The following is a 57,671-nucleotide window of genomic DNA, read 5'->3' on the forward strand; positions in this document are numbered from 1 at the left end:
TAATATATTGATAATATTCATATTGTTTATATATAATACTTACAAAGTATAAAAAGACAGGAGAAGACATATGGATATTCGACAACTGCGATATTTTATAGCCATTGCAGAACAAGGTACAATCTCTAAAGCTGCAGAATCTCTGCATATGGCTCAGCCGCCACTTAGCAGGCAATTAAAAATGATGGAAGATGAATTAGGTGTTGTTTTATTTGAAAGGAATAAAAAGAAGAAAGTCACTCTAACCGCTCAGGGAGAACTATTTTTAAAAAAGGCTAGAGAAATAGTTTATAGCATGGAGGATGCTATTCATGAAATTAAAGAATTTAGTGAGGAAATAAGCGGAACTCTTTCAATTGGTTCTACTATTTATTGTGCACCGATTTTACTTTCAGCTCTTACCGAATTTAGGAAAAAGCATTCGCATGTTAAATTTAATATTTGGGAAGGAAACTCTGCGCACTTAATGACATTATTGAATAATCGGCAAATTGATGTTGCAATCACAGGAGGACCTTTTCCTAAAAAAGATATGAAAGTGAAAAGTTTGTATACAGATCCTTGTGTATTAGTTGTCCCTAAAGAATATAAGATAGATGAAAAAGAAATAAGCATACAAACACTTTCTGAAATTCCCCTTTTATTACTTCGGCCAACAGAGGGAGTGGGATTATTTGATCAAATAGTTGATACATTTCAACAGTTAGAATTAACGCCTAATATATTATGTGAATGTCACGACTCTGCTATGTTATTCAGTTTAGTCAGAAAAGGATTCGGGGCGACAATCTTACCTTTATCCATGGTCAACCATCCACTTACGAAAGAATTTAAAAAGATCTCCATTCAAGATCATCCATGGATTTCAGATCCTTCATTAGTTTGGAGATCAAATAGCTACTTATCAGCTTCGACAAAAGAGTTTTTGAAGTTTTTTGAGGAACAGAGCAACTACACCGACTATTAAGTATAGAGGAGTCTGGGTGACTCCATACAAAAAAAACCGAACAAGCGATACCATGCTCATTCGGCTCTCTATTACCTATCTTTACACTTCTTCACCGTTCGTTCCGATGACGTTTTGATACCAAGTAAACGAATCTTTTTTGAGGCGCTTCATTGAGTCATTTCCTTCGTTGTCGCGGTCAACGTAGATCATGCCGTAGCGTTTTTTCATTTCGCCTGTTGTGAATGACACGATATCAATGATGCCCCAAGGTGTGTAGCCGATGAGGTCAACACCGTCGCATTCTATTGCCTTTTTCAGCGCCTCGATATGAGAAGCGAGATATTGAATTCGTTCTGGATCGTGAATAGAACCGTCTTCTTCCACTTGATCAATGGCACCAAATCCATTCTCGACGATGAATAGCGGGATTTGATAGCGATCGTAAAAACGATTAAATGTATACCTTAAGCCTGTCGGGTCAATGGACCAGCCCCAGTCACTTGATTTGATATAAGGGTTATCTACACCATGAGGCAGTGCTCCGTTGTGATCAGACACCGTATCACTTTCTGACAAAGCATATTCATCTTTTAAATTTTGATCAAGCTCTCTTAGATCTTTGACCGTCTTTTTTCGTTCATCTTCCGCATCTTCTATTTTTTCGTCAAAGTTTTGGCTATCAAATACTTTTAGAGAAATGAGGTCATCAATGTCTTGAAAAATCGTTTTCAGTGCCTTTTTTTGATCTTTTACAATGCTTTTGGCATTTTTGATGCCCATATGTACTGCGTTGTCTAAAAAGTGTTCTTCTACAAAGGTATCGCCGCCAAAGTTTGTATCATCCAGTGTCCCAAAAACACCTCCATTATTGATCATAAAGTCTATTTTATGGTGGCTTTCAAAACGGAAAAATAGGCTAAATGACGTTTTCAATTTAAAGGTCAAATAAAATAAGCTAGACAATGCACTTTGCTCTGTCTAGCCATACATTCGTATTATTTATAATCATTGATTGGTCCTTTATCCATTAAAACATCAATTTCATTAGAAGACTTCATTTTTAATTTAGGTCTGCGCTCGGAATTTGGTTTGCTGTAAAGCTCTAGCGGACGGATGATCACACCATCTTTTGTATTTTGAAGCATACCCGGCACACAAGAATAAATCCGATCATTATCATTCGCATGTTTGGCATGAATTGTCACAGATGTTCCTTGGTGATTATCGATACTCATAGATACCCTATATCTATAAAAGGAACCTGTTCCGTTTGATTGAGCAGAATAAACAACCGGAACGATAGCAAGAATATCGTCATTTAACCGTAATTTAATGACTTCTGTTTTCATCAATACACGGTCTCTACCGACATCTCCCATATGCTCTACAGCCCCGTTACCGTAACTTTTGAGAGCAGGAACACCTTTTGCGCCAAACATGGCCACATCTATTTGTTTTCCTGACTTCGTATAGACCAATGCATAAATATCATAATCAGTTCCAGACTCCCAGGATACTGTAGCTGTAATCTCAGGCGTTTTTTCAATGATGATCGGTTTATGACCTTTGTCTAGACTAATTTTACCTTGAACTTTCTCTAAGCTAATTGGTGCAGCGACTTTCTCTTTAGCAGCTGGCTTCATTGGAGCAGGCTCATCAATTAGTTTTTCAGAAGTCATTTGAGGAGGTGTAGAAACATCCTGTTCATCAGGTTCAACATCTACCCCAAAAAGCTGACATAACCCTTCTAATCCAGAATCGAAGCCACGCCAGATGGATCGTGCTTTCGTTTCACCATTTCTGATATATAGCTCTACTACGACAATACCCTTTTCATTTGTAAAGCTTACTGGTGTAAGGTATAGTACCTCATCGCCTGTTTGAATTTCTGCTTGCAGATTCTTCACTTGAGAAAAACCAATTCCTTGATCCTCTGTTAGTGTAATCGCCACCTTTGTGATTCCAGCAGGCACTTTGCTCATATCAAAATTCAATTGATGCCTTTTCAACTGACCTGATATCTCTGCTGGTAAAAGTGTCGCGACACCCGTGGCACTCTCCGGCTGATTGTAAAAAATAATGCCATGATCTCCTTGAACTAGATCTGAATCTGTTAAGAGAAACGCTGTTAAAGAAATATCAATTGCAGATGATACTTCATAACTGATGGATACTTGTCCCTTTGGAGAGTTTAGTACAGTATTGGCACCCATTTGCAGAGTTTGATTCATTTCAACAACTCCTATTCTATATCTACCATTTATCGCTTTTATAGATCAATTATACCAAATGGTTTAGTAGAGCCTATTAATATCTTTTTCAATCTCTGCCATGATATGAGACAATGCCAATTAAAAACAAACTACTCTCGAAAGGAGAATCAATGTGTATAAAAAAATCATTCCTGCTGTTATGGTGATATTCGGTTTTTGGATTCTTCTTCAAATATCCTTGAACATTAAGATCTTTCACAATCCAATGAACTATTTTGTCTCCATTACCCTCTTCTTCCTTTGTATTCAGGCTCTATTAAAACATAAACAATGAAAAACCCGAACAAGCATATACCACACTCGTCCGGGCTTCTATTTTCCTTTATTACACTTCTTCACCGTTCGTTGCGATGACGTTTTGATACCAAGTAAACGAATCTTTTTTGAGGCGCTTCATTGAGCCGTTTCCTTCGTTATCGCGGTCAACGTAGATCATGCCGTAGCGTTTTTTCATTTCGCCTGTTGTGAATGACACGATATCAATGATGCCCCAAGGTGTGTAGCCAATAAGGTCGACACCGTCGTATTCAATGGCTTTTTTCAGTGCTTCGATATGAGAAGCGAGATATTGAATTCTTTCTGGATCGTGAATAGAACCGTCTTCTTCCACTTGATCTATTGCACCAAATCCATTCTCTACGATGAATAACGGGATTTGATAGCGGTCGTAAAAACGATTCAATGTATATCTTAAGCCTGTCGGGTCAATGGACCAGCCCCAGTCACTTGATTTGATATAAGGGTTATCTACACCATGCGGCAGGGCTCCGTTGACAATGTCTCCGTTGTGATCAGACACCGTATCACTTTTAACCGTTGTCGACATGTAGTAGCTAAAGCCTAGATAATCCACTTTCCCTTTTCTTAAGCTTTCTTCATCGCCTTTTTCAAATGGAATGTGATAGCCTTCGCGTTCGAATTCTTTTAATGCATAGCTCGGATAGTAGCCGCGCACCTGTACATCTGGGAAGAAATAGCGCTGTCTCATATATTCCTCTGCGAGCATGACATCCTCTGGATTTGAGGAATACGGATAGATTGGCACGTGAGAAACCATCGCTCCAATTTGGAAAGCAGGATTGATCTCTTTTCCTTTGGCTACTGCCCATGCACTTGCAAGTAATTCATGGTGTCCTGCTTGATACATGACTTCTTTGGCATTTTCGCCTTCTTTGACTGATACCCCTGAATTTGTCCAAAGGAATAGTGGGTTGTTGACATCCATTTTGTTATTGATTTCATTAAATGTCATCCAGTATGTGACCTTGTCTTTGTATCGATTGAAGCATACTTCTGCGAATTTCGCGAAATACTCAGCGACTTTTCGGCTGCGGAACCCGCCGTACTCTCTTGCTAAGTGGAGCGGCATCTCAAAGTGAGACAACGTAATCACAGGCTCGATGCCATGCTTGAGCAGTTCATCAAATACATCATCATAGAATTGTAAACCTGCTTCATTCGGTTCTGCTTCATCTCCCTTAGGGAAAATCCGGCTCCAGCCAATCGATGTACGTAAACATTTTAAACCCATTTCGGCAAACATTGCGATATCTTCCTTATAACGATGGTAGAAATCGATCGCTTCATGGTTCGGGTAAAATTTATCTTCTTCTATCGTTTCAGTTATTTGTCTCGGTACTCCATGAGCACCTGCTGTCATCACATCTACAACACTTGGGCCTTTTCCAGCTTCGTTCCATCCACCTTCAAATTGATGTGCAGCTAATGCTCCGCCCCATAGAAAATCTTTTGGTAATGTCATTATTCATTCCTCCTATTTCACAATTGTGATCATGACGTCTGTTGGCTGACATGTCGATTGTTCTTCTACAATCACATCTTCGTACGCTTGTGTATTGGTGATGATGACTGGTGTGATTGTTTTTAATCCTTTGCTTTCAATGGCTTCTTGATCAAATGTCATCAACAAGTCACCCTTCTTCACCTTGCTGCCTTCTTTGATATGCAGAGTAAATGCTGAGCCATCTAGGGAAACCGTATCAATTCCTACATGAACGAGTAACTCCACCCCGAATTCTGAACGCAGTCCAATTGCATGCTTTGTCGGCGCAAGCATAACGACACTGCCGTCAAAAGGTGCATACAGCTTGTTGTCTGTCGGTTCAATCGCAAACCCTTTGCCCATCGCCCCCGAGCTAAATACGGCATCTGGCACTTCAGATAACGGGGTCACTTTCCCTGCAAGCGGTGCAGGAATGGTTTCTTCATTATTCATCGAAGCATTCATTTTTTCTCCAACTTGCTCTTTATCAGACGTTGCACCGGCTGTCTGTTCCACTGTATCTTCCCCATAACCAAACATTTGAATAAGCACAACTGGTAAGATCAGCGCAATTGCGACACCAATCAATATGCCGATGATCGATGTTGGATAATCTGAACTAATTCCGTTTACAATCGTCAGTGGACCAGGCAAACCTGCATACGCAAAGTAATAAGGCGTAAAGAAGCTGGCAGCAATGGCACCGACCGCTCCAGATATACATCCGAAAATAAATGGTTTTTTGAAACGCAGGGTAACCCCATAAATCGCAGGCTCAGTAATTCCAAAGAGACCCGTGATTCCCGCTGAAACCCCGACTTTTCGTGTTTCGCGGTTTCTTGCTTTTAAAATAACCCCTAACACTGCGCCGACCTGAGCGATAACAGCGATGGTTTGATATGCCTGGAAGGAGTCACGTCCATATTGTTCAAAGTTGGCGAGCACCATTGGTGTGATGCCCCAATGAACACCGAAAATGACAAGCACTTGCCAGAATCCCCCGATAATAGCACCTGCTAAAGCTGGGACATTTTCCGCTAAGACATTGTATCCGTTTGCAATCCCATTTGCACCAGCTGTCGAAAGAGGACCAATTAATAGAATCGTTAACGGAACCATGACAACCATGCAGATAAATGGGACAAATAACGGTTTGACCACCTCGTGAATGCGTTTGTTTAAAAATCTCTCTACATATGAAAGAATCCATACCAAGAATAGCGGCGGCAAAACAGATGACGTATAAACTGTTTCAGATAACGCTATGCCTAAAAAAGTAACGCCTTCCCCTGATGCCACGCGTCCAGCAATCTCCGTCCAAGCTGGACTGACAAGCGCTGCTGTACACGCTACGGCGATATACATATTCGTTTTAAAATGCTTGGCTGCTGTGATGGCGATAAAGATAGGCAAAAACGTAAACGGCGCCCATGAAATAAAGCTAAAGACTTCATACGTTCCCGTTTTCGAGAAGCTTGGAAATAATAAATTAATGAGGATAAGTGCACCTTGTAAAATACCTGCTGCTGCCAAAATATACACAAATGGCGCAAACACAGCAGACATGGTCGCGATGACACGGTTCAGCACCGTTCCCTTGTTTTCATTTGGCTGATCATCATCAGACGGCTGCAGCTGAACAAGGCTTGAAAAATGCTCATATACCTCACCAACATGCTGACCGATAACGACCTGAAATTGACCGCCATTTTCCACCACGGTAATGACGCCAGGCATCGCATTGACTGCTTCCTTTGCCTTTGGATTCGAACGTTTCAAGACCAAACGCAGCCGCGTGGCGCATCTTGCAGCACTCACCACATTTTCTTCTCCGCCAACTGCCTCTAAGATGTCTTCTGCAAGCTTTTGATAGTCCCTCACTTTTGACATATAAAACCCCCCTTTATCACTACTAGTATATGTACATTATAATTATACCGGTACAATTTATCAATACATATATAATTTTAGATAGCATATCAAAGGAAATTAGGTATGTGCTATAATACAAAGACAATAAATCGTGAAAACAAAGAGGAATAGCCATGTTAAAGTATCAACAAATTGCGAGCGATATTGAAAAATATATTGTCACCCATGAGATGCAACAAGGAGATAAGCTCCCTGTACTCGAAACACTCATGAGTCAATTTGCTGTGAGCAAAAGTACCATTATCAAATCGTTAGAATTACTCGAAAAAAAAGGAATTATCTATCAAGTGAGGGGCAGCGGCATCTTTGTTCGAAGACACCGGCGCAAGGGATACATCAGCCTTTTATCCAACCAAGGGTTTAAAAAAGATTTAGAGGAATTTCAACTGACCTCAGAGGTTTTAATGCTAGACACCATCAAGCCGTCCGAAGAAACTGCACTTAATTTGAACATTGAACAAGATGAAGATGTTTTTTACCTTAAACGCATTCGTTACATCAACGGACAAACCTTATGTTTAGAAGAATCCTATTACCGAAAAACGATTATTCCTTATCTCAACACAGAAATTGCCGCCGATTCTGTTTTTAAATTCGTCAGTGAAGGTTTGGGGCTCAAAGTCGGTTTCTCCGATATGTACTTACAAGTAGGCAAATTGAATGAAACCGAAGCGACGCACCTCGGCCTCAAACAAGACGATCCCGCCCTCCGCGTCGAGACGGTCTTTCACCTCACAAACGGCCAGCCCTTCGACTTTTCGAAAATCACATATAACTACACACAATCCCAATTTTTTATTCAAGCCAATAATTATTATGGGTGATGGACGGAAAAAGCCCCTCATAAACTGAGGGGCTTTTTGCAAATAACCTATCACTTGTAATAGTTATAATCATTGAACGTCGCGATCATATCTTCTTGTGTGCCTTTCTTCCCGCGATTTGTATTAAAATATAACGTTCCGTCATCAAAATCAACAGCTTCTATTTCAAAAAGAGTAAATGCACTGCTCGTAATTCGAAATGAAAGGTCTTTTCTAGTAAACAACTCTTTTGAAAAATCTTTTGCAGGTGTTTCCTTTTGCTCTTTCAGGATTTGATTGATATTTAATGGATATGTGAGAATGACACTCACATTAGAAGCCCCTCCATTGGAGTCTGGCTTAGATAATGGTACATATAATGTTCCTTGATAGAAAGAAATGCCTTGAAGAATGTACTTAGAAACATCCACCACTGATTGATTTACAATCGCTTTCGTATAATTTAATGTAAACGTTGCCTCATATTCAAATTGTCCTTTTTGGTCATTAAAATTCCCAATAAAAAAGCGATTGCCAGACCTGACAATAAACTTGTCCGCTCCAACAGAATATGTGATGCCGCTAATTGATAAATTCGCCCCTTGGTACTGAAGGACATAGGATTTAGCCACTTTGTACGTATTTTTCTTCGTGTTCACACTTAACTTCACTATCTTTTTTACATACTTTACACCATCGGCCATAGGCGCTACATATAAGCTAACTTGCTCATCACCTTTTTGAGCTTTCACAGCTAAGTCATTAGCATGTCCTAAGTCATTACTAGTACTGTTGGTGTCAGAGTTTTTAAGGAGCTTAACAGTTCTATTGCTTGAAGAGCCGTTCATTTTAATAGCGTACAATTGCGTCAAGTGATTTGACGTATTTATTTTTGCAGCATAAATCATATTATTATTACGATCTACAGCCATCCCTTGCATAGAAGTGTAGAACCCAGAACCTGACATTGCAGAATACGTTGTATATGTGTTGAAATATCCGGATTGTGCCTGAACAGTCGCGGACCACATACTGCAGCAAAAGATGACAGCCATTAGGATAAAATACTGCAATTTTTTCAATATAAACACTCTCCTATCATTGGAATTTATATCGTTTGGCTATTAAAAATAAAATCGTCACCATAGAAATGAATGACGATTTTTTTAAAATGATCATTAAGCTTAAGCTCTACTTTTCAGCTTTAAACGCCTTTACCGTTTTACTACTTTCCGACATGCCTTTCCCAGTGACGGTGAAGTAGAGTTTTCCTCCCTTAGCGCCTAGTTGTTTAAAAGTGACTTTTACAACTTTGCCTTTAGTAGCTGTTGACTTCCCAATAAGCTTTCCCGAAGAATGATAGATTTTGACAACATCTTGATTGGTGAGTTTACTGACCGTAACCACGTCTTTTTTCTTTTTGTTGTTCACAATGTTGATTTGGTTGCTTTTTAACGAAGCAGACGGCTCACCTTTAAAAGAAATGGTTTGCTTTCCGCTTTCCAGCATCTTATCGCTGCTACGCGTGATATACACTTTACCGCTCTTAGTCCCAACTTGTTTAACGTACAATTTGATGGACGAGCTGGTAGCAGGTTTTGATGCAGCTAGTAATTTCCCGCTTGTTGAGTAGACTTTAATTACATCTTTTTTCTTCAATTTACTCACTGTAATGATGTCATTTTTATTTTTAAGATTATTGATTTTGACTTGGCTGGCTTTTAAAGCATCTGACTTTTCACCTTGATAACGAATTGGTACTCGATTTCCCTCTTTTAAACCAGGCTCTTTTATACTGATATAAAGCGTTCCACTTGTTTGGCCCAATTGCTTCAAGGAAATCGTCAGATTCGAGCTAGATGCAGCCTGTTGGGCAATCGCTTTTCCACCAGAAGATTGTTTAAAAACTTTGATGACTGATTGCTTTTTGATTCCTTTTATCGTCACCGTATCATTTTTCCCTTTATTGTTCGTCACCTTCACTTGGGATGATGCAAGTGGAGATGTGACGACTTTTTTGACGGTGAAGGCTGGCAAGGCGACCTTTCTCTTTCCACTCTGCAACGTGATTGTTACTTTAGATCCTTGTTGTAATTTTCCCGTTTTCAATTTAAAATCTTTGCCCGGCGTAATGTTGAATGGTCCAAATTTCTTTTTCGTTGTGCTAGCGCTGAGTTTCGACATTGCTTTTATTGTGTTATTCGCTGAATCAGATTGCACCTCTACAATAGCTTGATCGCCAAACGTACTCATGCCATTAATGGTCTCACTTGAATCATCGATTTCTTCCACAAAAACTTTCTGTACATCTTCCTGAGATTGATCCGTTTCACTCGGATTATCAGCCATGAACGACTTGACTGTAATGAAGTCACCACCGATTAACTTTGAAACAGGAACATCATAGACGCCATTAGAGTCTGTCTGACCTTCCCCAATGACTCTTCCCTCTCCATCTAAAATATTGATCATACTTTCAGGAGTTGCAGTTCCGCCCACTGAAGTTGAAAGCTGAGTAAAAGGATCAATAGTCGGAGCGGTTGATCTCAGTTGGAAAGTGGTCTCATACAAAGCATTATCATAAGAAGGTTCCAACACTTGAAATTTACTTTGATTTAATGACTTTATTGTGTTTTTGTCTAAATTCAACTCAAAGTTGCCATCACCATCTGCAGTCATCGATTGAATGATGTCACTTGATTTTTGATTTTTAAAGACGATCTTTGCATAAGGAATTCCCGTTTGGCCTTTCACTGATTTAGACCATTTTGTCGTAGGAATAAGTGAGATTTTCTTAGGATTCACAATTTTTTTGTAAACGTCGATATTGCTGCCAGTCGTCATTTTCACTGTTAGGAATGTCCCTGCACTTAGGGCAGGCAGCTTCAAATGAATGGCATCATTGAATGTGCCTGAGGCAATTACTTTGCCATCTTTCATGACCTCTACTTTTGTGTTCTTCACAGTTTTCCCAGTTAACTCCTGAGAAGTATCATATATCGGATCTAATGAGCTAAAAGATTCCTTGAAAACATACACTTTGTTTGAAGAAAGCATTGTCCCATTTTGGTCATACGTATCTAACTCCGCCGTTTGACCTGAACTAATGTTCCAAGAAAACAACTTAAAGTTTCCATTACTATCTGCTTTTGCGTAGTGCATATATTTAGATTTCCAGTTACTCGGAACACCCCAATCTACGAATGCAACGATTGCGTTTGGCGCTGTTTTACCTGTCAGATAATTATCACCATATTGATAACGATCAACCGTTGTTTTCGTTCCACCCTCTGTGGCACTCACACTTTCTTGTATATGAAAACTCAACATCATCACACATAGAATAGAAGCTACTAATTTCAGGACCATTTTCATAAATATATCCTCACTTTTCCTATTAATGTTTTTATATACAAATATTATACATTTCATCTAGTATAGATACAAGAGTTAATAACATGACTAAAGACTTATCAAACTACCAATTTAATAGGTACAGTGAACCTCCTCTCTTACATGAACATCTCCGATTTAAAACATCAAAAAGATTCATTTTACGAATGCATCAAACAAACTTATGATAAACGTAACAAAAATGTATAGGAGGGTTCGTCAGATGAGAGACATTAGAGTGTATCATGTTGATGCGTTTACAACTGAGAAATTTGGAGGAAATGCCGCTGGGGTGGTGTTGGATGGTGAGTTTTTAACAGAAGATGACATGCAGAGCATCGCCAAGGAGTTGAATTTACCGGAATCCGTCTTCTTGCTGCCTGCCCATGATAAGGAAGCCGATTATCGGGTCAAATACTTCACGCCGACAGAAGAGGTCAATTTCTGCGGGCATGCAACTGTTGGTTTGACTTGGCTTCTGGCGACGGAGCTAGGGCTGGCTAAAGAGAGATCAGGGGTCGTGTTAGAAACAAAGATCGGCAAGGTTCCTGTCGTATGGCACGAAGAAAATGGCAAGGTCGTTGATGTGGAAATGACTCAGGTGACACCGAAGACGCGAGATTTTGTCATTGATTTAGAAGAGCTTAGTGACATGCTTGGTGTGAGCATTGACCGCATTGATCCATCCTTTCCTATCAAATTAGCAAACACCGGTAACTGGCATCTGCTTGTTCCGATGAAGGACCAACAGGACATTGATCAAGCGGCACCAAACTTAGCGGCTTTAGCTAGAATGAATAAAGAGCATGGCATCTCGACAACCCACCTTTATACGTTCCACACCTCAAAAGAATGCGATCTTTATACGAGAGATTTTGCACCTGGGATTGGTATACCCGAAGATCCTGTGACGGGGGCAGCAAACGGGGCATTGGCTGGATATCTTTATTTGGAGGGCATCATTTCTCAGCAAGAAATCACTCACCTGAATATTGCCCAAGGGGATGCCATCGGTAGACCTGGCTTGCTTCGTATCACAGTCATTCCAAATGCATCAAAGCCGGTGATCAAAGTGGCAGGCGCAGCTGTCATCACGATCCGAGGCGTGTTAACTTTATAAAACACCAGCTTGAATGGGAGACCTCCTGTTCAAGCTGATTCTATTTAAAATGACTTTTGACCGTTTCAATCCACCTCTTGGCCGATGGGGAAGCTGCTTTGAATGATTTGAGCGCCAAGTTGACCTCACGAAAGACGCTCGTCTCCAGTGGAATGACTTTCGTATAAGGTATGTGCGGCGGTAACACTAATTTTGGAATAATCGTGACCCCAAGCCCTTCTTGCACCATAGAAATAAGCGTATTGTTGTCTTCAATTTCAAACAAAACATGAGGCTTCACGCTGCCTCTTTCTTTTAACAGCTTCTTGACGAGTATATCGCAACCCGCTTTCGGCATGATAAAGGCTTCATCATGCAATGAATCAACTTCGATCACTTTCTTCGTATGAAAGCGATGATTCTCTTGTATGAGCACCACCAATTCATCCTGAAAAAGTGGAATGGTCTCGAATTCCCTCGATGACTGCGTTAAAAAACCAACATCAACCGTGCCTGAAGCGATCCATTCCTCAATCTCCTCATAACCGCCTTCATATAACTCCAGCTTGATATGCGGATAGCATTGCGTAAAACGGTGAATAAGGCGTGGTAGAACATTTGAAGAAAAACTAGGGAATGTCCCAATCTTGATGCTCCCCACTTCCATCCCTTGAATTAGCGCCGCCTCCTGCTCAAGTAATGCCGCATGATGCAGGATTTGCCGGATATGCGGCATCACCCGCTCACCTGCGTCTGTCAACGACAGCCCGTTTCGATTCCGTCGAAGCAGCACAATCCCGAGTTCCGCCTCAAGCTTCGCAATATTATGACTCACCCCAGACTGCGTCAGCCCAAGCTTCTCCCCGGCTTTTGTAAAACTCCCGCATTCGACGACTGTTAGAAATACTTTGTATTGGAATGTGATCAGTGTGCTCACCTCACTTATTAATTCGTCGTTGCCGACGACGAAGACCTAGACGCTGCTTCATCAGCTTTCACACAATCAATCGCAACAACGAGCGCAATCATCACAGGCTCCATCTCTTCTTTCAAAATATCAACCTTATAGCTGTCACCCCAAGTAAACCATTCCTTCTTCACCTGACCGATCACTTCGCCATTCTGCAGCACTTGGAAATTCATATCCCACCAGTTACCTTGCACTTCGATCCCAGCAGCATCAATTGAATATTTTGCTTTAAAAAACGTAAACTCTTTTTTAATCGTCAATACCTCTTGACCATCAACTTCTACAAAAAACTTCGGTAAAAAGGTAAACATTTTCTTCGTAATCACAGCGATTTCATCTCGTTCTGTATTCAAAATGGTAAACGTCTTCGGCATCTTCATAAAGCTGCCTTCTACCACATACACATCCTTCTCCTGTTGATCCTTTACCGTAAATCTGCCGCTCAGGCTAAATACTTTCTGCTTCATGTAAAGCTGTTTCATATGTACCTCCGATTCAGTTCAAAAATTTATCCGTTCTTACATTACCTCTGATTATACCAAAAAATAGAATGTACAAAAAACCACCTGATAGCAGGTGGTTTTCGATTACTGATCCATTTTCAGAGACTCTTTTTCATATGTTTGAAAAGCATTTTCCATTCCCATGATGACTTCTTTAATTTTGACATAACCACTTGTGTAAGGAATAGAATCCCTAATCTCTTCCCACATAAAATGATAGAACTTCAGGTCTTCCGTTTCACATATTACAAAATCTGTGTAATCTTTACCTGGAAGAGCTTCAGCATCAAAAAAGCGCACCGTCACATGTTCCTCATATTTCTGCATCAACTCTTGCAGCGAAGCCGCATGGGTTCTGCGCTCCTCTCGTGGTAAAGCAAGCCAAGATGGGTAGAACTCTAATAAAACAACCATCATATATTTCATCATCATACCCCCGATTCTTCTATGATGTGATGATTGTACGTCAGATCTAGAGATTGTGCATTAACATAGGTTAATGTTCAGCAGGATGGAGCAGCCTGCTCAACGAAACCGGAGAAATACCAATATATGAGGCAATATGATATTGAGCGATACGTTGATGTAACCCGGGATATTTCAATAAAAACGCCTGATATCGCTCAATTGCTGGCAAATAAAGCAGTTCCCTCTCACGCTCTTCCTTTCTCGTATACAGCCTCTCTACACTAACCCGAACAAACCGCTCCCACATATGACTTCTATCCATCAACATTTGAAGCAGATCATACGGAATTTCAATCACAATAGAATCCTCCATCGCTTCAATCGAATAAGGAGAAGGCTGCCTGTTGATCATACTTGCATAAGAAGTAGCAAAATCATCTTCCAACGTAAAAGCCACGTTGTACTCCCTTCCATCCGGTAACAAATAGAAGAGACGGAAGAGCCCCGTTATGCAGAAATAAGCGTGTTTCACAAGATCGCCAGCCTTGACCATGCATGTACCCGCTTTTAATTGTTTAATTGTTGTTCCATCTTTGAAGGCTTGCCAATGATTTTGTTCGATTGGATATTTGGATATTTTGGTTTTGAAAGTGTCGTATGGGTCAGTTATTTTGTCCATCTGTTTTTTTACCTCCTAATAAGGAAAACTCAAGCCTACTTGGGGATTGTTTTTATTATCAATGCTAAAAATAAGTCTGTCACAATACGTGATGCAAAAAAAGTCTCGTTTGAGGGAAATCACTCAAATGAGACTTTTTTTAGTTATGATTTAATACCCATTTACAAAGTAAGCAATGGTTTCTAATTCATCTTCTTTCAGTTCTCTGTTCACGTAATGTTGATATTCTTTCGTGATTTTCTTCTTATCTCCACCACATAGATCAGTGAATTTCGCTATCATCCGAAGTTTGTCTGTTTCCTGACGAAACTCCTCTTTTGTCCACGGCCTTTGGTGTGAAGGAATATACATATCAGCATCAAAAGCATCTAACTCATCTAAAAGACGCAACGTTTCCTTCACCGTATAATGTACTTTTTCGGCATACATTTTAGGATAAATACAATCACCAAGAAACAGGATTTTCTCTTCTTTCACATACACGATCACGGAATCAGCAGCATGATCGCCTCCAACATGTTGCACGACGCAAGTGACCCCACCAAGATCAATCTCTATCCGACGGTCAAACGTGACATCCGGTAAAACCACCTGAATATCTCGATGATCTTGATATTCTTCTTTAATAGCCTTCGCGCAAAACTCAATCTCCGTTCCTTCCCTCACCCGCTCATCGATTGCCTCATCAGACCACGAAAACGGAAGAAGCTTCTCCATTTCCTTTCTGGTCTTTGCAGAAGCAATCGAAACCGAACCAGGCAGCGCTGGCAGACCAAAAATATGATCCCAATGCCAATGCGTGAGGACAACCATATCTGGCTTGGCGTTCTCGTGTTTAAAAGTTTTCTGGATAAAATAGTTCGCATGATCTTCTGAATTGCCTGCATCGATCATTAATGTTTTGTTATTGCCTACGACCATGCCTAGGATGGGGCGGTCGGTAAGTGATACTGGTGTGATGTACCAAAAACTCTGACCTATTTTTTTAATTGAGTGCAAAGGTGCTTCCTACTTTCTGTCATTATTTTTTAAATTGAATCACGTTTTTTCCCATCGTTCTACTGTTTAAGTATATCGAATTTCTTTACTCGAAGTAGCACGCGAAGCCAATATTGTTACAATGATCGCGATTGCAACGCCTAAAGCACCTGCCCAAGTAACGGAAGATAGAGAAACTTTCTCTACAAAGATACCTCCAATAGCTGCACCTGCAGCCATCGCCAATTGCATCATTGACTGATTGAGACCCAATAGTATACCTGATGACTCTGGCTCCATTGTAGCTAAGTGATATTGTTGAGTCGGGCCAGAAGACCATGCAGCAAATGACCATAATATTAAAATGAGTAATACTCCAACATAAGAATGCGTAACTAGTGAGAGCAAAATGAGCATGATGACATGTAATGTCATTCCACTAATCAGAGTAAAATTCACACCCCATCGATCGGTACTAAATCCACCAAACTTTGACCCAACTAGACTAGCAATCCCGAATACGAGGAGAACTCCACTCAGCAATTTGCTGCTTACACCCGATATATTTAAAAGGTAAGGGGATAGATAGGTATAGGCAATTGAATAACCACCGAGCCAGAAAAAGGTGATGGCTAATCCTAACACTACTTTTGGTTTTTTAAAAAGAGCAAGTTGTTGAATTAAAGGTACAGGTTTATCCCCTTGGATTTTTGGAATCGTAAGAGAAATGATCACCATGGCTAATAATCCGAGTAAAGCTATTCCTCCAAATACAGCTTTCCAACCAAAGAAATCACTAGTCATTCTGCCAAGTGGGACTCCAATGATCAATGATGCTGTAAATCCCATTACTACTGTAGCAATAGCGGTACCTTGCTTACCTTTTGGTGCAATTTTTTCAGCAATTGTTAATGCAGTAACTACGACCATCCCCGCTCCAAGAGCCATAATAATTCTTGACACAATAAATAATTGATACCCAGGGAGGACGAATGCAAGAATATTACCTAGAATAAAAACGCTAAGTGAAAATAACATTAACTTGCGTTTATTCATTCCCGATGTTAAAGCCATTAATACTGGGGTGAAGATGGCATACACAAGAGAAAAAATCGTAATTAACTGGCCAGCTGCAGCTATCGTAATCCCTAACGATTCAGAAATATTATCCAAAATACCAGAGATGATATACTCTGATGTACCAACTAAAAAACTTACAATAGCTAAAATGTAAATCTTTACAGTGTTTGACAATGTAGATCACTCCTTATATATAATACATTTACATATCTAGAATTGTTAATATGTATGGACAAAAAAACATATTACGATAAGTCGATTTGTATTTAATAAATGAAACTGAATTCTAATGTATGAATTCAGTTCATTTATTAAATATTTTTTTCTAGAATCTCAGCAATTTTTTTAATGGCATTTTCATCTCTTTTATAATACGTGTATTTACCTATACGCTCTGTCGTAATTAATCCAGCTCGAAGTAAAATTGAAAGGTATTGAGATGCTGTTGATTGCGTCATTTTCAATTTATCTGTTATTTGACTAACACATACCCCTGTAGTATTCATATCAATCCCTTCATGGGGTGTAAAATGACGATCAGGTTCCTTTAACCATTGTAAAATTTGCAGTCTTGATTCATTGGATAAGGCTTTAAAAACTTCTATTGGCTCCATACAAACCATTATATCGATAAATAACGATATGTCAACATGTGTTATTGGAGAGCCCTTACTACTTTCTGTTTCCCTAGCTAATTTCTCGCCGCTTTAGGGCTAAGCGTGGTTTTTTACGGGCGATTATATCTTCTATTCTGGTGCAATGGAGATGTTTAATGGAAAAGGATTAGAGTACTTTTTTGCTGCTTGTACAGCTAAATTTGGCCTTCTCACCCCTCATTAACTTATGATAAGGCTCACCGTGATGCCTTTAAATGAGGTTATTATCTACAAAGGTTATTAAAATATTATTTTATGTTGGAAGATCTCTAGAACTACATTTAAATTAGATCATCAAACACTCAAGTTATAATGGAAATATAAGTGAAAATGAAAGGAGAAACAATGAAAAATTGTCTTTTTAGAACTATCAATTGCATGAAGCGATTTGATTTTTTTGGACGAAAACACGACCTGAATACTAAGCCTACGTGGGGTTGTTTTTATTATCAATGCCAAAAATAAGTCTTCCACAATCCGTGATGCAAAAAAAGTCCCGTTTGAGGGAAATCACTCAAATGAGACTTTTTTAGTGATTATTTAATAACCAGTTACAAAGTAATCAATGGTTTCTAATTCATCTTCTTTCAGTTCTCTGTTCACGTGATTTTGATATTCTTTCTCGGCATCAAAAGCATCTAACTCATCTAAAAGACGCAATATTTCTTTCACCGTATAATGAACTTTTTCGGCATACATTTTCGGATAAATTCAATCACCAAGAAAAAGGATTTTCTCTCCTTTCACATACACGATCACTGAATCAGCAGCATGATCACCTCCAACATGTTGCACGACACAAGTAACCCCGCCAAGATCAATCTCCATCCGACGGTCAAACGTCACATTCGGTAAAACTACCTGAATATCTCGATGATCCTGATATTCTTCTTTTATCGCCTTCGCGCAAAACCAATCTCTGTTCATCAATCGCCTCATCTGACCACGAAAACGGAAGAAGCTTCTCCATTTCCTTTCTGGTCTTCGCAGAAGCAATCGAAACCGAATCAGCCAACGCCGGCAGACCAAAAATATGCTCCCAATGCCAGTGAGTGAGGACAACCATATCGGGCTTGGCGTTCTCGTGTTTTAAGGTTTCTTTGATAAAGTATTTGGCATGATCTTCTGAGTTACCAGCATCGATCATTAATGTTTTGTTATTGCCTACGACCATGCCTAGGATGGGGCGGTCGGTAAGTGATACTGGTGTGATGTAGGAGAAGGTTTGTCCTATTTTTTTGATTGTGTGCATGGTGTGCCTGCTTTCTATACTTATATCTTAATTTGAGTTGCTCTCAAAAAAAGAAATATTATATACTATGATTCATTTGATATCCTCTTACTCCAAGTAATAAGTTTCATTTCAAAGTTATATAACAATAACCCCGTAGCATTTTTAATGACTTTTGTATTTTTACCTTTAATCATAAATATTTTAATTACTGCTTGCTGAACTAAAAAATCTACAAAAAATATTTTTTATTTTTTTGTAAATATATAATTTTAATCACCTAAATATCATTAATCAGGTATATTTTCTTCTAATTTTTGTTTAATATCTATTATATGCTCACGAAATTCATTAGCTAATAATCTTTTAATATCATTATACCTATATTTCATTTCGATCCTTTGTCGTATTATAAGGTCTTTTTCGAGAATATTAATCTCCTTTTTAAAGGTTGCATTAAAATTAGTACCTGATAAATCAAATTCTGCTATTGCAGGCATATTATCTATGCCTTTAATAAACATGCGTAATGTATATCTTTTCATTATCTCATTGATTGCTTCGTCATTAGTTACAAATATCGGAATTTTATTGTCCCTTTTCACTTCTTGACAAACCTCTATAACCCAAGCCAGATCAATAGCAGCATTCCAGATACCTCTTATATAAGAATCCCTTTTTGAAATATTTTTCTTTTTAGTAATGTGGATCAGTCTTGTTATACTCTTCCCACTTTTTAATTTAAGTCCTCCAAAGCAAAGTATAGCTGTGCCCCAATGAACTAGGCTAATAAAATCAACCTCATTAGTCATAAAATTATAAAAAGACCTTAATTTTTGGAAATTATTCCTATTTTTATCACTCATAAGTTGTTTTATCTTGAGTGTAAAAACGTAAGATAAAATTAAATACGTTGATGTTTTTGAATTATCATGTTTGGTAATTAATGGTTTGAAAAATAATTCATAATTGTAAAAATTAGTACTAGATTTAAAAGGACCATCAGGATAGAGAACATCTTTTATAGGTAAATCTTCAATTAATTTGAAAGCTTTATCGACTCTAAGAAAAAATTTATCTGTATTTAAAGAATAATCCCCCAGAATATCTCTACAATTTTCATTTAGTGCGTTAAATATATCGAATTCTAATTTCCTTTCTCTTATGCACTTAATCATCTCAAAAAAATCTGTTAATAATTCATGATTATTATGATTATTCCAGTTGTTGATTGTACCAACTGGATCATCAAAATAATTTTCTAAATAAATACTTACATTAGAATCCATAATTAAAATAAAATCTTTAGGTTCTTTTTCTCTCAAAAAGTCGGCTAAATTTATAAAATTAACCATCTTAGAAGCAGGCGATGAATACATTAAATGCATTATTTCCCCTCATTTCATAATTCATAACCATAGCCTATTATTAGAATTAATAATGCAATACATGCTTCAAGCATCTGATTGCTTTCACGTTTTAAATTTATTTTGATATAATTTCAGTTATCAATTATAACTGTAGTTTTAATAAAGCGGGGAAGAATTACTCTTCATACGTGAAGCTGATAGTTTGTTATTTGTTGCATCAACACTAGTAATAATTATATTAAGATTATACTTTTGATTGATTGCCGAAACATCTTTTTCCAATTCTTCTATTTTTTTAAATTCGTTTTTTTCAAATACAATTATCATAAATACCGCTTCTTTTATTTCCTCAGCAACTAAATATTTAACCAGTTGCAATTTTAATCCATGTCTTAATTTAGGGTTAGATGCCAACTTTACTTCGATTAAGATTCTTTCATTTACTCCTCTTGAAAGTTTAAAATCTATTGGACCTCTCCCAATATTCGCTTCTGGGGAAACGTCTATATTATTTGTTTGAAAATATAAGTAACAAGTTGCCATAAAAAGTAGCTGTACTGCTTTTTCATCTCTCGACTTATAATTTTCAGACCAAAGAAGTTTATAAGAACCTTGATTAACAATTGAATGGATAAAATTATCGATTCCTTTTTTAACCACAATAAAAAAGTCATCCTTTATAGTTACCTCGTATTTTTCTTCTTTTAATTCTTTTAAGCTTAAAAGATATTTATATTCTTCCTCAATATCAGGTGGCATTAAATCCACGTAATCTGCTAATACAACATCAAACTGAGATTCAAATTTTTTTGTTGGCATATCCTTAAATATTGATAAATACAGAGGGACATCTAAAAAGTCAAAATCTTGAAAGCAATTTTCAAAATAAAAATGAAAATCATTCAAATCCTCAATAACCCAATACATTTCCTCGTCTATTTCAGGTTGTTCCTTTCTTATCTCAGGTTCCATGGCATAGAAAAATAGACTTTCCCCACTATGAGTACTATAATCATCTTCAATCTCACTAGCTATATTAATAATTGAATATAAAGCATATTCATGCAAAGGAGTAAGTGTATGAACGAAATAATCTTTACTCCACAAATATAAATCTTTTGCAGCTTTTTTACACTGCTGTTCTTTAGTCTCATAGATTACCATAGGAAAAATATCAGAATAATCCTCATCATTAAATTCAAAATAATGCTCAATAAAATCACTTAGCTTTTCATTAGCATATTTTAATAAATCTTCAGTTAAATCAGCATAAATTTTTATCACTCTTAGCTCCCCCCTCTAAAGGCTTCAAAGCACTAATATTCAGTTTTTATATTTCTTTTAATTATAGAGATAATTGTAATTAGCTTAATAGTTTATTGCGATATATTCTTATTTTCGGTAGAATTCTTCAGTGTCAAAAAGGGTGAGTCTATTAAACAGAGTATATACGAGTAAATATTTAAGGGGGTTTTTTTAATAGTTTTTATACCTTATATTTTTCCCTCCTAAAACGCAAAGTTATTCGCTAATAGTGAATAGGCTAAATATATTTTTTAAAAACCCCACTCACTTAAGATTTTGCTCTCCGTGGAGCATCTAAATAAGGTTTAAAATTATTTTTCATTAAGATACGCTTCAACAAGACCATGTCCACTGAAATACACATGCTTATTTAAGTCATCAGATAATGTTCTTAAAGATTTAGTAAAGAGTTCTCTATCACCCTCAAATAATAAAAGCACTCCCCAATCAGGTATTAGAGAACCTTCAGTTAAAAACTGCTCTATATGATTTCGATCATTTCTATAACCGAAACATCCACTAAAGTAATTGCTGTCACCTAAGTATCGATGTTTTAATGAACGTAAAAATTCAAACAAATCGTAATGAATCATATATTCAACCCTATCAAATGCCAATTGACTTTCTTTAAAAACCTCTTCCATGAAAGGAAAAGTAAACATTACTTCAATGGGCAAATGATATGGATTTTCTGGTTGTAAGCGTTGAAAAGCATCATATAAATATCTCCGTGGGGAAACATACCAAGAAAAATCTTTTCTACTATGGAATCTATCTCTTACCTTAGGTTTCATCATAATTTCATCTAGAAGTTTATACTTTCTCCTCATCGTCAATGAAACTCCCATACTATAAAAAATAGCTTGTAGTGGTAGTTGTTTCAATCCTAGTAAAGAAACTCTTCCATCACTGTTTTTTATTGATGTAAATCTTTCTAAAGTCTCAATTAGTAATCGTTCTTGATAATCACCTTTTCCATAAAAAGCGAGTATTGATGATAAAACAGAAATAGGTTTTACAATGACCTCTATTTCTTCAATCCATTGTTTCATGAGTTCTATAGTTGCTTCTTGATTTGAATCAAATTTATTAATTTTATTGATTACATCTCGTGATTCATTAGTAAACAAATCACGAATAGCCGATTCATTGCCATTTTGAATATAGCCTTTTAACCTCTTAATTTTGACTTGAGTATTTTCTGGATTAACCTTTTTCAACTTCGAAATGTTAAAAACAGTTTCTTTTATTTCTCGGAAAAAATGGTCAGCACCTTCAGAGTCAATTATTAAATTGGCATCCCTAAAATTAATTAATTCTTCTGCTTTTCCATTTATTGTTTTAGAAAAAGAATGCCAGTACCACGAATACCTGCGTCCTTTAACACTTTTTATTGTGTCCCTTAGTGCCGTATCCCACTCCGCTGACCAACCGGAAACTATTAATCCATAGTCATCAAAAATCTGTTGTAATAACACAGAGAGATTAGTTGAATAACTCTCTAACTCATCGGTAATATTCTTAAACCTTGTGTCTCTATAATCTCCATGAATTTTCAATATTGTACAGTCAGCATGTGCTAAAGGCTTCATTCCTTCTATATCTGATTCGTGATAAAGCGTTTGATACTGTACATTCAATTCATCTAATGCTTGTTCAATTAAACGGTCAAAGTTTGTGGTAACAATTACTTTTATATACCCCTGTTTTACTAATTCTGCTATTGCATTATGTGCTGCTGTTGGTACCTTTCTTCCTTCCTTTAAGTCCTCTTCTGTAGGCTCAAAAAATTCTTTTAGTAGACCATTCCGCTCTGATGATGTTTTAGCTAGCATACCTATAACTTCATCGTATAAAGGTGGAGTTCCGAATTTTTTTTCATACCATTTAATTTCATCTTGCTCTTCTGAACCATCTACTAGCATAATTCTTCTGCACAGCTCTTTTAGAACGCCCCACCCTGTAGGGATACCGGATGAATAGGAAATACCCGAACCCAGCAATAAGGCATAAACACCTTGATTTGCTTCAACAGAAAATGATAATGACATTAATTTATCATCCAATTTAAAGTCCTCCTTCTAGTTCTATTAGAGCTCTTCGTAGCCAAATTTTTTTAATAATGTATCTGATCTCTGCATGATATAATCATGTGCTTTTTCAGTAACTTGTTGATGGGAATTCTGTTTATGCGTATAGATAATTTCACTGAAGTTTTGACTTAGGATTAAAAATACACTTCTGTTTGCAGCTCACGAGCTAGCTCCATTAAATTAATATCCTTTAATTGGTTCTTTAAGAAATCCCCCACTTAAAAGCTCAACATAAAAGGCCAGAAGTGATTGCATAACCTACCCTACTATTATAGGCGGTATCTTTGGCCTCTTTATCCTTACATACCATTGTCATAAATAATAACATTAAAACCTCACTCACTTATGATAAGGCTCCCCCCGCACAATCCGAAACGCCCGATAAATCTGCTCCACCAACACCAATCTCATCAACTGATGCGGGAACGTCATTCTCGAAAACGATAACTTCTCATTCGCACGCTGCATGACAGCATCACTTAGTCCAAGCGATCCGCCTATGACGAAACATACCTTACTTTTTCCGTATGTTGCCAGCTTATCTATTGTATCGGCTAATTCTTCGGAAGTTTTCATCTTTCCTTCGATGGCGAGGGCGATGACGTGGGCGTCTGGGTTGATTTTGCTTAGGATGCGTTCGCCTTCTTTGTCTTTGATGATTTTCATGTCTTGATCGCTGAGATTCTCGGGTGCTTTTTCGTCCGCGAGCTCAATGATTTCAATTTTCGCATAGGCTTGTAATCGTTTTGTGTATTCGGCTATGCCTTGCTTTAAATATTTCTCTTTTAATTTTCCTACTGTGATAATTGATATATTCACAGGTCATCCCCACCTTAAGAACAAGTTATTCATATAAGTTATCAACAATTGTGGATAAAATTTGTGTATTTTGTGTCCGATCATTCGTTCCCCACTATATATATTGCAGGTTCATCGCACAATTCACAGGTTGTGGATAAACTGTGTGTATGTTCGATTTTTCTGAATTCTGGTGGCGTTTCGTGATCATCTATGTACATGTCTAATACGGTTTCTATGTGTTCTGCACAAGCATAAAGTGATTTGTTCATAAGTTTCTAATTCCTCCAATAGGTTGTCTCGTTATTCACAAGTGTTTCGCTCATTGTTCAATATAACCGATTTATTCACATGTTAATAGTCTTTTACCATTTTCCACACCTTTTATCCACAAACCAAATAAAAAAGCCTCCACTCCTGTGAAGGCTTCTTTCTATAGAAACGGATTATAAAATCTCGTTCCTCTAACAAATGTAATCACTAACGAAACAATCAGTACCACACCAACAAATATGAGCGCCACATAATCTGCTTTTTGAAAGTCTTTCGCCGTAAACCATGTACGCTTTTTATGTTTCCCAAACCCCCGCAGCTCCATTGCATTGCTGATCGTCTCTATCCGCTCTAGACTGGAAAAAATCAGCGGCATCACAATCGACAGCGCATTTTTGATCCGTTTTCCCAGCTTTTCATTCTTCGATAAATCAATGCCTCTTGCTTGCTGAGAAATCGCGATCGTGCGAAAATCCCGCTGAATATCTGGAATATAGCGCAAGGCAATCGCTACCGCATAGGAAATCCGGTAGCTGACCCCAATTCTGCTGAGCGATGAGGCGAATTCACTTGGATTTGTTGTCACAATAAATAAAAGCGCTGCTGGCATCACGGTCACGTATTTTAGCGTAATGTTCAACTGATAGAAAAGTTGTTCAAGTGTGACGTTGTACCAGCCGGCAATATGAAACAGCTCATGCTTTGCTCCGTAGATGGCGACACCTTGCTGAGGCGCAAAGATGTAAATGGCGATGTTATTAATCACTAGGAAAATCGCCAGGACGATCACCACGAAGGAAATATCACGAAATCGTACGTTTGATAGCTGAAAGAATACGATACTGGCGGCTAACATAAACACTAAAACGCCTGTATCATACGTGAGCATCGCTGCGGAAGACCAGAGGATAAAGCAAATGAGTTTGGTTGCACCTGTCAGCCGGTGAATCGGCGACGGGCGATCGATATAGGACAGCATGTCTACAGCCATGTCATTCGTTCCTTTCTGTCAATCTCAATGAAGCGATCCACGAGTTCATTTGGATTCGGCCAATCAGCTTTCAGCGCCAGTTCATACAGCGAAGTTTCCTTTAAGCTCGCCTTTTGGACAAGCAGCTGATCTGTCAGTACTTTGGCTGGTGTATCATCTGCGATTTTTTCTCCATCTGAAATGACAATGGTTCTTGTTGTGTATTCTAGCATTAAGTGCATATCATGGGTGATCATGAAAATCGTGACACCCTGCTGATTTAATTGCTCTAAAAACGTCATCATCTCTGTGTAATGTTTAAAGTCCTGTCCTGCGGTTGGTTCATCTAGGATGAGGATTTCTGGCTCTAATACAAGAATTGACGCAATGGTGACGCGTTTTTTCTGTCCAAAGCTGAGCGCTGAGACCGGCCAGTTCCGAAATGGATACAGCCCACACACTTTCAGGACCCGCTCCACCCGTTCTTTGATGTCTTCTTCCTTTACGCCTCTTAAAACGAGACCGAGTGCGACTTCATCAAAGATCATTTGTTTTGAAATCATTTGATTTGGGTTTTGCATGACGACGCCGATTCGTTCGGAGCGCTGCTTGATCGTATCTCCTGTGATGTCATCACCATTTAAAAGAATTGAGCCTTTCATTGGCTTTTCAAATGCACAAAGCACCTTAGATAATGTTGTCTTGCCTGCACCATTGGCTCCTGCGATGCTGATCATTTCTCCTTTTTTGACGGTAAAAGAGATGTTGCTCAGCGTGTTTGGTCTTGTTGGATAATCATAGCTCAGATCGCGCACTTCTAGTAAATCCTGTGCTGCAATCTGCTCTACTGATGGTTCAGATGCTTCCATCCATTGCTCGATTTTCTCTTTTGCTTCGTCGTTTAGAGTGAGACGCTGTAAATCAGCGATCTGATCCCCCGGTGCAACCGGAATGCCTGCGTATTTCATCGCCTTTACATATAAAGGCTCACGCAAATACGCCGCTTCTAATACGTTTGAGGCGAGCAATTCATCTGGTGTCATATCCGCTACAATCGTTCCTTCATTGACAACGATGATGCGGTCCACATGACGGAAGAGGACGTCCTCTAATCGGTGCTCAACCATCACAATGGTTTTTTTCGTTTGTTTTTGCAGCCGGTCAATGAGGTCGATGACTTCTTTACCTGTTGCGGGATCAAGGCTTGCAAGTGGTTCATCAAACAGTAAAATGTCGACATCGTTGACCAGTACGCCTGCAATGGCGACACGTTGTTTTTGTCCGCCTGACAGCTCATGCACGGACGATGCCAGCTTGCCGTCTACCTCTGTTAATCTTGCTGCTTCCTCGACGCGTGTTTTCATTTCTTCACGTGTGACTTGATCATTTTCAAGCGTAAACGCAATGTCTTCTCCAACGGTGAGCCCAATAAATTGTCCATCAGGGTCCTGAAGCACCGTTCCGACAAGCTGTGAGAGGGAGAAAATGTTCTCTTTCTCTGCATTTTTCCCGCCGATGTGAAGACTTCCTTCCATAGAACCTTTATAAGACGCAGGAACTAGCCCATTGATACAATGGGCTAGTGTGCTTTTTCCCGATCCAGACGGGCCTGCGATGAGAACTTTTTCTCCTTCATAGATGGTCAGGTTGATATCCTTTAATGTTGGTTCTGCCTGACTGCGATACTTGAATCCGAAATGTTCGAATTGAATCATCGGTTTCTTCATTTATGTGTTCCACCTTGCTTCATGATGTTTCTTTCGATAGGCTGCCGCTTTTGCTTCTCGTTTTTGCATAGGCTGCAATGATGATGGTTCCTAATACACCAACTGTGATGATGTTTGAAATCCCTGCCACGATGCCTTGAACAAATACTTTGTTCGCAGGTTCTGCATAGATCACAATGTCGAGCACAGGAGCAATGATAAACCAGCCTAATGCCTGTGCGCCTGCTTGTACGGCGTTGAAGAGCGTGATTTTCTTCCAGCCGAAGTCTCCCTCTTCTACTTTTAAACGGTTAGAAATAAAGCCGATCAATAAACCAACGACACCCGAAACAATAATCCAGCTCCACCAAGGGCCAAATGTGGTCGCATCTTTAATGAGATGGCCAATAAAACCAATCAATGCGCCTGCAACAGGACCAAATAGCACGGCCATTAATGCAAGGAAAGCGTATGAGGTTTCAATTTGTGTATTCGGAATTCCAGTTGGAATGGAGACAAATCGTCCTAAAATCACAAAGACGGCTGCGCCAATTCCAATAGCAACGACAGTTTTCGTTGAAAGTTGTTTTCCTGCCATGATGTATCCTCCTCTTATTCGTATATAATGCGCGGAGCTTTGCGAATCGAAAGGCGCCAGCCTGTGCCTGTACCGATGTTATAAGCCTTTGCAAATGACCCTTGATTGATCGCCACGCCTAAATGGTCTAGTGAATTGACATATACGAGTGGTTCGCCTACCTTTAAGTCGGCAAAAGATCGTCCATAGGTCATGATATTTTTATACACATTTTTCGGCCCGTTGGCAATGGTAACTTCTATTGCATCCCCATAATTAATTGAAAGCTGTTCAAATAGCGTGTGATGAATGTTTGTCCATAGGTTTCCGAATCTCACATCTAAAATATCAATCGTCCCTGTAATCACATCTTCTTCCGCATATGCCTGTACGACTGGAAGATGGATAATATCATCAATATTCGCCTTTGGCCCAACCTCTTCAAAAGAAATGACACCTGATGCAATTCTTGCTCCTGTATAAGCGTAAATATCTCTCCCATGGAATGTATGTGATTTTCCCGACTTTGGCAGCCGGTTAATGGTTTCATCTAAATAACGGGCTTCCACAATGCCAATATCCTGCGCGACGTGCGTGAGTGTCCCGTTATCTGGGGTAATGATATAGTGTGAGCTTGTCGTTTTGACAACAAGACTTTTTCTCTCTGACCCAACACCTGGGTCAACGACGGAAACGAATACCGTCTCTTCTGGCCAGTATGTGACGGTTTGAAGCAGGCGATAAGAAGCTTCCCAAATGTCATACTGCGGAATATTGTGTGTTAAATCAAAAATGCGGATGCTGCTGCTGACCGTATTTGCCACTCCGTACATTGCACTGACAGCTCCATCATCAATGCCGAAATCTGATTGTAAAACCAATGCATGTTCACTCATGTCAATCTCCCTTTCATTTGAAAAAATGGATGTGGTGTTTCACGTGGAACATTTGAACAATTGTATGAAAAAAAGTGGACAATAAAAAATACCCCATCCTTATCTTTGAATCATAAGGACGAGGTATTTGTCTCGTGGTACCACCTTTATTTACTGTTTGCTCGCGCTAAACAGCCTCTACAAGTACAAAGCTCCAATCTGGCTCATATACTGTGGTTTTGATAACGAGTACCAACTCTCGTCGTCACCTACTAATATCATAGATATGTTCAGCACGAGGCTCAGAGACCATTTTTCGAATCATTATTTTTGCTTCTTTTCAGCTGCCGAAGCTCTCTGTGGAAAAATTGATGATTGTACTTTCTCTCGTCATTGCCTGTATAATTATCTTGAATTAAAGCTATCATACATGATGTTTTTTCATAAATCAAGATATTTTTCTGAACATTTTTAAAAATGAGTCAACTGGTGCTGGAAGAGTCTTCTTTTTATGAAATTTAAACAAATGTTAAAGAGCAAGATATGGTGTCTTTCTATTCTAGGGGTATAATAAAGGTGAAGGGAGGTACAGCGTGTGTGGACCATCTGTATGAATGAGTTTAAGCAGCTCTTCAAAAGCACAAAATCTATTTTAACAATTGTTATTATTTTCATTTTATCTACTTTTGTTTCAAGTCTTCCATTTATCGCTGCTCATCAGGAACAATGGGAACTGGCAAAGGATCCTTATTCTATTGGGAATGAACTGGTGATTTCTTTATTTGGTTTTTTCCTTATTTTTTTGTTGTCTCATGATATTTTAAGCCGCGAAATTCATTTGAAAACCATTCGTTTTCTCGTCAGTAAAACAACCCGTTTGAACATCATCATCGGGAAATATCTTGGACTGATGCTGTTTTGGCTTAGCTGTATTATGACGACATATGTACTGAATATGGTGATCTCACACCGTTTTCTGTTCTCTGATGCGTTAAAAATCTTAACATTTATCAGTGTCGGTATCTCATGTGCTTTATTTTTGTCCATGCTCTTTCCAACACCGCAGAAATCAATGTTTGTCGGCATGTTATTTTCCTTTCTTTTCCCAATCGTCAGTATGATTTCTGTTCTTTCTTCAGAACGAATGATTCATTGGTTCCAATATATGACGCCTTATTATTATGCGCGCTGGAGTGAACCGCTGACCTACGTCCTAATGAACACGGCATTGACCGTTATCTTACTCATTGGAACTGCACTGCTGTTTCAAAGGAGGGATGTGTAGATGCTTCATACAAAAGGGCTCACAAAAAAATATCGTACAAAAGTCGCAATAAATGATATTAATCTTGATGTCAATCAAGGCGATATCTTCGGACTCATTGGACCAAAGGGATCTGGTAAGACGACGTTTTTCAATATTATTACCGGAATCTCCCGCCCTACCTCTGGTACGTTTACAGTGATGAATAAGCCTTCGCTAAAAAAAGTGAGGCAGCATATCGGTGTTCTGCCTGAATATACGGATTTATATGAAGGTCTTACGGCTCTTGAGCATATTGCTTACTTATCAAAAATCACCGGAACACGCCAGAAGACGAGTAATTATGAAGAACTGCTCGAATTTGTCGGCTTACATCATGATCATCAGGAGAAGGTCGGTGCCTTCACACCTGGTATGAAAAAGCGGCTTGGAATGGCGCAGGCCATTGCCCATCAGCCGGAATTTATTTTACTCGACGAGCCTTTTGCCGATATTGATGCAGATTCGATTTTCCACATTCAGCGGGTCATTGAAGCATTAAAGGATGAAGGAAAAACCGTCTTTTTAACAGCTGACCGCCCAAGGTTCACCAATAGTATTTGTACCAAAACTGCATTCATTTCTGAAGGAAAATTAGTGTCCCCACATACTCATCCTCAAGAGAAAACCATCACATCCTCAAACATACGTGCAACCTTCAAGCATGCATGGATTGATGATGAGGTGAAACCTGTTCTCACGCAGTACCTACAAACTGTCGGAACAGATCTTGTGATCAGTGATGACGAGACCTCATTGTTAATTCGTTCAGAAGCTCAAGTTCCAGCGATCATTCGCGCTTTCGTGAAGTGTAAAGTCGATTTATACAGAGTCACGGCTCAGGATGCCATGATGTCCTCATAAAAAAGTACCGTACGCTTTCTGCACGGTACTTCTTCTTTTTTATAAAGATTTACTCATATAGATCCCAGTTTCTGCAAATCCCGTTTTTTCGTACAGCGAACGGGCGATTTGATTGTGAGCAAAGACATGGAGCGAGAGTTTTTGCACACCTAATGACTTTGCCTCCTTTTCTAATGCAGCAATAGCCTGCTTTGCAAAGCCTTTTCCTCGATAAGCTTCAAACAAAATAAAGTTATAAATAAATCCTTCGTGCTGCGGGTGATTCGGGTCATAGCAAAGCCAAACCCAGCCAATCGCTTCATCTCCGTTTAAGAAATTCCATAGCTCATGATGCTCTGTCTGAAGTCCTTCTGGAAGAAGCCTGTCAAATTGTTCTTCTGCGTTCGCAAGTGATTCTTCCTTTTCCCATGTTCCTGCGAGTACCTTTTCTTCCGCGTACCGCTGAATGGCCTTCTTTATCAATACATCGTAATCGGTTTGTGACATCCGTTGTAGTGTAACCAATCGTACAACCCCCTTTTCTTCATCATATGTCAGTCATGCCAAAAAAACCAGTCCCTTACTGGAACTGGTTAGCTGCCATATCGGTCGGTTTGAGAAAGTTTAATCTCTGCTGATTTTTTCTTCCCGCTTCGGTAAAATTGCACTCTTACCTTATCGCCGACCTTCTTTTGATATAAGTATTTACGAAGATCTACGATATTCTGTACACTTTTGCCATCAAAGGAGGTCACGACATCCAGCTCTTTTAGTCCCGCTTTTCCTGCTGGAGATAAAGGCTCAACACTCATGACAACAACCCCAGATGTGACCTTGGATGGCAGTTTCAATGTTTCCTGCCAGTGGTAACTCGCAATATCCGCTAATGATTTCATGCCGACGCCAAGATACGGACGCTTCACCTCTCCATAGCGCTCTAAATCCTCTATGACAGGGATCACCAAATTCGCTGGAATAGATAGCCCGATTCCTTCTACCTCTGATTCAGCAATCTTCATTGAGTTAATGCCGATCACCTTTCCATCCATATTGATCAAGGCACCACCGCTGTTTCCAGGATTGATGGCGGCGTCTGTTTGCAGTACTTCTGCATTCCAATCCGTTTGTCCGTCTCCATTTGAGTCGACAGGGATCGCTCGCTCCGTGCCCGAAATGACCCCTTGTGTGACAGAGCCTGCGAATTCAAGCCCTAATGGATTTCCAATGGCGATGACTGGCTCACCCGGCTTCACATGATCTGAGTTACCGAAGGCTGCCGTTTTCTTGATTTTATCACTTTTGACAGTGAGAACTGCTAAATCCATGAGCTGATCACTGCCGACAAGATTGGCACCAATTCTTGTCCCATCATGGAGGCTCACTTCAAGCTGGTTGGCGCCTTTGATGACGTGATGGTTTGTCACAATATAAAACGTGTCACCCTTTTTTTTATAAATCACACCTGACCCGCTGCCTGCTTCTCCGCCTTCCTCCCAAAAGCTCGATTTTTGAATATTAATGACGCCGACTACCGTATCTGACATATTAGACACCACTTTCGTGACAGCATCATTGACGTTTACATTCACAGTTTTTAAAGGGCCCTGAGATGTTTGTCCATCACCATTTTGCTGCCATCCAAAGGGACTGCCGCTCTGTCCAGATACATAGGGGAAAAAGAATCCCATTAAAAAAGCTCCTACCAATACACCGATCAAACCAGAAAGAAAATATCCTTTTCTGCTTCGTCTCGGCTTCCACTCTACATCGCGATAATCCACTATGTTTCCTTCCTTTCAGTGAATAGATGATGTATATAGTGTTGGTAAGAAGCTCTTATCTTAATCATACGATTATAAAAATCATACGGCGCAAAGCGGGGTTGCTTTTTTCGGGTCCGTATCAAATAAATCAAAGCCGTCCCCAACAACAAAGCCTTTCATTTCAAGCGTCTGCTGGACCGCCATACGGGCTAAATCCTTCATGTTGTTGTCTTGACTCAAGTGAGCCAAATAAATGCGTGAGGTGGCATCTCCAATGACATCTGTCATCGCAAGAGCCGCATCTTCATTTGATACATGTCCGACATCGCTCAGGATTCTACGCTTAATGCTCCATGGGTATCGGCCCATTTGTAGCATACCGACATCATGATTGCTCTCAAACACAAACGTATTGGCTGACTTAATAATGCCTTTCATGCGGTCACTCACATAGCCGGTATCTGTCATGAGCGCAAGTTTGCGCCCTCCATAATGGAATACGTAAAACATAGGCTCTGCCGCATCGTGTGAGACGCCAAATGACTCGACATCAAGACCGCCAAAGGATTGAACGGTCTCCATATCAAAATGGAATTTCTGCTCTGTATCAATTTTTCCGATATGAGATTCCATCGCCTTCCATGTTTTCGCATTTGCATAGACAGGAAGCTTGTACTTTCTTGCCATGACACCAAGCCCTTTAATATGATCGGAGTGCTCGTGTGTCACAAAAATGCCGTCCAAGTCTTCAGGCTTGCGGTCGATTTGGCCAAGCAGCTCGACCATCTGTTTGCCGCTTAAACCAGCATCGACCAAAAAGGCATGCTCGTCTGTTTCTAAATAAAAAGCGTTCCCCGTACTTCCGCTCGCTAGTACACTGAACTGCAAGCTCATGTTCTCTCACTCCATTGAAGATTTGTCATCTTTCTCTATATGATCAAGTGTTGAGCCATCGATGGCATTGATCAAATATTCTTCCTCTGTCTTTTTCTTTGAACCTGCTGATACGCCTTCAAGCTCCACACGCCATACAGGAACCATGACTTGCGTGCTTGCCCCCGGGTATTGCGTATAGTAACCAAGCTCTACCTTTTTCACGGTCGTGTTTTGACTCAGCATATTTTGCGTATATAAGTCCTTCACGGTTTCAAGTGCTGGGACAAGGGTTTCTTTTCTCACTTCATTAATCGACGTCACCATTGACTGCTGATAAGAGACAACTTCGTTTTGATCGTTGAGATCTAAGGTGATTTTACCGATGGTTTCGGTGTCATCAAGGCCTTCTTGGAAGATGTATTTCCCTTTATACGTTTGGAAAAAGACGATTTCCCCTGTCTCTTCATCTATATTCCACAGCTTATAATTCTTCCCATCCAGCAATCGCTGGTTCACAAGGTTCGTCGCCGCTGTTTTGATATCCTTTTTCGGCAAGGCAACTGGTTTGTTGAAGGTCATTTCAAGCAGCGTGACAGGATCATCTTTGTCTGATTTCGGGAATGTGCTTTTCGCCTTTTGATCAGCTAATCCGTCGACATCCTTTTTCGTATATTGCTTCTTTTCAGCTGTAATGCGGTATCCAATCTTCGCTTCATCTGATAGATTGCCATATTTAATCCCGTCTGCCTTCATTTCTTCCAGCGTATCCGTTTTTTCGATAATCGCAAAATGATCGGTTGACCGTTTTTCAAAGTATTGAAAACCTAGAAAGATATCGAGAACGAGAAAGGCTAGGATAAAGATCGTTTTGGTCTTATTCCACTCCATGATTCTCGCTCCCCTCTGTCAAAAGATCATTCGATAGAATCACGGTTTTGCCGTTATACTTCATACACCATACAGGCTCCAGCCAGACAAACATCGCTTGATCTTGATCTGATGAAGTTGAAGCAGCTTGATATGCAGGGAAAATCTGTTCAATTTTCTCCAGATCATCATATTTCGTCTGCTTGATGATCAAGTCCTTCAGCTCTGTCCCGTTCATCAGCTTGACCTGTTCACTTTGACTCGCTTTATTGCCAAGAATATAATTTGGACGCTTGTAATTCAAAATGTCATCATTCGCCCATTGGACTTCAAGGGAGGTCATCCCAAATGGATGCTTTGTACTGTTCACAATCGGCAGACCGTCCATAAACATATTAAAGGACAGCTGCTGGTTGCTGTTGATGCCAAAGTATTGGTAGTCATCAGTAAAGCTTCCCGTATCATTGAAATATTTCACGCTTCGCTTGATCAAATCCCCCGTTTGGAAAACAGTGCTGGAATTGATATTGCGATGCTGATATTGAATGCGGTGGTCTTTTTGATTGGCTTCAAGGCGGCTTGTGCCATCTGTGTATACCGTCCGGTTTAAATTAGATTCCTCACCGACAAGACTCGGGTCCGTAAACAAAGCGTCTTTGAACTTGTTTGTCTTAATCGTTTCGATAAAGAACATTTTCGCTTCAAGCTGCTTTTGCTTTCTCGGAAGAAGGAAATCTCGTTTAGAATTCGTAGAAAATGTATAAAGATCATAGCGCGGCATCTCGTTTTGAGCGGCAGCGATACTGTCCATTAGATTACGGTAGTTGGCGGACTCAATTGTCAGCTCAAGCACCGTTTCCTTGCTGTATGAGACCAAGTACACTTTCTTATTGGCCTTATCCTGCTGAGCGAACGGCACGATCATCCGATCAAACGAGTTGTATTCAATGGACTTGTTCGGCCATTTAAAAAGCGCTTGGAAAATATCAATCGGAATCGGATCATTGAACACAAGATCCAATGTCTTTCCTTGCCCTTCGCGTCCATAGAAGAAATTCTTAAATTTCTGCTCGGAATATTGATCCGACACATCATTAATCTCTTTGACATCCCAAAGGCTCACATCATTCCAAAAGTTTTGAAAGAGTTCCTTTTGATCTACTTTAAAATGCTCCCCATTTGAATGGATAAACATCTCGCGCGGCTTCACGACATCAATGAGACTTCTAGGCTCGTCGCTTGAAATCTTCTTCGTTTCCACGACCTGTGTGCCTGTATCTGCCTGATCCTGCATGACGGGCTGGAACATCCAGATATTCCACGTAAATACAAGACTGATCGCAATTAGGATTGTCAATATTATGGTTTTAAAGGTCTCACGCTTCATCCCAATCATCCTCTTGTTCTTCATTGTACGGAAGGGTAAAGGTCACCGTTGTCCCTTTTCCTTCAATGCTGTCAGCCCAAATATCTCCGCCATGAGCCTGAACCATTTCTTTTGCAATCGCAAGACCTAGGCCGGTTCCGCCAAGCTTTCTTGTTCTTGCTTTATCCACTCGATAAAAACGTTCAAAGATTTTATCCATATCCTTCTTCGGAATACCGATTCCTTCATCTTTCACGCTGAATAACACAAGGCCTTTCTCCTCATCCAGATCGACGGTAAACGTGATGTGTCCACCCTCTGGTGAGTATTTCATGGCATTGGAAATGATATTATCGAGCACCTGTGTAATTTTATCTTGATCGATTTCCACATATACTTCACGCTGCGGCAGGTTGCGGATAAAATCGACATGCTGCTCCTTCGTCATCTCAAAACGATCAATGACGAGCGAGATAAACCTGATAAAGTTCGTCCACTCACGGTTGAATTGATAATCCTTGCTGTCGAACTTAGACAGCTGCAGCAGGTCATTGACAAGCCGGATCATGCGCTCAGTTTCATTTTGTGTGACACTAAGGAATCTTGGCGCAAGCTCCTTATCACCAATCGCCCCTTCAGCCAGCGCCTCAAGGTAGCTTCGCATCGTCGTCAGCGGTGTGCGCAGCTCATGCGATACGTTCGCGACGAATTCACGGCGCTCAGCATCAATTTTCTCCTGCTCAGTGACATCATAAATGACCGCAATTAAGCCATCAATTTTCCCATGCTCTTTCTGAATAACGGAGAAATTAACACGCAATACAGACAGCTGGTCTTCTCGTTCAATTTCGATCAGCATGGAGTCTTGATTTTCGACTAAATCTTCAAATGTATGAGTTTCCTCTAAGCCGAGCAAGGACGTAATCGGCATCTCTAGTGCTGTTTCACGTGAAACATTTAACAGCTCTAATGCAGGGCTGTTTAATAGAATAATTGCACCGTTTTGATTCGTTGCGATGACGCCGTCCGTCATATAGGCAATAACAGAAGAAAGCTTTTTCCGCTCACCCTCCGTCATCAGCTGAGCTTCCTCCAGCTCTCTCGTCAGATGGTTAAAGGTTGTCGCAAGCTGCCCAATCTCATCATGCCCATACTTCCGGACCTTCCTGGAGAAGTTCCCTTTGGCAAGCTCGATCGCTTGCTTTCTCATATCTGAAATAGGATGAGTGATCGTTCTGAAGATGAAGATACCAAGTAGAGCAGTCGTCCCAAGTGCAATCAGTGTCCCAGTCGCCAAAATGGTGTTAATGGTTCGCATTTGGTTAAACACACTTTCCATTGAAGACACAACATAAATCACACCAACGGTCTCTTGGTTCTCATTTTTTACGGCTGTCGCAGAAATACGTACCCTTTTATTTGATTCAGGGTCATAGAATTTTTTCTCATAGTCTTTGCCAACCGCGAAAATACGGCTAATGATTTGATCAGTGATTTTCTTGCCGGCAATCTCTTGGCTGCCGTTATTGACAGAGGCAATAACCTCTCTGCTTTCGTCAATATAGCTGACTTCAGAGATTTCATTAGACTCATCTTTGTTGTTAAAATCGTTTAATATCTTTTGAGCATCCTCTTTTAATTCTGCCTTGCTTTTCGATGAATCTTGTTCTAGGTAATACGATAACGAGTAGATTCGCTGATTCAAGGAATTATCATATGAATTAATTAAGGACTGCTCTAGCTGCTTCACAAAGTACACGCCAATGATCTGCATGGCGACGATGATCAGCAGCACGTAAATCAAGGTCAATTTGAAGTGAATCGAGCGAAAAAAACCTACTTTACTCATAAGAATCTTAGTCCTGCTCTGGGTTTCTTAAATAGTAGCCGACGCCTCGTCTTGTCACGATCCAGCTCGGATGGCTAGGGTTGTCTTCAATCTTTTCACGAAGACGGCGGACTGTAACGTCTACTGTACGGACATCTCCGAAGTAATCGTAGCCCCATACGGTTTGCAGCAAGTGCTCACGTGTCATGACTTGTCCGATATGTTTCGCTAAGTAATGAAGCAGTTCGAACTCACGGTGCGTCAATTCAATCGTTTCCTCACGCTTAGACACCACATACGCATCTGGATAAATGACGAGTGATCCAACCTCAATATCATTTGATTCAGATTCTTCCTCTGTCTGCGGAGCAGCAGTTTGTCTTCTCAAATTCGCTTTTACACGGGCAAGCAGTTCACGCGTGCTGAAAGGCTTCGTCACATAATCATCTGCGCCAAGCTCAAGGCCGATGACTTTATCAATTTCAGAGTCTTTTGCTGTCAGCATGATAATGGGCATGTCGTATTTCTTTCTCACTTCACGGCATACTTCAACACCATCTTTATTCGGCAGCATAATGTCGAGCAGAATAATGTCCGGCTTAATTTCTTCTACCATTTCAAGGGCTTCGTTTCCATCATATGCACAATGAACCTCATAGCCCTCTTTCCTTAAATTAAATTCCAATATATCAGCAATCGGTTTTTCATCATCTACGACAAGAATCTTTTTTTCCATTGTGATTTCCTCCTGCATTTTTAGCATCTATGTCATTCCATTTTGCATGTATCATTACGCCTTTTCCGTTTACAAAAAAAAGGCTCACTGTCTATTATAACGTTTTACGAGGCAAAGATAAAAATAATAACGGCTTTCTTTTCTAGTAAACGTTGGATAGAAAGGCGCCGCTCAAAAAAATTGATGACTTTTTCCTTTTTTATTGAAACTTTTCCAATCACCAGCCGTCTATATAGATGTAACGTCTTCTTCTTATGGAGCCGGGCCCTACCTAGGTCCGGCTTCTCCCTTTTTATGCCTTCTTTTCATAATAAAAACGCACCTGCGATTGCAGATGCGTTTGGAAGTGGCTCGGGACGGAATCGAACCGCCGACACACGGATTTTCAGTCCGTTGCTCTACCAACTGAGCTACCGAGCCATCATCAAAAAGATGAATATGTATAAATGGCGGTCCGGACGGGACTCGAACCCGCGACCTCCTGCGTGACAGGCAGGCATTCTAACCAACTGAACTACCGGACCTCAGTAACTTGCCCGAAAAAGCAATCGTGGTGCTCCTTCAAGCAAGTGAGGAAAAAATTAGCTTAACGCTAAAGTAAATCAATGACCCGTACGGGATTCGAACCCGTGTTACCGCCGTGAAAGGGCGGTGTCTTAACCGCTTGACCAACGGGCCAATACATGGTGAGCCATGAAGGACTCGAACCTTCGACCCTCTGATTAAAAGTCAGATGCTCTACCAACTGAGCTAATGGCTCTCGGTTTGTGAAAAGTAAATCTGAAGAAGTTGTATTGCGTCAAACCAATCGCTTTAAAAAAGCTGGAACATCGCATCCTAACAAGTTTCAGAGACCTTTGCAACAACGAGATTTATAATATCATAGAATAATTACATATGGCAATACGTTTTTCGACATTTTTTTAAAAAAAGTGTCGGATATCAAATCTCCTTTCAAAGGCTCCACTTCTGCAACCGCCTTCATTTTACACGTCTTTTCGAATAATCTCTGCCTATTCAAACACATAGACACGTTTCAGGCCGCTCAAAAATGGCTATACATGAAACAAGTGACATTGTCATTGAAAAAGGAGGAAGCAGTATGAGTTCATTCAAATTAGGAGATAAAATGCCCAACTTTTCACTTCCAACAATACAGGGCGATCACATTGATTTCGACAAACATTTAGAGGAGCATCAAAGCTGGCACCTGATCGTTTTCTTTAGAGGATCTTGGTGTCCGGTATGTGTAGAAGAATTAAAAGAGCTCGAACAGCAGCAGTCCTATTTTCAGGACAAGGATATTCACTTGATGGCGATTTCAACCGATAACCCTGATGACTTGAAGGCATTTGCGGATAAAGAGGGACTGTCCTTCCCGATCATGTATGACCATGACCTCACGTCATTAAAAGCATATGAAGTCCACTATCACGGGGAAGATGCCCCATATGAAGACCACGGGGTGCACGGTGAACCAGCCTATTTCTTATTAAATGAAAAAGGGCAAGTGCTCTATCAGCAAAGACAAACAAGTCCGTTTGGCAGACCGCATGCCAACGAACTACGCAAAATCATCCAATACATCCGCAAAAACTTAAAAGGCCAATATAAAAGCCTGAAGTAAGAAAAAAGCCCTCGTGATGAGGGCTTTTTTTATGAATGTTTTTTGTTAAATAGCCAGTCAGCGGAGAAAAAAACAAGGAGTCCCGCCATTAAAATGACAAAAGTAACCGGTGGCCTGTCACCTTGGAAATACGCGTACAACGCATGCCCTCCTAATGCCAGAAGATAAAAGACAAATGCCGGCACAGCCGCTTTATGTGCATTCGCTTGTTCTCTTTTCGTCATTTTTTTAAAAAACATATTGTCTATCCCCTTTATGATGCTTTTTTCATCGTCACCCTGCGAAGGGCCCGTGAACGGATATATTCCATTGGTCCAATTCTCCAAACCTTTAGGCAAACTGCTGAAATCGCGATTTGCAGAAGTGAAATTAACAGCCATGCCAATACAATAAGGGGCGCATTGATTTGACCGCCAAGACCCAATCCCCAGCTATAAAAAAGAATGGAGCAGATGACATTTTGCAGGATGTAGCAGCTAAGCGCCATTTTCCCTACATATTCAAACCAATTCCACATGAACCATGACTCCGTGCGTGCGAGGAGCTTCGCAATGACAGCTATATAGAAAATAGAGAGGAATGGTGAAAAGGCGTAGCGCACCACAAATTCCACTAGATCGTTTGGAACGAAGACTAGTGCATTCAGCGGCAGACCAACCCACAGTCCGATTCGGAACAATATTTTCCGGAGAGATTGTCCGCGTTCGTTTGCATAAAATACACCGGCTCTCATCATCCGCACACCTAATAAAAACAGAAATGTGTTCATTGGAATGATAAAGATCGCTTCTTCTCGGTACATGAAAAAGTATTGTAACCGTTCTTGAACCTGCGAAATCCATGTCTCTGGCAGCTGCTCTTCCAGCACCGGTTCACCGTTTTGATCATCGGCCGCTGACTCCATTTCTGAGAGGGAGTACACCATCAAACATGACATGACGAGTAGATGAATCACACCTGAGAATATCATGCCCTTTTTGATACGCCTGCTGCCTCCCCGTACAATGTAAGCCACAAGTAGCCCAGTAACGGCATAACTCATAAGCACATCATATTCCATCACGAGCGCAAAATGGACAAAGCCTTCGATAAATAAAAATAAAAGAATCCATAAATAAGTGCCCGGCCAAGGCGTGTTTTTCCTTTTTGCCTGCTGGTATTTCAGCTCCAATCCAACACCAAACATGATCGTGAGCAGCGAGAGCATTTTTCCATAAACGAACATGGAGACAATGCTTTCAAGAAAACTGCCATTTTCATATTCATCCGCAATCTGATCTGTCGCAAAGGTATCCCCTGTGTACGCAAAAAACCAGACGTTCGTTCCCAATGTGCCTAGTATGGCAAAACCTCGTAAAATATCTAATAATCGTATTCTTTCTTTCACTAGAACGCTCCTTCCCTCTATACAGTTATCATATTTTGGTAATGACCGGAAGTCCGCTCTACTGAAATTAAGGAATATTTAAACAAAAAAACACCAGTAAAATGCGAGATTTTACTGGTGTCTCATCAATCTATTCTTATGGACGGTACACGCTGCGGACAACGTTCGTTTGTGAACGATCTGGTCCGACTGAGAAAATGGAAAGTGGAATACCTGTTAATTGTGAAATGCGTTCTAAATAATGGCGGGCATTTGCAGGCAGTTCACTTAAGTTCTTCACACCTGTAATATCCTCTGTCCATCCAGGCATTTCTTCGTAGACAGGCTCACATTTCGCTAATTCATTTAGGCTTGCTGGGAATTCCTCTGTGATTTCTCCGTTCAATTTATAAGCAACACAGATTTTCAACTTTTCAATCCCTGTTAGTACATCAATTGAGTTAAGAGATAAATCTGTAATTCCGCTCACACGGCGTGCATGACGGACAACAACGCTGTCAAACCAACCGACACGGCGCGGACGTCCAGTTGTCGTACCGTATTCACGGCCAACCTCACGAATTTGATCGCCAATTTCATCATGGAGTTCTGTCGGGAATGGGCCATCTCCAACACGTGTTGTGTACGCTTTTGACACGCCGACCACATGTTGAATTTTTGTTGGTCCTACACCAGAACCAATCGTCACTCCTCCAGCTACTGGGTTAGATGACGTCACAAATGGGTATGTCCCTTGATCGATATCAAGCATGACCCCTTGTGCTCCTTCAAATAGCACGCGGCGGCCTTCATCTAGTGCATCATTCAGAACAACAGATGTGTCCACGACATATTTTTTCACTTGCTGGCCATATTCATAATACTCGTCTAAAATATCTTCAATTTTGAAGCCTTCTGTGTCGTACATTTTCTCTAAAAGACGATTTTTCTCTTCTAGATTACGTGCAAGCTTCTCTTCAAATACTTCACGATCTAATAGATCTGCGACACGGATACCGACGCGGGCTGCTTTGTCCATATAAGCTGGTCCGATTCCTTTTTTCGTCGTGCCGATCTTGTTAGCCCCTTTCCGCTCCTCTTCTACCTCGTCCAATTTTAAATGATAAGGCAGAATAACATGGGCTCTATTGCTGATTCTGAGGTTATCTGTACTCACATTCCGTTCGTGAAGATACGCAAGCTCAGTGACCAACGCTTTAGGATCAACCACCATTCCATTACCGATGACACAAGTTTTCTCTTTATAAAAAATACCGGATGGAATGAGGTGTAGCTTGTATGTCACTCCATCAAATTTGATCGTGTGACCTGCATTGTTTCCCCCTTGATAACGGGCAATCACCTCTGCATTTTCTGAAAGGAAATCGGTAATTTTCCCTTTCCCTTCGTCACCCCACTGCGTACCTACTACGACTACTGAAGACATATCGTGCACCTCCGTTAACCTTTCAAAACGTTATCTCTTTCAAACACATTTATTTTATCAATGCACACCGAAAAAGTCAACGCGAAATCCGAACATTAATATCTCGAAATCAAATTTTGTTCGCTTTAAATATAAAGAAAAGCGCTTTAATCACTTCTTTAGCGCTTGGAAATGGAGATTTTGAGAAAAAACAACTTTTTATCGTGTCCACTGTTCATCAACATAAAAAAGACCCCACCAATAGGAGTCTTTTTTAAACCGGTGTAATACCATCTGTATTCATCAGCACAACCCGGTACCCATCTGGGTCTTCAATGGTTGCTCCTCCCCGGTCCCAGTATGGATTCGTTGAGATGACATGCCGTCCGCCAAATGAAATCAATCTCTCCTTCATTTGCTGAAATTCCTCTTCATCCGGAATATAGAAAACAAGCAGCTGTTCTGGATGCGGGACGGGCAGACTTTCTTCTTCTTCATGTTTGGTGATTTCTAAATGAACATGCTGGTGAGGTAGCCCGAGCATCACACCATCGTACCCTTCATGCTGATCAAATGAGCCTATTCGTTTGAGCCCTAAGCCTTCTTCATAAAAGGAAACAACCTCTTTCATGTTGACGGTTGGGCGTGCGATACGTAATTGAGCGGCTTCAAACTGTTGAAATTTCATCAGTCTTCACTCCTTTTCTCCTTTTAGTATACGCGCTCTCTTTTTCTCTCTCCTCCTCATATTGACTGTTTTTTCAATCATTCTTTCGATGTAGATAATCAAAAAAAGCCCAGCTTCTTGAGCTGGGCTTTAAGCACCGGGCGGAACACCCGCATCATCAAATCTTCTTTCCAGGTTGACGAATTTGTTATATTCTTTGACGAACGCCAGTGATACTGTACCAACTGGACCGTTACGCTGTTTGGCAATAATGATTTCGATAATGTTCTTATTCTCTGATTCTTTGTCATAGTAATCATCACGATAAAGGAATGCCACGATATCGGCATCCTGCTCGATACTTCCTGATTCACGAATATCAGACATCATCGGACGTTTGTCCTGACGCTGCTCTACCCCACGGGAAAGCTGAGACAAAGCAATAACCGGAACTTCAAGCTCCCTTGCAAGCGATTTTAAGGCCCTTGAGATTTCAGAAACCTCTTGCTGACGGTTATCGCTTGATCGTCCGCTTCCTTGAATGAGCTGCAAGTAGTCAATCAGAATCATACCAAGACCATTTTCTTGCTTCAAGCGGCGGCATTTCGAGCGAATTTCACTTACTCGGATTCCAGGTGTATCGTCAATGAAAATCCCGCTGTTTGACAGCGAGCCCATCGCCATTGTCAGCTTGCCCCAGTCCTCTTCTGTCAGATTACCGGTTCTTAAGTTCTGTGCATTGATATTCCCCTCTGCACACAGCATACGCATAACGAGCTGCTCCGCACCCATCTCTAAACTAAAGATGGCGACACTTTCGTCCGTTTTGGTCGCGACATTTTGGGCAATGTTCAATGCGAAGGCGGTTTTCCCTACTGATGGACGAGCCGCTACAATGATTAAATCATTTCGCTGGAATCCAGCTGTCATCCGGTCAAGCTCAGAGAAACCCGTTGGAATCCCTGTGATATCGCCTTTGCGGTTATGAAGCTGTTCAATATTATCGTATGTTTGAACAAGAACGTCCTTAATGTTTTGAAAGGCTCCTGAGTTTTTACGCTGAGCCACTTCCATGATGGTCTTTTCAGCATCACTCAACAGGTCTTCTACTTCATCCTCACGCGTGTACCCATCCTGTGCAATGGTTGTCGCCGTACGGATCAGACGTCTTAAAATGGATTTCTCTTCTACAATTTTTGCATAGTATTCAATGTTTGCGGCCGTTGGGACCGAGTTCGCAATATCGGTTAAATACGAAATCCCGCCTACCTCTTCTAGTAAATCTGTATTGGCAAGCTCAGATGTCACCGTGACAAGATCGACCGGTTCTCCTCTATCGCCAAGTATAAGCATCGCATTGTAAATCTTTTGATGCGACATTCTATAGAAATCCTCTGGAATTAATACCTCAGAAGCGAGCGTTAGCGCAGATGGTTCTAAAAAAACAGCACCTAATACGGCCTGCTCGGCTTCTATATTTTGCGGCGGCAGCCGGTCATCGAGAAGTTCCGTCATGCCAAGCACCGTCCTTTCATAAAAAAATACGCTACTCATCATTTTAACATTTTCATCAATAAAAAAGTGAAAAACATCGACTATAGTCAAAATTACCATGAGGATGTTTCGTTGAACAGCGAAACAACGCACTTCAATAGAAAAGACTCTGTAACATAAATTGTTATAGAGTCCTTTATTAACGGTATCTAGTTTTGTACCTGTCGTCGTCCACGTTTTGTTAATCTATCGTTTTCTTAACCCCATAATTCTCTTTTTGTCCAATGTCTTGTAAAGAGCCATTTTGATAACCAATAGATAGCACCAAATCGGGAATAGAATCAAACCCGTTTTTCGCTAGGTCAAATAGTTGTGCACCATAATGTGAAGCAGCAATGCGTGCATTTTCAGCTGTGTATGGATTTTTCAGGAGTTCTTCTTTGTATAGATCAAAAATATTCGTTCCTTTATCCGTTACAAATTGACCGTTTACAATGCTTAAATCTTTTAAATTGTAGCCTGTCACCGTTTTGATTTGATTGACAAGATGGAACTTTGCTAGAGAATCAGGTGTGAATTGAGTAGAATCATCATTTTTGCTTTTCATAATATGGAAAAATAGTTCTCTTGTATTGTTAGTTGTATTTAATAGGTCTTCTATTTGTTTCATCAGCGATTCTTCTTTTGAACCACTTACCACTAATTTAAAATTGTTCGGGTCAATAGTAAAGGTTAAATTCGTGTTTTTAGGAATGGTTATACCGTTTTTAGAGAATAAATCTTGTAATTGTTCGTTCACTTTTTGACGATTGAGTATTTTCTTTTCTACACTTTCTTGTGTAGGATCGTACCGTTTTTCATTACGGAAGATGGCGTCATTAAAGTCATATTGACCTCCTTTTCCAGAATTAGCCCAGCCAATCTCCATCGTATAAGCAGCTTCTCTCTCTACTTTAGTTAGATCACTCCTGAAATAAGGAGAGCGTGGATTTCGATACTTATCGTGTATATGACTATGAGGATTTTTGAAACGTTTATTTTGTTCATTTATTTTTTGGTATTTTTCATCTAGTATTTTCATCCGTCTATCAGCTTCGGTCATCACCTCATTTGTACTTTTAATAGCTGAATGGCTATTGAAGTCCGAAAGGTTCTGCTTATTTAGAACGGCTGTCGTGTTAGATGTATTTATCTTCACTTTGATACTCCGTAATTCACCTTTTGTCCAATGTCATATAAGGAGCCGTTTTGGTAACCAATAGATAGCACCAAATCGGGAATAGAGTCAAACCCATTTTTGGCTAGATCAAAGAGCTGTGCACCATAATGTGAAGCAGCAATACGTGCATTTTCAGCTGTGTATGGATTTTTTAGGAGTTCTTCTTTGTATAGATCAAAAATATTCGCTCCGTTATCCGTTACAAATTGACCGTTTACAATGCTTAAATCTTTTAAATTGTAGCCTGTCACCGTTTTGATTTGATTGACAAGATGGAACTTTGCCAGAGAATCAGGTGTGAATTGAGTAGAATCATCATTTCTGCTTTTCATAATATGGAAAAATAGTTCTCTTGTATTGTTGGTTGTATTTAATAGGTCTTCTATTTGTTTCATCAGCGATTCGTCTGTTGATCCACTCACCACTAATTTGAAATTATTTGGATCAATGGTAAAAGTTAAATTTGTGTTTTTAGGAATGGTTATACCGTTTTTAGAGAATAAATCTTGTAATTGTTCGTTCACCTTTTGACGATTGAGTATTTTCTTTTCTACACTTTCTTGCGTAGGATCGTACCGTTTTTCATTACGGAAGATGGCGTCATTAAAGTCATATTGACCTCCTTTATTATTCCTTGCCCAACTCATTTCCATAATGTAAGCAGCTTCTCTTTCCGTTTTTGTTAAATCACTTCTGAAATAAGAAGAATAAGGGTTTCTATACTTATTATATATATGGTCTTGAGGATCTTTGAATCGTTTATTTTGTTCATTTATTTTTTCGTATTTTTCATCTAATATTTTCATCCGTCTATCAGATTCGGTCATCACCTCATTTGTACTTTTAATAGCTGATTGATCTTTAGAGTCGATTCGGTTCTGATTGTTTGAAGGTATCGTATATGACGTATTGATATTCATTTTGATTCTCCTTTTTTAAAAAAATTAGTGATTATTAAATATATCGGCAATTCAGTTAAAATTTGTTAGTTTTGATCCGATATAGTAATTATTACAAGGAGGGTTAAAATATGACAAATACTATCTTCAAACGTTTTTTATTACCTGCATTATTATTAGTGCTTTTTACTAGTTTTTTTGCACCTCATTCAGCAGAAGCAGCTATTACGGGGAATAACAGTCCTAACACAGCAAGCTCAATGGGATATTGGAAATATAGTCGTCCAGATACGACAATCTTACCTGAAGGTGAAAATGAAGCGTATTATCAGTTTACGATCAATAAAGGTGAAAGAGTTTATGTCAGAAGTTCGTATAATAAGCAATATACAGGGATGAATATCGAGGTGTATAATTCTAAATATTCTAGGACAGGGTCCGAAGTTATTAATCCTGATTCAGTAACGCCTTTTATTTTTGCTAATACTGGTGACGTGACTTCAACTTCAGAAACTTATTTTGTGAAAGTGACCCGTGGTACATATACAGGGAATATGTACTTTACTGTTTCCATTCAAGATCGTATTAAATCTGGGAATGGGACATTCAATTTTTCGGGGACTGCTACTAACTTGGGGAATTCTTCTTTAAATTTTTTAGGAGTTGATTCTTCAGTCATTACAATGGATTTAACTAATAATTCCACAGTTCCTAAACGTGCTGTAGTTAAATCGATTTCGACAACTAGTACCCAAACACCCAACCAAGGGAATGTCACTCACAAACTGATGGCTAGTGAAAGTAATATTTGGTACACATCACTTGTTTCATCTGCAACAAGTGGTTCTTACCGTATTTCTCTGGATGATCAATTAAAAGTCGCGCAAAAATGGAGCTTTAAGTACAACGCAAAGGCTACAGCGAGATCTACTATGAGCAATGTCAAAGCCGATATTCGTTACGAATATGATGTCACAGATGGATTTTAATTGAATGGTGTTTGCAGAAAAAAAGTAAGGGGACATCCCTTACTTTTTTAATTGCCGCATTTTTGATGCTATATGATCTTTTGCCACTCTTAAAACAGCACCGTCCTTTCATAAGAAATTATTGGGGTTTTTGCTTGAGGGCGTGTTGAAAGAGGAGGATGGTGATCATATCGGTGGCCCGCTGGTATAAATCCCATTGTTCATAGGCCGCAAATGACATCCGTATTTCATGTAATGACTGTTTCATTTCATGATATTCTTCCACTGTAAATGTATTTGTCAGTTTGAGCTGATTTTCATGCAGTTTTAGCCTCAGCTTTCCTAATGAAGTTTTCATTCTGCCCACATTCCCTTCGATCTTGTCTTCCTTAGAAAATTGTATATGAATTTACGTATAATATTGAAGAAGTTGTGAGATATGATCACCAGCTTTTCGAAAAATTCTCCTCTTTTTTCCTAAAAATACAAGAAGGTCTATAGACTTATTTTTCCTCAAAATGATTTCAAGAAGAAAAACCTATATATATTCCTGAATCAAACAGAAGAAAATGGTAAATATCCCGAGACGGTCAAGGTCTTTTGGCATTTCTCCTCTTTTTAAATGACTCAGTCCGGCATTTCCTATTTCCATTCATTTGGTAGTTATTTAGTCCTTTATTTTCATAATATTTAGATTAAATGATCAACTACACGACTTAATGAACATTTGACTTCATAATTGATAACCATTATCATTTGATTTGCTTGCGTGATAATTGAGAATCATTTTCATTTCAATTCTATTACTACACTCATCCTATATCCGCAAGCCTGCTTTTATCATCGTATGAGGCTCAATTTGAGGAAGGGGATTTTTTACATATGTCCAAACGCCCTGATGGAATGGGTGCTGAGGATTCAATTTTCGGAGAAAGCCGTCCTTTTTTTATACCTGGGACGGAGCAACTGGATATCACAGCACACCCATATAGACTTTTTATATTTAAACCGAATACTACTCCTCCAGCGGCTGGTTTTCCAGTCATGTACGTACTTGATGGAAATTCACTTTTTGGCACAATGGTCGAAGCACTTCGTTTACAGTCAAGAAGACCTGAAAAAACAGGTGTCGTACCTGCCATCATTGTTGGAATTGGCTATCAGACAGAAGCGCCCTATCATCCGCTCAGGCATTATGATCTCACTCTAACCGGCCCTGACGCTTCCATTGGCGGCAAAAGAAAGGACTTCTCCACCCATACATATGGCGGCGCCTCTTCGTTCTTTTCTTTTTTAGAAAAGATTGTAAAGCCTTATATCGAGCAGCGCTTTCCGATCAACCAGAGTCGTCAAACACTGTTTGGGCACTCTCTTGGCGGTCTTTTTGTATTACACACACTATTTGAGCACCCTGATGCTTATCAGACATATATTGCGGGCAGTCCTTCTATCCACTGGAACAAAGATTTATTTCTAGAAAAAGAACACCAATTCACCAATCATATACGTCAGATGTCTATGGATGCCAGGCTGCTTGTAGGTGTAGGTGAATTAGAAAAACATCATCCATGTCAAATGAATGATCATGCACATGCACTAGCAAATCGGATGCTGCCTTTATCTTCATATGGCTTGCATACGACCTATCACGAGTTCCCTGAAGAAGGACATACGTCCGTTTTACCAGTGCTAATGAATTACGCTTTTCGTTTTGCACTCTATCATGATGATCCTTTCACAACCACAGACATGAAGGAAAGGCAGTGAACACATGAAACATAGTGGTCTATCTCAAAAAATTGCCCTTATTACAGGCGCAGGACAAGGTATTGGACAAGCAGTCGCTAAAAGACTAGCCGAGGAAGGTGCGATTATTGCAGCAGTTGACGCAAATGAAAAGCAGCTGCAAAGCACCGTCAGGCAAATGAATGATGATGGCATACGTGCCTTTGCCTATCCAGGGGACATCACCGATCAAGCTTCTGTTCAGCACATTGTCGATCAAATTGAAAAGCAGCTTGGACCCATTTATTTACTGGTCAATGTAGCAGGCATTCTTCGAATCAGTTCTATTGACCAGCTTAGTGCAGATGACTGGCAACAAACTTTCGCAGTCAACACACATGGTGTCTTTTACGTATCTCAAGCTGTCTCCAAATACATGATGAAAAGATCAGAAGGGGTCATTGTGACTGTCAGCTCTAACGCAGGTGCCATTCCTAGAATGAATATGGCTGCCTATGCCGCTTCAAAAGCAGCAGCTACTTCCTTTACAAAAACGCTTGGATTAGAGCTGGCAGCCTACGGGATCAGATGCAACGTCGTCTCTCCCGGCTCTACCGCAACACCTATGCAATGGGCTTTATGGGCTGATGAACAAGGAGAAAATCAGGTGATTAAAGGCTCATTAGAGACGTATAAAACCGGTATTCCTTTACAAAAAATCGCTGATCCTCAAAACATCGCTGATGCAGTCATTTTCTTTGCATCTGAGCAATCCAATCATATTACGATGCAGAATCTCACAATTGATGGTGGCGCAACACTCGGAATCTAGCATTTCAATCAAAAGGAGGCCTTTTCATGAAACATTCATTATTGTCGTCAGAAGAAAAAGTACAGTTGCTTCAAGACTATCAGCCAGGCGCTTTTTTCCTTGCTTCCCCTAAACGCACGATACTTGCCGAAGGGATATTCCAGCATATTGAAACCAATCAACTAAATGAACTATCCACAAAGGTAGCGCATGTATTTGACGCTGCCAAACAAGCTGGTATTCAAGCACCGATTGTTGCTGGTGCTGTCCCATTTGATCCGGCGCAGCCCGTTCGTTTAAATGTGCCAGTCCATGTACAGTTTAGTGATCCACTCGAATTTCAACAAGCTGATGAGGAACCAGAAGCTGCATCTCCATCTTATGAGGTGACACCTGTCCCTGCTCCAGATGTCTACATGGAAGGTGTGAACGAAGGGTTAGCTAAAATTGAGAGCGGAGAGCTTAGCAAAATCGTACTCTCTCGATCCCTCCATCTCAAATCAAATCAAGAAATTCATACGAAAGCAATACTCGAACGACTGGCTCGCCATAATACGACTGGCTATACGTTTGCTACAAATGTAGCTGACCCGGCATCTTCCGAAAAGCGAACACTTCTTGGGGCAAGTCCTGAGCTACTTCTTTCAAAAACTGGTTCATCTGTGATTTCCAATCCACTCGCTGGTTCTCGGCCCCGCAGTTCAGATCCAGTAGAAGACAAGCGCCGTCACGATGAACTCCTTACTTCAGCGAAGGATTTACACGAGCATGCAGTGGTTGTCGAAGCTGTCACTAAAGCGCTTGCTCCTTACTGTCATACACTAGATGTGCCTGCATCACCCTCCGTCATACAAACAGAAACGATGTGGCATTTATCTACTGTCGTAAAAGGTGAATTAGCAGATCCAAATGTGTCCTCAATTGATATAGCGCTGAGCCTTCATCCAACACCTGCAGTATGCGGAACACCTACAGCAGATGCACGTGAAGCCATTCAGGCAATCGAACCCTTCGATCGAGGATTTTTCACAGGAATGATCGGCTGGGCAGATGAAAATGGTGATGGTGATTGGATTGTCACCATTCGTTGTGCAGAAGCTGAGGGTCACTCCCTTCGCCTTTTTGCTGGTGCAGGAGTGGTCAAAGGGTCAAAGGCAGAAGAAGAGCTAGCTGAAACATCTGCAAAATTCAACACAATGCTTCATGCGATGGGCATCCATCAGCTATAAAAATTCTTAGGAGATGACAAAAACATGTTTGTTCAACCACCTACATGGCCAGAAGAATTTGCAAAACGCTACCGTGAAAACGGCTGTTGGCGTGGGGAAACCTTTGGCGGTATGCTTCGTGCACGCGCCGCATCGTTAGGAAATAAAACAGCGATTACATACGCTGATACGCATATGAGCTACCAAGAACTTGATGAGCGCGTCAGCAGTCTTGCCGCCGGTTTTCATCAGCTTGGCATTCAAAAAGGAAGTCGAGTTGTCGTGCAGCTTCCTAACATTCCTGCTTTTTTTGAGGTCATTTTCGCTTTATTTCGAATCGGTGCTTTACCCGTCTTCTCTCTGCCATCTCATAGAAGCAGTGAAATCACTTATTTTATTGAGTTTGCCGAAGCAGACGCATATGTCATACCAGATATCGATGGCGGCTTTGATTATCGAACACTCGCACGTCAAGTGAAAGAAAAGCTTCCCTCATTACCTCATGTCATTGTTGCAGGGGAAGCTGAGGAATTCCTTGGCTTAGATGATCTGCGCAAGGACCCAGCACTTGATCCCCAAATTCATGTAGAGGCAAGCGATATTGCATTTCTTCAGTTATCTGGAGGCAGCACAGGCCTTTCTAAGCTTATTCCTCGCACGCATGATGACTATATTTATAGTCTTTGGAAAAGCAATGAGGTGTGCGAGCTCACACAAGAAAGTGTGTATCTAGCTGCACTTCCAGTTGCGCACAACTATCCATTAAGCTCGCCTGGAGTCCTTGGGACGTTATACGCAGGCGGAAGAGTCGTTCTTGCACCTGGATCAAGCCCTGATGTCGTCTTTCCACTCATTGAAAAAGAACGGGCGACCATTACCGCTGTCGTTCCACCTATCGCATTGATTTGGCTAGAGGCCGCTCCTCATCGATCAGATGACATATCGAGTCTTGAAGTCTTACAAGTCGGCGGTGCTAAATTCAGTGCTGAGGCAGCAAAACGAGTGATGCCTGCCCTTGGATGTAAGTTACAACAAGTTTTTGGTATGGCAGAAGGTCTGGTCAACTATACCAGATTAGATGATCCTGAACATGTCATTATTCATACACAAGGACGCCCGATGTCTGAATATGATGAGGTACTAGTGGTAGATGATGAGGACAAGCCCGTCCCGCATGAAGTGGCTGGACATCTTTTAACAAGAGGACCTTATACGATTCGTGGCTACTATAAAGCCGATGAACAAAACAAAAAAGCATTTACACCCGATGGCTTTTACAGAACAGGTGACATCGTGCGATTAACCAAAGAAGGAAATGTTGTTGTAGAAGGCAGAGACAAGGATCAAATCAATCGTGGCGGCGAAAAGGTTGCCGCTGAAGAAGTTGAAAACCATTTACTTGCGCATGCTGACATTCATGATGCCGCCATGGTATCCATGCCGGATCCATTTCTTGGCGAACGCTCATGTGCCTTTGTCATTGCAAAAGGAGACAACAAACCAGCACCGCACGTCTTAAAATCATTTCTAAGAGAACGCGGGCTCGCAGCCTATAAAATTCCTGACCGCATTGAATGGATCGATGCGTTCCCACAAACAGGTGTAGGCAAAGTCAGTAAAAAAGCATTAAGAGAACTAGCTGCAACCCATACTGCCAACGTATAAAAAAGAGGAGTGAAAACCATGGCAATTCCTACTATTCCTGCATATCCAATGCCAAGCACACAAGATTTACCCGAAAATAAAGTGAACTGGATACCGGATCCGAAACGTGCTGTTCTGCTGATACATGACATGCAGCAATATTTTTTAAATGCATTTCAACAAGATACATCACCGATCACAGAGTTAGTTCAGCATATTGAACAATTACGTGACACATGCAATGAACTTGGCATTCCAGTCGTCTATACAGCACAGCCTGGTGACCAAGACCCGAAGGATCGTGCCCTATTAACAGATTTTTGGGGACCTGGACTTGGTGATGATGAAGCATTGACAAAAATCATTGATCAGCTTGCTCCATCTGAAACAGATACAATGCTGACAAAATGGCGTTATAGCGCATTCAAAAAATCTAATTTTTTGGATATTCTTCAAGAAGGCGGGCGTGATCAACTGATCATTACTGGCGTATATGCACATATTGGCTGTATGCTGACAGCCGCAGAAGCATTCATGCTCGATATTGAAACCTTCTTTGTCGCAGATGCCGTCGCTGACTTTTCATTGAAACATCACAAAATGGCCATGACCTATGCAGCTGAACGCTGTGCGGTCACCACAACAACAAATCAAATCATTGGTCGTTTAACAGGACAGGAAGCAGAAAGTGATGACCTATCCTTTGAGGCCATTCTTCAGCAAGTAGCTGAGTATCTCCAAATGGAGCCGAATGAAATACCGCTTGACGAGAATCTCGTCTACCTTGGACTTGATTCTATTAGAATGATGAGCCTAGCGGAAAAGTGGAGACAGCAAGGAGCGACAGTCAATTTCGTTGAGCTTGCAGCAAATCCAACACTCGCTCATTGGCGGACTCTTCTTTTCCCAGACAAACAGCCATCTATTCCAAATATCGATTACTTGTAAAGGAGGTATAGACCCTTGTCGATCCAGTCAGTCGATTCATTTCCACTAACCGGTGCCCAATCAGGCATTTGGTATGCGCAGCAGCTTGATCCATCTAATCCTATTTTCAATACAGCTGAGTATATAGATATTAAAGGTCCTATTGACCCCATACACTTTGAAGCAGCCATTAGAAAAACTGTCTTAGAAGCAGATTCTTTGTATATGCGATTCGTTGAGGATACTGACGGTCCAAAGCAATGGTTCTCATCTAAGAACGAGATTCCATTCCAATTGATCAATTTACAAAATGAAAAACAGCCGCTTGATGCGGCTAAAGCATGGATGAAGGCAGATCTTTCAACGCCAGTCTCTTTAGAGAAAGATGTATTATTCCGTGAAGTACTTTTTCAACTTGCTGACGATCGATTTATCTGGTATCAGCGCATTCATCACATTGCCATTGATGGATTCGCCTTTTCGCTCATTGCGCGTCGTGTTGCTGAGGTCTATACAGCCCTATCGAAAGGGACACCTATGCCCCCTCAAACATTTGGATCCTTACATGACGTAGTCCAAGAGGAGCTCACCTATCAACAGTCCAATCGATATGAAGATGATCAAGCGTTTTGGAAAAATCGCTTTGCTGATCAACCTGAAATTGTCAGCCTTGCTGAGCTTGCCCCAAGAACGTCGGATCATTTTATCCGAAAAACGGCTAGCTACGATGCCGCAAAGGTAAGCAAAATGAAAAAAAATGCTCCAGCCTTCGGTGGTACGTGGCATGAAATGATCCTTGCTGCATCCGCTTTATATGTGCATCGTATGACTGGTGCACATGATATTGTTTTAGGATTACCTGTGATGATGCGCCTTGGATCGTGCGCCTTACAAACACCCGGAATGGTCATGAACCTGGTACCGCTTCGTTTAACATGCAAACCAGAAATGACGCTCTCAGCACTTGTTCGCCAAGTATCTGATGAACTAAAAGCCATTCGCCCTCATCAAAGATATCGCCACGAGGATATGCGGAGAGACTTTAAACTTATCGGAAGAAATCAGCGATTATTCGGCCCGCAGATCAATATCATGCCATTTGATTATGATCTCATGTTCGATCAGAGCATGGGTCAAGCACATAACCTCTCAGCAGGACCCGTGGATGATATATCGATCAACATATACGACCGCGCGGATGGGAACGGATTTCAAATCGACTTTGATGCAAACCCTGCCGTTTACAAAGAGCAAGCAGTTGACGCTCATCAGCAGCGTTTTCTTCAATTGCTGGAGGAAATAACCGGACTAGAGCAAGATCAGACGATCAGTCAATTCAACCTTCTTTTGTCTGAAGAGAAAGAGACCATTCTCAAGCACTGGAATGATACAAAACGAGAATTACCAAAGGAATCTTTACGGGAACTGTTTGAAAAACAGGTGAGCAAAACGCCACAAGCAAAAGCACTACAGTTTGAAGGAATCACTTTGACTTACGAAGAGCTAAATCAGCGGGCAAATCAATTAGCTCATTATTTGAAAAAACATGGCATTGGACCAGAACAATTTGTCGCCATTGCTCTGCCTCGATCCATCGATATGGTCGTAAGTCTATTAGCCGTCGTCAAAACGGGAGCTGCATATCTACCATTAGACCCTGATTACCCTAACGATCGAGTCGCCTATATGCTAGAAGATGCCAAACCGGCGTGCTTGCTCACAGTCAAAGAGACAGCAGACGGTTTGGACCATCCGCACATCGTTCAACTGGATGATTCAACTGTTCATCAGGAGATAGCAGGCAGTCCAAATCTCAATCCGACATGGAGCGAGGGCTCTCCACATCACCCGGCTTACATCCTCTACACATCAGGATCGACAGGCAAACCAAAGGGTGTTGTTGTAACAAAACGAAATGTGATCAACTTTATATTGTCCATGCAAGATTCATTTTTATTAGATCAAGAAGACCAGCTTTTAGCGGTAACGACCATTGCCTTTGATATTTCCGGGCTCGAAATGTTCCTCCCGCTTTTACATGGAGCTGCTATTTTATTGGCAAAAAAAGAAACCATACAAGATCCAGCAAAACTTTCAGATATGATTCGTTCTTATCATGTCACCATCATGCAGGCAACACCAACGCTGTGGCATGCATTGGCAGATGAATATCCTGACGTGATTACAGGTATGCGAGTTCTTGTTGGAGGAGAAGCACTCCCTGCCTCCCTTTTGCATACCTTGCAATCTCTTCAATGCGACATTACCAATTTGTACGGACCTACAGAAACGACGATCTGGTCTACGATGGAAAATGTCACAGCACATCGAGAGAATAGCGGGCCCGCAATTGGTAAACCCATTTGGAATACGAGCGTTTATATTTTAGATGAAGGACTAAACCCAGTCCCAGCAGGGTCAATCGGTGAACTTTATATTGCTGGTGAAGGAGTATCTAGAGGATATCTTGGACGATATGATTTAACGGCTGAACGTTTTGTCGCTGATCCATTCGGCACAAGCGGCACGAGAATGTATCGTACTGGTGATTTAGCCAGATGGCGTGAAGATGGTTCGATTGATTATATCAGCCGTGCCGATCATCAAATTAAAATCCGCGGCTTCCGTATTGAACTAGGTGAAATCGAAACCGTGATGATGCAGCACCAAGCCATTAAGCATACATCTGTTATCGTTCGTGAGGATCAACCTGGACAACAGCTGCTTTGCGCATATGTTGTGCTGACAGACGGCTCTTCTCTGCACCCTTCAGAGCTCAGACAGTTTGTGGCTTCATTACTTCCTGATTACATGGTACCTTCTGCTGTTGTCGTTTTGCCAGAACTTCCACTTACGCCAAACGGCAAAATCGATCGCAAAGCATTACCAATACCAAATATGTCTTTAGTTAGTTCTGAGCGGACACCTAGAACACCACAAGAAGACATGTTATGTAGTTTATTTGCAGAAACCCTTGGAGTATCTCAAATTGGCATAGATGATAGTTTCTTTGACTTAGGAGGACATTCCTTACTCGCCGCTCGCCTGCTTAGACGTATACGCGATACACTTGGCGCAGACCTAAGCATGAGTACCATTTTTGAATCGCCTCGGGTTGCTGATCTTGCGCAGCATATTGACAAAGCGAAGGACATTCGGCCGCCGCTTCAGGTAGAAGACAAGCCAGAGGAAATCCCGTTATCCTTTGCCCAAAAACGGCTCTGGTTCCTTCATTGCCTTGAAGGGCCAAGTCCAACTTACAATATTCCACTTGTCATTCAACTGACAGGTACACTAGATCAAACAGCTCTAATTGGTGCTCTGGCAGATATCACTGAAAAACATGAAACCCTTAGAACCATTTTTCCAGATAAGAACGGCATGCCAAGACAGGTCATTTTACA

The 57,671-nt window shown here is 40.5% G+C and carries 50 protein-coding genes, 4 tRNA genes, 1 pseudogene and 1 other annotated feature (1 of these 56 only partly in view); of the genes and pseudogenes, 13 read left to right on the forward strand and 42 right to left on the reverse strand.

Features of this window, described 5'->3' with window-relative positions; translation table 11 throughout:
* Window positions 1-70: 70 nt before the first annotated feature.
* Window positions 71-967: a LysR family transcriptional regulator gene (locus NST59_RS18650; protein ID WP_341040919.1), complete on the forward strand. Its 897-nt coding sequence runs from the start codon at window positions 71-73 to the stop codon at window positions 965-967.
* Window positions 968-1,048: 81 nt separating this feature from the next.
* Here the strand turns inward: NST59_RS18650 and NST59_RS18655 are convergent, their stop codons facing one another.
* From NST59_RS18655 to NST59_RS18675, 4 genes are all read right to left on the reverse strand, one after another.
* A complete protein-coding gene (locus NST59_RS18655) occupies window positions 1,049-1,825 on the reverse strand; it encodes a family 1 glycosylhydrolase (RefSeq protein WP_341041058.1) in 777 nt (258 codons plus the stop codon).
* A gap of 119 nt (window positions 1,826-1,944) precedes the next feature.
* Window positions 1,945-3,180: a TerD family protein gene (locus tag NST59_RS18660; protein ID WP_341040921.1), complete on the reverse strand. Its 1,236-nt coding sequence runs from the start codon at window positions 3,178-3,180 to the stop codon at window positions 1,945-1,947.
* Window positions 3,181-3,547: 367 nt separating this feature from the next.
* Complete coding sequence (gene bglA / locus NST59_RS18670) at window positions 3,548-4,987, reverse strand: 6-phospho-beta-glucosidase BglA (RefSeq protein ID WP_133744906.1); 1,440 nt, start codon at window positions 4,985-4,987, stop codon at window positions 3,548-3,550.
* A 9-nt stretch (window positions 4,988-4,996) separates the two neighbouring features.
* A complete protein-coding gene (locus NST59_RS18675) occupies window positions 4,997-6,895 on the reverse strand; it encodes a beta-glucoside-specific PTS transporter subunit IIABC (RefSeq protein ID WP_341040925.1) in 1,899 nt (632 codons plus the stop codon).
* Window positions 6,896-7,050: 155 nt separating this feature from the next.
* Between NST59_RS18675 and NST59_RS18680 the strand changes: the two genes are divergently transcribed.
* Entirely contained in the window at window positions 7,051-7,761 is a 711-nt protein-coding gene (locus tag NST59_RS18680) for a GntR family transcriptional regulator (protein WP_341040927.1), read from the forward strand.
* A gap of 50 nt (window positions 7,762-7,811) precedes the next feature.
* On the opposite strand, the gene NST59_RS18685 is transcribed toward NST59_RS18680, so the two are convergent.
* Window positions 7,812-8,795: a hypothetical protein gene (locus tag NST59_RS18685; protein WP_445285728.1), complete on the reverse strand. Its 984-nt coding sequence runs from the start codon at window positions 8,793-8,795 to the stop codon at window positions 7,812-7,814.
* A 136-nt stretch (window positions 8,796-8,931) separates the two neighbouring features.
* The gene (locus NST59_RS18690) at window positions 8,932-11,115 is read right to left on the reverse strand and encodes a hypothetical protein (protein ID WP_341040931.1); all 2,184 of its coding nucleotides are present in this window, start codon (window positions 11,113-11,115) and stop codon (window positions 8,932-8,934) included.
* A gap of 241 nt (window positions 11,116-11,356) precedes the next feature.
* Between NST59_RS18690 and NST59_RS18695 the strand changes: the two genes are divergently transcribed.
* Entirely contained in the window at window positions 11,357-12,253 is an 897-nt protein-coding gene (locus NST59_RS18695; protein ID WP_327842011.1) for a PhzF family phenazine biosynthesis protein, read from the forward strand.
* 40 nt (window positions 12,254-12,293) lie between these two features.
* Here the strand turns inward: NST59_RS18695 and NST59_RS18700 are convergent, their stop codons facing one another.
* The 17 genes and pseudogenes from NST59_RS18700 to NST59_RS18780 form a co-directional block, all read right to left on the reverse strand.
* Window positions 12,294-13,169 (reverse strand): LysR family transcriptional regulator, encoded by an 876-nt coding sequence (locus tag NST59_RS18700; protein ID WP_260982308.1) that lies wholly within the window; start codon window positions 13,167-13,169, stop codon window positions 12,294-12,296.
* Between the two features lie 8 nt (window positions 13,170-13,177).
* Entirely contained in the window at window positions 13,178-13,684 is a 507-nt protein-coding gene (locus tag NST59_RS18705; RefSeq protein ID WP_144491814.1) for an LURP-one-related/scramblase family protein, read from the reverse strand.
* Window positions 13,685-13,789: 105 nt separating this feature from the next.
* On the reverse strand, window positions 13,790-14,131 hold the full coding sequence (locus NST59_RS18710) for a darcynin family protein (RefSeq protein WP_144493785.1): 342 nt from the start codon (window positions 14,129-14,131) through the stop codon (window positions 13,790-13,792).
* A 70-nt stretch (window positions 14,132-14,201) separates the two neighbouring features.
* On the reverse strand, window positions 14,202-14,792 hold the full coding sequence (locus NST59_RS18715; RefSeq protein WP_039182796.1) for a Crp/Fnr family transcriptional regulator: 591 nt from the start codon (window positions 14,790-14,792) through the stop codon (window positions 14,202-14,204).
* A 150-nt stretch (window positions 14,793-14,942) separates the two neighbouring features.
* Complete coding sequence (locus NST59_RS18720) at window positions 14,943-15,791, reverse strand: MBL fold metallo-hydrolase (RefSeq protein WP_268501876.1); 849 nt, start codon at window positions 15,789-15,791, stop codon at window positions 14,943-14,945.
* 66 nt (window positions 15,792-15,857) lie between these two features.
* Window positions 15,858-17,024, reverse strand: coding sequence for an MFS transporter (locus NST59_RS18725; RefSeq protein ID WP_341040941.1), 1,167 nt, complete (start codon window positions 17,022-17,024; stop codon window positions 15,858-15,860).
* A gap of 137 nt (window positions 17,025-17,161) precedes the next feature.
* Entirely contained in the window at window positions 17,162-17,464 is a 303-nt protein-coding gene (locus NST59_RS18730) for an ArsR/SmtB family transcription factor (protein WP_025093701.1), read from the reverse strand.
* A gap of 582 nt (window positions 17,465-18,046) precedes the next feature.
* Window positions 18,047-18,758: pseudogene (locus tag NST59_RS18735) on the reverse strand (MBL fold metallo-hydrolase).
* 269 nt (window positions 18,759-19,027) lie between these two features.
* Window positions 19,028-20,125, reverse strand: a complete 1,098-nt coding sequence (locus tag NST59_RS18740; protein WP_341040943.1) for a hypothetical protein — start codon at window positions 20,123-20,125, stop codon at window positions 19,028-19,030.
* Between the two features lie 138 nt (window positions 20,126-20,263).
* Complete coding sequence (locus NST59_RS18745) at window positions 20,264-21,391, reverse strand: hypothetical protein (RefSeq protein WP_341040945.1); 1,128 nt, start codon at window positions 21,389-21,391, stop codon at window positions 20,264-20,266.
* A 332-nt stretch (window positions 21,392-21,723) separates the two neighbouring features.
* Window positions 21,724-23,478, reverse strand: coding sequence for an SIR2 family protein (locus tag NST59_RS18750; RefSeq protein ID WP_341040948.1), 1,755 nt, complete (start codon window positions 23,476-23,478; stop codon window positions 21,724-21,726).
* A gap of 366 nt (window positions 23,479-23,844) precedes the next feature.
* The gene (gene rlmH / locus NST59_RS18755) at window positions 23,845-24,324 is read right to left on the reverse strand and encodes a 23S rRNA (pseudouridine(1915)-N(3))-methyltransferase RlmH (RefSeq protein ID WP_034621943.1); all 480 of its coding nucleotides are present in this window, start codon (window positions 24,322-24,324) and stop codon (window positions 23,845-23,847) included.
* 80 nt (window positions 24,325-24,404) lie between these two features.
* Window positions 24,405-24,575 carry a CxxH/CxxC protein gene (locus tag NST59_RS18760; RefSeq protein ID WP_008360116.1) on the reverse strand — a complete coding sequence of 57 codons (171 nt, stop codon included), beginning with the start codon at window positions 24,573-24,575 and terminating at the stop codon, window positions 24,405-24,407.
* A 161-nt stretch (window positions 24,576-24,736) separates the two neighbouring features.
* Window positions 24,737-25,567, reverse strand: a complete 831-nt coding sequence (locus NST59_RS18765) for an energy-coupling factor transporter transmembrane component T family protein (protein ID WP_326483561.1) — start codon at window positions 25,565-25,567, stop codon at window positions 24,737-24,739.
* Window positions 25,558-27,273 (reverse strand): ABC transporter ATP-binding protein, encoded by a 1,716-nt coding sequence (locus NST59_RS18770; RefSeq protein WP_341040953.1) that lies wholly within the window; start codon window positions 27,271-27,273, stop codon window positions 25,558-25,560. Before NST59_RS18770 ends, NST59_RS18765 begins: the two co-directional genes overlap by 10 nt.
* A gap of 19 nt (window positions 27,274-27,292) precedes the next feature.
* Entirely contained in the window at window positions 27,293-27,850 is a 558-nt protein-coding gene (locus NST59_RS18775; RefSeq protein ID WP_024424020.1) for an ECF-type riboflavin transporter substrate-binding protein, read from the reverse strand.
* Between the two features lie 14 nt (window positions 27,851-27,864).
* Window positions 27,865-28,725, reverse strand: coding sequence for an SAM hydrolase/SAM-dependent halogenase family protein (locus tag NST59_RS18780; RefSeq protein ID WP_024427616.1), 861 nt, complete (start codon window positions 28,723-28,725; stop codon window positions 27,865-27,867).
* Between the two features lie 111 nt (window positions 28,726-28,836).
* Window positions 28,837-29,107, reverse strand: a binding site (T-box leader).
* A 192-nt stretch (window positions 29,108-29,299) separates the two neighbouring features.
* On the opposite strand from NST59_RS18780, the gene NST59_RS18785 reads away from it, so the two are divergent.
* Both NST59_RS18785 and NST59_RS18790 read left to right on the forward strand, forming a co-directional pair.
* On the forward strand, window positions 29,300-29,989 hold the full coding sequence (locus tag NST59_RS18785; RefSeq protein ID WP_039182821.1) for an ABC transporter permease subunit: 690 nt from the start codon (window positions 29,300-29,302) through the stop codon (window positions 29,987-29,989).
* Window positions 29,990-30,871 carry an ABC transporter ATP-binding protein gene (locus NST59_RS18790; RefSeq protein WP_341040956.1) on the forward strand — a complete coding sequence of 294 codons (882 nt, stop codon included), beginning with the start codon at window positions 29,990-29,992 and terminating at the stop codon, window positions 30,869-30,871.
* A gap of 39 nt (window positions 30,872-30,910) precedes the next feature.
* Here NST59_RS18790 and NST59_RS18795 read toward each other — a convergent pair whose 3' ends face one another.
* The 11 genes from NST59_RS18795 to NST59_RS18845 form a co-directional block, all read right to left on the reverse strand.
* Entirely contained in the window at window positions 30,911-31,375 is a 465-nt protein-coding gene (locus tag NST59_RS18795) for a GNAT family N-acetyltransferase (protein ID WP_106025382.1), read from the reverse strand.
* Window positions 31,376-31,443: 68 nt separating this feature from the next.
* Window positions 31,444-32,634, reverse strand: coding sequence for a S1C family serine protease (locus NST59_RS18800; protein ID WP_371412197.1), 1,191 nt, complete (start codon window positions 32,632-32,634; stop codon window positions 31,444-31,446).
* 78 nt (window positions 32,635-32,712) lie between these two features.
* Complete coding sequence (locus NST59_RS18805; RefSeq protein WP_024424026.1) at window positions 32,713-33,507, reverse strand: MBL fold metallo-hydrolase; 795 nt, start codon at window positions 33,505-33,507, stop codon at window positions 32,713-32,715.
* 6 nt (window positions 33,508-33,513) lie between these two features.
* Window positions 33,514-34,377, reverse strand: coding sequence for a two-component system regulatory protein YycI (locus tag NST59_RS18810; protein WP_144489711.1), 864 nt, complete (start codon window positions 34,375-34,377; stop codon window positions 33,514-33,516).
* Window positions 34,364-35,743, reverse strand: coding sequence for a two-component system activity regulator YycH (gene yycH, locus NST59_RS18815; protein WP_327842000.1), 1,380 nt, complete (start codon window positions 35,741-35,743; stop codon window positions 34,364-34,366). The genes NST59_RS18810 and yycH overlap by 14 nt, the downstream gene beginning before the upstream one ends.
* Entirely contained in the window at window positions 35,733-37,571 is a 1,839-nt protein-coding gene (gene walK, locus NST59_RS18820; RefSeq protein ID WP_024424029.1) for a cell wall metabolism sensor histidine kinase WalK, read from the reverse strand. Before walK ends, yycH begins: the two co-directional genes overlap by 11 nt.
* Window positions 37,572-37,578: 7 nt before the next feature.
* Window positions 37,579-38,286, reverse strand: coding sequence for a response regulator YycF (gene yycF / locus NST59_RS18825; protein ID WP_024424030.1), 708 nt, complete (start codon window positions 38,284-38,286; stop codon window positions 37,579-37,581).
* Between the two features lie 347 nt (window positions 38,287-38,633).
* A tRNA-Phe gene (locus NST59_RS18830) sits at window positions 38,634-38,706 on the reverse strand.
* A 27-nt stretch (window positions 38,707-38,733) separates the two neighbouring features.
* Window positions 38,734-38,810, reverse strand: a tRNA-Asp gene (locus tag NST59_RS18835).
* Between the two features lie 82 nt (window positions 38,811-38,892).
* Window positions 38,893-38,964: transfer RNA gene (locus NST59_RS18840), tRNA-Glu, on the reverse strand.
* A 6-nt stretch (window positions 38,965-38,970) separates the two neighbouring features.
* Window positions 38,971-39,046: transfer RNA gene (locus tag NST59_RS18845), tRNA-Lys, on the reverse strand.
* Window positions 39,047-39,388: 342 nt separating this feature from the next.
* Here NST59_RS18845 and NST59_RS18850 point away from each other — a divergent pair.
* Window positions 39,389-39,913 (forward strand): peroxiredoxin family protein, encoded by a 525-nt coding sequence (locus NST59_RS18850; RefSeq protein WP_024424031.1) that lies wholly within the window; start codon window positions 39,389-39,391, stop codon window positions 39,911-39,913.
* Window positions 39,914-39,942: 29 nt separating this feature from the next.
* Here NST59_RS18850 and NST59_RS18855 read toward each other — a convergent pair whose 3' ends face one another.
* From NST59_RS18855 to NST59_RS18885, 7 genes are all read right to left on the reverse strand, one after another.
* Window positions 39,943-40,152 (reverse strand): hypothetical protein, encoded by a 210-nt coding sequence (locus NST59_RS18855; RefSeq protein ID WP_047203206.1) that lies wholly within the window; start codon window positions 40,150-40,152, stop codon window positions 39,943-39,945.
* A gap of 14 nt (window positions 40,153-40,166) precedes the next feature.
* Complete coding sequence (locus tag NST59_RS18860; RefSeq protein ID WP_341040962.1) at window positions 40,167-41,300, reverse strand: DUF418 domain-containing protein; 1,134 nt, start codon at window positions 41,298-41,300, stop codon at window positions 40,167-40,169.
* 136 nt (window positions 41,301-41,436) lie between these two features.
* The gene (locus tag NST59_RS18865; protein WP_024424032.1) at window positions 41,437-42,726 is read right to left on the reverse strand and encodes an adenylosuccinate synthase; all 1,290 of its coding nucleotides are present in this window, start codon (window positions 42,724-42,726) and stop codon (window positions 41,437-41,439) included.
* A gap of 253 nt (window positions 42,727-42,979) precedes the next feature.
* Complete coding sequence (locus NST59_RS18870; protein WP_039182849.1) at window positions 42,980-43,393, reverse strand: VOC family protein; 414 nt, start codon at window positions 43,391-43,393, stop codon at window positions 42,980-42,982.
* Between the two features lie 129 nt (window positions 43,394-43,522).
* Window positions 43,523-44,887, reverse strand: a complete 1,365-nt coding sequence (dnaB, locus tag NST59_RS18875; protein ID WP_024424034.1) for a replicative DNA helicase — start codon at window positions 44,885-44,887, stop codon at window positions 43,523-43,525.
* A gap of 220 nt (window positions 44,888-45,107) precedes the next feature.
* Window positions 45,108-46,064, reverse strand: a complete 957-nt coding sequence (locus tag NST59_RS18880) for a DUF4885 family protein (RefSeq protein WP_144493771.1) — start codon at window positions 46,062-46,064, stop codon at window positions 45,108-45,110.
* Window positions 46,061-47,005: a DUF4885 family protein gene (locus NST59_RS18885; protein WP_126682575.1), complete on the reverse strand. Its 945-nt coding sequence runs from the start codon at window positions 47,003-47,005 to the stop codon at window positions 46,061-46,063. The genes NST59_RS18880 and NST59_RS18885 overlap by 4 nt, the downstream gene beginning before the upstream one ends.
* A 110-nt stretch (window positions 47,006-47,115) precedes the next feature.
* Here NST59_RS18885 and NST59_RS18890 point away from each other — a divergent pair, with 110 nt between their 5' ends.
* Window positions 47,116-47,973, forward strand: coding sequence for a hypothetical protein (locus NST59_RS18890; RefSeq protein ID WP_126682576.1), 858 nt, complete (start codon window positions 47,116-47,118; stop codon window positions 47,971-47,973).
* 118 nt (window positions 47,974-48,091) lie between these two features.
* On the opposite strand, the gene NST59_RS18895 is transcribed toward NST59_RS18890, so the two are convergent.
* Entirely contained in the window at window positions 48,092-48,310 is a 219-nt protein-coding gene (locus tag NST59_RS18895) for a hypothetical protein (RefSeq protein ID WP_059376728.1), read from the reverse strand.
* 524 nt (window positions 48,311-48,834) lie between these two features.
* On the opposite strand from NST59_RS18895, the gene NST59_RS18900 reads away from it, so the two are divergent.
* The 6 genes in view from NST59_RS18900 to NST59_RS18925 are tightly spaced (at most 26 nt apart) and all read left to right on the forward strand, a layout consistent with a single transcriptional unit that may run on beyond the window.
* Entirely contained in the window at window positions 48,835-49,719 is an 885-nt protein-coding gene (locus NST59_RS18900) for an alpha/beta hydrolase (RefSeq protein WP_126682577.1), read from the forward strand.
* Between the two features lie 4 nt (window positions 49,720-49,723).
* A complete protein-coding gene (locus NST59_RS18905) occupies window positions 49,724-50,509 on the forward strand; it encodes a 2,3-dihydro-2,3-dihydroxybenzoate dehydrogenase (protein ID WP_144489701.1) in 786 nt (261 codons plus the stop codon).
* A 26-nt stretch (window positions 50,510-50,535) separates the two neighbouring features.
* Window positions 50,536-51,717, forward strand: coding sequence for an isochorismate synthase DhbC (gene dhbC / locus NST59_RS18910; RefSeq protein WP_341040971.1), 1,182 nt, complete (start codon window positions 50,536-50,538; stop codon window positions 51,715-51,717).
* A 24-nt stretch (window positions 51,718-51,741) separates the two neighbouring features.
* Window positions 51,742-53,361: a (2,3-dihydroxybenzoyl)adenylate synthase gene (locus tag NST59_RS18915; RefSeq protein WP_144491806.1), complete on the forward strand. Its 1,620-nt coding sequence runs from the start codon at window positions 51,742-51,744 to the stop codon at window positions 53,359-53,361.
* Window positions 53,362-53,379: 18 nt separating this feature from the next.
* On the forward strand, window positions 53,380-54,288 hold the full coding sequence (locus NST59_RS18920; RefSeq protein ID WP_039182873.1) for an isochorismatase family protein: 909 nt from the start codon (window positions 53,380-53,382) through the stop codon (window positions 54,286-54,288).
* A 15-nt stretch (window positions 54,289-54,303) separates the two neighbouring features.
* Window positions 54,304-57,671 carry the 5' end (the start) of a non-ribosomal peptide synthetase gene (locus tag NST59_RS18925; protein ID WP_327841996.1) on the forward strand. The gene runs 3,781 nt beyond the window's last position, so only the first 3,368 of its 7,149 coding nucleotides appear in the window; the start codon lies at window positions 54,304-54,306; the stop codon falls past the right edge of the window.

Source organism: Bacillus sp. FSL R5-0439, from assembly GCF_038008805.1.
Classification (GTDB): domain Bacteria; phylum Bacillota; class Bacilli; order Bacillales; family Bacillaceae; genus Bacillus; species Bacillus safensis.

What these genes read in the sequence shown, in the direction of transcription:
- NST59_RS18885 (WP_126682575.1), bottom strand. Translation starts at nt 47,005, where the DNA reads ATGAATATCAATACGTCATATACGATACCTTCAAACAATCAGAACCGA.
- NST59_RS18900 (WP_126682577.1), top strand. Translation starts at nt 48,835, where the DNA reads ATGTCCAAACGCCCTGATGGAATGGGTGCTGAGGATTCAATTTTCGGA.
- NST59_RS18865 (WP_024424032.1), bottom strand. Translation starts at nt 42,726, where the DNA reads ATGTCTTCAGTAGTCGTAGTAGGTACGCAGTGGGGTGACGAAGGGAAA.
- NST59_RS18675 (WP_341040925.1), bottom strand. Translation starts at nt 6,895, where the DNA reads ATGTCAAAAGTGAGGGACTATCAAAAGCTTGCAGAAGACATCTTAGAG.
- dhbC (WP_341040971.1), top strand. Translation starts at nt 50,536, where the DNA reads ATGAAACATTCATTATTGTCGTCAGAAGAAAAAGTACAGTTGCTTCAA.
- dnaB (WP_024424034.1), bottom strand. Translation starts at nt 44,887, where the DNA reads ATGACGGAACTTCTCGATGACCGGCTGCCGCCGCAAAATATAGAAGCC.
- NST59_RS18695 (WP_327842011.1), top strand. Translation starts at nt 11,357, where the DNA reads ATGAGAGACATTAGAGTGTATCATGTTGATGCGTTTACAACTGAGAAA.
- NST59_RS18760 (WP_008360116.1), bottom strand. Translation starts at nt 24,575, where the DNA reads ATGAACAAATCACTTTATGCTTGTGCAGAACACATAGAAACCGTATTA.
- NST59_RS18810 (WP_144489711.1), bottom strand. Translation starts at nt 34,377, where the DNA reads ATGGAGTGGAATAAGACCAAAACGATCTTTATCCTAGCCTTTCTCGTT.
- NST59_RS18660 (WP_341040921.1), bottom strand. Translation starts at nt 3,180, where the DNA reads ATGAATCAAACTCTGCAAATGGGTGCCAATACTGTACTAAACTCTCCA.
- NST59_RS18855 (WP_047203206.1), bottom strand. Translation starts at nt 40,152, where the DNA reads ATGTTTTTTAAAAAAATGACGAAAAGAGAACAAGCGAATGCACATAAA.
- NST59_RS18780 (WP_024427616.1), bottom strand. Translation starts at nt 28,725, where the DNA reads ATGAGTGAACATGCATTGGTTTTACAATCAGATTTCGGCATTGATGAT.
- NST59_RS18710 (WP_144493785.1), bottom strand. Translation starts at nt 14,131, where the DNA reads ATGAAATATATGATGGTTGTTTTATTAGAGTTCTACCCATCTTGGCTT.
- NST59_RS18715 (WP_039182796.1), bottom strand. Translation starts at nt 14,792, where the DNA reads ATGGACAAAATAACTGACCCATACGACACTTTCAAAACCAAAATATCC.
- walK (WP_024424029.1), bottom strand. Translation starts at nt 37,571, where the DNA reads ATGAGTAAAGTAGGTTTTTTTCGCTCGATTCACTTCAAATTGACCTTG.
- yycF (WP_024424030.1), bottom strand. Translation starts at nt 38,286, where the DNA reads ATGGAAAAAAAGATTCTTGTCGTAGATGATGAAAAACCGATTGCTGAT.
- NST59_RS18705 (WP_144491814.1), bottom strand. Translation starts at nt 13,684, where the DNA reads ATGAAACAGCTTTACATGAAGCAGAAAGTATTTAGCCTGAGCGGCAGA.
- NST59_RS18680 (WP_341040927.1), top strand. Translation starts at nt 7,051, where the DNA reads ATGTTAAAGTATCAACAAATTGCGAGCGATATTGAAAAATATATTGTC.
- NST59_RS18905 (WP_144489701.1), top strand. Translation starts at nt 49,724, where the DNA reads ATGAAACATAGTGGTCTATCTCAAAAAATTGCCCTTATTACAGGCGCA.
- NST59_RS18915 (WP_144491806.1), top strand. Translation starts at nt 51,742, where the DNA reads ATGTTTGTTCAACCACCTACATGGCCAGAAGAATTTGCAAAACGCTAC.
- yycH (WP_327842000.1), bottom strand. Translation starts at nt 35,743, where the DNA reads ATGAAGCGTGAGACCTTTAAAACCATAATATTGACAATCCTAATTGCG.
- NST59_RS18805 (WP_024424026.1), bottom strand. Translation starts at nt 33,507, where the DNA reads ATGAGCTTGCAGTTCAGTGTACTAGCGAGCGGAAGTACGGGGAACGCT.
- NST59_RS18790 (WP_341040956.1), top strand. Translation starts at nt 29,990, where the DNA reads ATGCTTCATACAAAAGGGCTCACAAAAAAATATCGTACAAAAGTCGCA.
- NST59_RS18730 (WP_025093701.1), bottom strand. Translation starts at nt 17,464, where the DNA reads ATGGAGCCAATAGAAGTTTTTAAAGCCTTATCCAATGAATCAAGACTG.
- NST59_RS18890 (WP_126682576.1), top strand. Translation starts at nt 47,116, where the DNA reads ATGACAAATACTATCTTCAAACGTTTTTTATTACCTGCATTATTATTA.
- NST59_RS18655 (WP_341041058.1), bottom strand. Translation starts at nt 1,825, where the DNA reads ATGATCAATAATGGAGGTGTTTTTGGGACACTGGATGATACAAACTTT.
- NST59_RS18870 (WP_039182849.1), bottom strand. Translation starts at nt 43,393, where the DNA reads ATGAAATTTCAACAGTTTGAAGCCGCTCAATTACGTATCGCACGCCCA.
- NST59_RS18850 (WP_024424031.1), top strand. Translation starts at nt 39,389, where the DNA reads ATGAGTTCATTCAAATTAGGAGATAAAATGCCCAACTTTTCACTTCCA.
- NST59_RS18650 (WP_341040919.1), top strand. Translation starts at nt 71, where the DNA reads ATGGATATTCGACAACTGCGATATTTTATAGCCATTGCAGAACAAGGT.
- NST59_RS18740 (WP_341040943.1), bottom strand. Translation starts at nt 20,125, where the DNA reads ATGCATTTAATGTATTCATCGCCTGCTTCTAAGATGGTTAATTTTATA.
- NST59_RS18770 (WP_341040953.1), bottom strand. Translation starts at nt 27,273, where the DNA reads ATGAAGAAACCGATGATTCAATTCGAACATTTCGGATTCAAGTATCGC.
- NST59_RS18685 (WP_445285728.1), bottom strand. Translation starts at nt 8,795, where the DNA reads ATGGCTGTCATCTTTTGCTGCAGTATGTGGTCCGCGACTGTTCAGGCA.
- NST59_RS18775 (WP_024424020.1), bottom strand. Translation starts at nt 27,850, where the DNA reads ATGGCAGGAAAACAACTTTCAACGAAAACTGTCGTTGCTATTGGAATT.
- NST59_RS18920 (WP_039182873.1), top strand. Translation starts at nt 53,380, where the DNA reads ATGGCAATTCCTACTATTCCTGCATATCCAATGCCAAGCACACAAGAT.
- NST59_RS18765 (WP_326483561.1), bottom strand. Translation starts at nt 25,567, where the DNA reads ATGGCTGTAGACATGCTGTCCTATATCGATCGCCCGTCGCCGATTCAC.
- NST59_RS18895 (WP_059376728.1), bottom strand. Translation starts at nt 48,310, where the DNA reads ATGAAAACTTCATTAGGAAAGCTGAGGCTAAAACTGCATGAAAATCAG.
- NST59_RS18690 (WP_341040931.1), bottom strand. Translation starts at nt 11,115, where the DNA reads ATGAAAATGGTCCTGAAATTAGTAGCTTCTATTCTATGTGTGATGATG.